Source organism: Actinomycetota bacterium (assembly GCA_035697485.1).
Lineage (GTDB): Bacteria > Actinomycetota > UBA4738 > UBA4738 > HRBIN12 > JAOUEA01.
In genome coordinates this window covers 1-57,504 of the sequence record DASSCU010000023.1, presented here as the reverse complement: position 1 = coordinate 57,504, position 57,504 = coordinate 1, and the positions used below count along the sequence as shown (strand labels likewise).

Here is a 57,504-nt window from a genome sequence, read left to right as displayed (position 1 = left end):
GCGAGGGATCATGGACTGCGGAGCATGTTCGGAAGCTCGCGAACGCTGCGGGCCAGCACCGGCAAGTTCAGTGGGCGAGATGTCCCGAATGCGGGCACGGACACTACGACGGGTTCGGAGGAGTGCCTTGTGGCGAGCCCGATTGCGACTGCGAGCGCAGCTACTTGCCCCGGGCGACATGAAGGGGGCTTGTGCCCGCCCTTCGACGACCCGGATCGTGGGAGGAGTCCTTAGCTCCTCTCGACGCGATCCAGCAGTCCCTCGATGGTGCGTCTGCTTCGGGCCGTCCAGACGCCCTCGACCTGGCGGGACACATCTAGGCTGATCGCTCCCCACCCACCGCGACGCTGACTCCGATCCAGGTGACCCGCGACGGTCACGGCGTCGTTCTTGTAAACGGCCACCATGCCGCTCTCTAGCCGGCGCAGCTTGGCCCGTTCGGTGTCTTCCACCGCCCCTCCTCGGTCTCCGGACACGGCGAACGCGAGCCCTCCGGTCCAGCGAGTTCGCGGCCTGCGATCTCGAGGGTCCCATCCGTTCAGGGCCTCCAGACCTCGCAAGACCCTGGATCGGTCCACCACCGCCCAGTCCCGGCCGCTCACATCCCGGAGCAACGACAGCACGTCCGTAGGTCGTTCCCCCTTGACGGCCACGTTGCCGGTCGAGCCGTACCACGCGATCACATCCAAGCGTTCCGGGTCCTTGTCTCCGATCATCTTCACCAAGTCGGCCATCCGCCACTCGCGCCCCGTGCTGAAGTTGCCGAACCCGACCCCGAAGCAGAAGTACAACTTCCCAGGACTCATATCCTGATGGTCTGGGCGACGAGGCATCGCGTCAAGCGCGGCGTCGGGCATCCATGACCCGCTGACGGACGGCGCCGTAACCGGATCAGTGAACGGTGAGTATCCGCCAGGGGCCGGGCGCAGGTCCCGCTGGGCGGTGCACGACCCTGGCGCTCGGTGTCGTCCACAGCGGTGAGTTTCATGGGCGTCTACGATGCGAACTCAACCCGGTGGAAACGTGAACCCTGGATCCGAAGGAGCAGCAACCATGTCGATCGTCCGCGTCCACAACTTCTCCATCTCCCTCGACGGTTTCGGGACCGGCGAACCTCAGAGCCACGACGCACCGTTCGGCCACGCCGGCGAACGACTGCACGAATGGATGTTCACGACCCGGTATTGGCACGAGATGGTCGGCGAGCCCGGCGGCACCCGCGGCCTCGACGACGCCTTCGCGCGGCTGCACAACCCCGGGATCGGCGCCGAGATCATGGGTGCCGGGAAGTTCGGCTACCCAGGATGGCACGAGGACCGGGAGTGGAAGGGCTGGTGGGGTCCCAACCCACCGTTCCACACACCGGTCTTCGTCCTCACCCATCACACTCGTCCGCCGATCGAGATGGAGGGCGGCACGACGTTCCACTTCCTCGACGCGTCACCCGCCGAAGCGCTCGAGACCGCTCGGGAGGCTGCGGGCGGACAGGACCTGCGCATCGGTGGAGGCGCCACCGTGATCCGCGACTTCCTCGATGCGGGGCTCGTGGATCACATGCACACCGTCGTCGTCCCCATCCTTCTCGGCCGCGGCGTTCGGCTCTGGGACGGACTGGAGGGCGTCGAGAAGGACTACCAGGTCGAGGCCACCTCCTCGCCCAGCGGGGTCACACACATGACGTTCACCCGCGCGGGCGTCTAAGCCACCACCTCCCACGCACATCCAGTGGTCACACGACGGGCAAGAACCGTCGAGCCGGTTGGGGCCCACGCTTCCGGGGAAAGGTGCGGTCGCGAGCCGAGCAATCGAGCTGACCAGAAGGGACTCGGCGCTATGGAGGAGCGCGACACCCAAGTGGACGGAACGAAGACGCCGGAACTACTCGTGGACTTCATCACCTCACTCGATGGCTACGGAGCCGCTGAGGGTTGGCCGGGCTGGTGGGGTTTGCAGGGTCCGGAGTACCTGGCGTGGTTGGGCAAGCAGCCGGAAGCCGGCTACACGGTCTTGATGGGCGCGAACACCTACCGCCTCATGTCCGGGTTCGCAGCCGAGGGCGAGCCGGGTACGGATGCGCTCGCCGCGATGTCGAAGATCGTCTTCTCGCGCACGTTGGAGGAGCCCCTGACGTGGACGAACACGCAACTCATCCCTCGAGACGCTGTTCAGGTCGTGCGGGAACTGAAGGACAAGGAGGACGCCAGCTCGATGCGCACGATGGGCAGCCTCACCCGGTGCCGCTCCTTGCTCGAAGCCGGCCTCGTGGACCGCTTCCGCGTGGTCGTGTTCCCGGTCATCACGGGAAGCACCGGGAGCGACTGGATCTACGACGGGTACCCGGATGTCGCACTCGACATGATCACCAGCCGGACGTTCGATGGTCGCATCCAGTTGCTCGAGTACGTTCCTCGCGTCCTGGCCGGTCCGCCTGGCACAGACGCGCCCGACGACTGAACGCGCCAAGATCGGAGGACCCCGTGGCTGAGCTCTTGGGTATCGCGCGATTCAAGTTCCACGAAGGCAAGCTCGACGAGTACAAGCGCTTGTCCGCTCGGGCGATGGAGATCGTGCGGACCAAGGACACCGGAACGCTGCAGTTCGACACCTACCTCAACGAGGATCAATCCGAGTGCGTCATCATCGAGCGGTACAGGGACTCCGAGGCGGCCCTCGAGCACGCCGAGAACCTGGCCGACCCCTCGGCGGAGGTCCTTACGACGGTCTCCGTGGTTCACGGCGAACTCCTCGGTGAGCCGAGCGCAGAGCTGAGAGCAAGGCTGGCCGACAGTGACGTCCCGGTTCTCTTCATGCCCTACCAGTCGATGTAGCCACCGCTCGGGCGCCAAGCCTCGGGGTACTGAGGCCCCGCTGAGCGATGATGCGTGCGCCTCGAGCCCCGCGACCGCTCCCCGACGCTGACTTGCTCCGCTGATGGCAATCTCGTTAGGGTGCCCCCGTGGTCGGGCCGGGCGCGCGCACTCGAGATCGATTCACAACTGCCTTCCTTACGCTGCTGTTGCTGGCGGCCGCATGTACCGGCTCCGATGAACCGGTCGCGAAGGACTCCTCACCACGGGCCACGAGCAGCGGGTCCACTCTGGGGCAGCCGGTGCAGCTCGACGTCCTCGTTTACAACATCGAGTACGGCGGTGACGAGACGACGGACGAGGTGATCCGCGAGGTGGACGCCGACATCATCGGCGTCCTCGAGTCCTACAACCGGCTCCCTGCGATCGCTCGCGAGACCGGATATCCCTACTACAACGTGGGTCTGCAGATCCTCTCGAAGTATCCGATCCACGAACCATCAGGAGCCGACGGCCTCTACGCCTACATCGAGGTTCAGCCGGGCTTCGTGGTCGCCTTCTTCAACACCCACCTGGACTACGTGAAGTACGGGCCGCATCAGCTCCTCGACGGGATGCCGCTCGCGGACGTGATGGCCTCGGAGAGGGAGGTCCGCACGGCCTCGATGCAGATCCTGATCCCCGATATGGAGCGGCTGGCCTCGGAGGGCTATCCGGTGTTCCTGACCGGTGACTTCAACACGCCATCGCACGAGGACTACACCGAGGCGACGGTGGGCACCCGCGAAGGCATCGACCGACCGATCCCCTGGCCGACGACGGAGGCCCTGGTCGAGGCGGGCCTCTACGATACCTATCGAGCGGTCTACCCGGACCCCGTGGCCGTGCCCGGCATCACCAAGGACAACCCCGACTTCCGCAAGGGTGGCTTCGGCGACCGCATCGACTACGTCTTCGCTGGCGGCCCGGTCACCACCCTGGACTCCCAACTCCTGGGTGAACAGGGCGGAGCCGACGTGGATCGTGCGTTCAAGCCCTGGACCTCCGACCACCGGGCCGTGCTGTCGACATTCGAGCTCACACCGGTCGCCCTGCCGACCACGCTCTCGCTCACTCGGCGTCTGCTCACAGAGGGCCAACAGCTCACGGCCTACGCGAACGCGCCCGGTCACGATCAGGTCGACCTCGCGATCATCCCGGAGGGTGCTTCACTGTCCGGGCCGATCCAGACCACCACCGCGGAACCGCCGAGGGAGGTGGCGTTGGCGACGACAACCCTCGAGCCGGGTGGATACGAGGTCGTGATGCTCGATACCGGGGGGAGCGAGATCGCCCGGAACGCCTTCTGGGTGCGATCGCTCCGGGACGACATCGCGCTCTCCACGGACAAGGACACCTACACGACCGGAGAACCGATCACGGTGACGTGGGACGACGGTCCGGCCAACCGTTGGGATTGGATCGGCTTCTACGAGGCCTCAGCCGCAGACCCCAAGGTCGATGACTACCTCATCTGGGCGTACACCGGCGGACACGAGTCGGGGGCACTGCCGCCGCAGGTCTTCGGCGAGATGACCTTCGACGAGGATTCCCAGGGAGGACCGTGGCCGCTGCCGCCCGGTGATTACCGCATCCACTACCTACTCACCGATCAGTACAAGTCAGCCGGCTTTACGGACATCACCGTCACCGAGTAGCGATGGCGACGCTCGGCCCTAGGGCGAGCGTCCGATCGTCATCGGCGGCGACGTGGCGGTTTGGTTCGGCGAACTCGATGAGCCGCACACCGAATGCCAGCTGCGGGTGCGCGCGCTCGACCCCGAGCTGGTCTGGCACGAGCACGAGCACGAGCCGTGGCGACCTCGCACCGTCTAACTCAAACCAGAGGATCCTCCCACGGGTTCGTGCGCCTCTCATGAAGGCGCCGAGCACGTCGTCTCGTCAGCTGCGACATCGGGAGAGGGTATCGTTTCCCGTGGTCAGGGGACTTCGACATCACCACACCCGTTCCCCTCCACCACCCACCTACGACCGAGCGGCGCGGAACAGCGAGAGGGGATGCAGCGCCGGTACTACTTGCGGACGTGGAACCGGAGGATGGTGACGTCTCGCGACCGCGAGCTACTGACCGGTTCCAGGTCGATCCTGGGGAGGCTCGGGGGGGAGAAGCGAATGCCGTCGCCGAGCAGCACCGGCATCACATACACCAAGATCTCGTCGACGAGCCCCCGCCCCAGGCACTGGCCGGCCACGTCGGCGCCGAGGATCTCCAGGTTCTTCCCGCCCGCAGCGTCCAGTGCCGTGGCGACCGCTTCCCCGATATCGCCGCTGAGGAACGTGACCCCAGGGTCCGGCGGGTCCGGCGGCTCGTGCGTCAGGACGAAGAAGGGTCCGGAAGAGGGGTAGTCGACGCTCCCTGGCTCGTCGGCCTCCATCCTCTTGCCCACCTCGTGGGTCCGCCGGCCGATGAGCATGGCGCCGGTAGCGGCCGCGATCTCCTGGAGATCGTCCGGTGCCACGAAGTCGGCGAGAGGGCGACCGGCGCCCCAGTCCATCGTGTGGCCGGGACCGGCGATGAAGCCATCAAGCGACATCGACCTGTTCACGACCACCTTTCCAGTGCTCGTATCGCTCACCCTGTTCCTCCAGAAGCTCGGATGTTCCCGTGATCCGTTCCGGCGCCTCTTCGGCCGCCACGCGAGTCATCCTCTAGCGGTCGGCTTCATGGGCAGTACGTCTGACGTGCAGAGTAGGTCCCGAACTCTCGTTGAGCATCAGAACGTCGGTGCGAGATCCATGAGAAGGCATCCCTTCTTGTACACCCTGAACGGATCATCCCGCAGCCCTCGACCTCATTCGCTGATTCACTGCTCGGCGCATGGGTGCGGTTGGCTGAACTCGACGATGATCACGCTATCGCGTGGACGTGTTGAACATCACGTTCTTCGATCAACCTGCGTCGTCAGTCAGGTGGTCGGGTGATGATCGTGGCCGGACGAACGGCCTCTGGTCTACTGTGGGCACCCCACCGACCGAGGGACCGACCGACCGACGAAGGACGACGGTGTGTTCTCGTCACTGAGGCTTGATGCCTCGAACTCCCAGCTTCTACTCGTGGAGATCCTCGTAGTAGCGGAGAGCGATCGCAGCGCGCTGCCGTGGCGGGAGCGAGAGCAGCGCCGTGCGCATCGATTCGTACGCGGCGACGTCTCGGTCGATGTGGCCTTCGCGGACCTCGGCGGTCCGCCGCTGGAGGTAGGACCGCCCGATCGCACGGCGGCGGAAGACGTCCTTCGACAAGTTGACGATCGTCCGGCGGAGGTAGGCGTCGAACGCCTCGGGGTCTCGCAGGTGGTGCAGGCGACCGACGAACCGAAGGAACGTCTCCTGGACGAGATCCTCGGCGAGCGCCCGGTCGCCCGTCAGCAGGTAGGCGAGCCGGTACCCGGCCGGGGCCGACCGCACGTAGACCTCCGCCAGCCGGCTTGCACGCCACTGCTCGGCTCCCATGTCGGCGACCATCGTCGTCCTTTTCGCACCCACATCACCAGGACGTACGAGGACCCGAAAGTGTTGCGAAGCTGGTCGGTCGGCGTGTTGCGTATCTCACCCTAAGCGACTCGTCTTGGGCGAGAGATAACGACCAGGGGAGGCATCTTGAGGTTTCTGCTCACGTCCGCTGGCATCAAGAACACGAGCATCCACGACGCGCTGGTCGATCTCCTGGGCAAACCGATCGCCGAGTCCAACGCTCTCTGCATCCCGACCGCGACGTACGCCAACCCGGGTGGTGCTGGCCGGGCATGGAACTTCATCGCCGGGCGAGAGCCCAGGACCCCCATGTGCGAACTCGGCTGGAGATCGTTGGGCGTGCTGGAGCTCACGGCGCTGCCCAGCCTCGATGGAGAGCATTGGGTCACCGTGGTCGAGGAGACCGACGCCCTGCTGGTGAATGGCGGCGATCCCCTGTATCTGTGCTACTGGATGCGTCAGTCCGGGCTGGCGGACCTCTTGCCGTCGTTGCGCGAGACGGTCTACGTGGGCCTGAGCGCCGGGAGTATGGTGATGGCCCCCAGCATCGGGGAGGACTTCGTCGGCTGGAAGCCGCCCACGGGTGGCGATGAAACGCTGGGACTGGTTGGTTTCTCGATGTTTCCGCACCTGGATCACGAGGACCTGCCGGAGAACACCATGGCCGATGCCGAACGATGGGCCGCCGGCATGCCGGTGCCGTGCTATGCGATCGACGATCAGACCGCCATCAAAGTGACCGACGACGCCGTCGAAGTCGTCTCCGAGGGGCACTGGAAGCAGTTCGCCCCCTGACACGACGACGCTTACCTGTGAGGGGTCGACCCGGAGAGATGTCCTATGTCGATGTGCCAGCCGATCGGTACTCGAGATGCACGATGAGCCCCGCCCCGTCCGCCTCAGATCCGCTCCTCGCCGACCGTCACGACGACCTTGCCCTTCGGGTGTCCGTTTTCGACGTATCGGAGCGCGTCGGGTGCCTCCCCGAGCGGGTAGACACGATCGATCACCGGGGTAACGTCGCCCGCCTCGATCATCGCCGCGAGGGTCGCGAGGGTGGCCTCGTCGTTCTCACCTTCGACGGCCACGAGCCGCTGCGACACGAACGGCGCGACGATCTTGCCGCGCATCGCGACCGCGCCGGGGCCGAACAGGCCGCCGTGTTGTGAGCCACCCACGGCCGCAAGGGTGCCCCTGGGGGTGAGAGTGCGGCGGAGAGAATGCAGCGAGTGGGTGCCCCCGTTGTTCACGACGACGTCGTAGGTCCGGCCGGCGTCAACGTACTTCTCGGCGGTGTAGTCGATCACCTCGACGGCGCCGAGGGAGCGGACGAGCTCGAGGGCCGCCGGACCGCACACCGCGGTGACCGCTCCGCCGAGGGCTCGGGCGATCTGCAGGGCGAAGGTGCCGACGCCGCCCGATGCTCCGATCAGGAGCACGGTCGTTCCGGGCCCGACCTGGCCGGCATCGCGGATCGCCTGGAGCGCCGTGCCGCCCGACACGGGCACCGCGGCGGCCTGCTCGAACGTGCAGTTGGTCGGCATCATCGCGATGTGGTCGGCTCGGACCGTGACGAGCTCGGCGAGGCCCCCGGTGAACCCCACCTCCGCGAAGACGTGGTCGCCCGAAGAGAACCGCGTGACGCGCTCGCCGACCGACTCGACCACGCCCGAGATGTCGCAGCCGGCGATCATCGGGTGGCGAGGCCGCCGGAGCCCGAACCTGAGCCGAACCAGGAACGGGTCGGCCCGCATCACGTGCCAGTCGGCCGCGTTGAGCCCACAGGCTTGAACGCGCACCGCCACCTCATCACCGGCCGGCGTCGGTGTCTCGACCTCCTCGAACCTGAGCACGTCGGGCGACCCGTACCTTTCGTACACCCACGCCTTCATCGTCATCGACCCCCTTCGCGTTCACACACCGATCTCGCTCGCGGACTTCAGGTCGTGCGCTGGCAGACAGGCATTCGCGGCGGCCCGTGCCACGCGGGTCGCGAGCGCGACGATCGTGAGGATCGGCGGCAGGCCCAACGATCGCGGAAAGAGCGTCGCGTCGGCCACGTAGAGGTTCTCCGGCAGGCGCTCGTCGTGCAGTGTCAGTGCGGTGGCGTGGGTGAGGGGCAGCGTTCCGCCGGGGTGCCCACCGTTCAGGATGCCCTCGAACGTCGACTCCGGATCGACCCCGGTGCCCGCCAGAAGCTCGCGGGCGAGCGCCGCACCTTCTTCCAGTCGCAACCGATCGACCGACGTCAGATGGGTACGCACGCGGCGCTCCTCGACTCGGCCGCCTCCCTCGTCGGCGATCTTCACCATCACGCCGACGATGTCCTGCGGCGGGTATCGCCAGCGTGGGTCGAGGGCGAAGCTCAACCAGTCGAAGTAAGGCGACAGGATGTAGCGGTCACGACGCACGACGAACGGCATCTCGATCTCGTTGCACTGCCAAGCCGACGGCACTCGCGCCGCGACTGTGAGCACGGGGTCGACCGAGAGCGTCGGTTCGCATCGGACCCCCGAGCGCTCGAGGATCGCCGGCGTGCCGAGGCCGCCGGCCGCGAGGACGACGAGATCGGCCCTGAGCGACCGACGGCTCATAGGCCCGGTCGTCAAGACGCCGACGGCGCGTCCTCCCTCGGTCACGACCCGGTCTACCCGGGTGCCCGTCCGCACCCGCGCTCCGTGAGCGACGGCGACGTCGAGAGAGCGCCGTGCATCCCACTTGATCCCGTACGGACACCCCAAGACGCAGCGTCCGCAGTGGTGACAACCTTCGGCGCGTCCCATCTTCGGTGTCGGCTGCGGGGCGAGGCCGAGGTCCTCGGCGGCGGCGAACAGCCGCCTGGTCGTCGGGTGCCATCGGCGCCGGTGTTCGACCGACACGGGGATCTCGGCTGCGATCTGGGCGAATTCCTCGTCCAGGTCGATGCCGAGCGCGCGGAGGTCGTCGTCGGCTCGGATCCCGTTGCCGGTCGCCACGGTGGTCGTCCCCCCGGTCCCGCTGCCGTGAACGACGAGCATGTCGGCGGTGCGGCCGACCCGCATCGCTGGGTACGCAACCCTGAGAAGCCGGGGATCCACCAGGAGCCGGCTCCGAGCGAGTCGAGCGATCGAGCGTCTGTCGAGCTCGCATCGACGGTACGGTCGACCAGCTTCGAGCACCGTGACGTCGAACGCGCCCTGCAACTCCTTCGCAACCGTGGCCCCCCCGGCCCCGCTCCCGACGACGATCGCTGTCTTCACCGCGAACCTTCCCCACCGATACTGAGCGTCGCGAGGCATACCGGTGAACCCGTCGTGATGCGCTCGGAGAAGGTGAGCCGGCCACCGTCCGTCAACCCGGCCAACAGTCCCGCGTCAGAAGCCGACATCACGCGACACACGTCCGGCGAGTAGCGCGTCGCGAACGAGCATCGGGTGACGACGACCTGCCCTCGGTCGTCGCCGGTCAGGTCTATCCCGATCAGCCCGTAGAGCCGGTGCGCGACATCGAGCGCATCTGCAGTTGTCCGGACGCCGAGCGCGACTCGGACACGGCGGCCGAGCCGCTCCATGTTCGATCGGAGGCATCGCTCGACGAGCGGCCGGCGCTCGGGATCGAGGAGCAGGCTCCCAGCGAGCACGTCGGTGCACGTCGCGTAGGCGCTGAGGATCGCGTCGGCCGAGCATCCACGAAGATCCGGCATCGGCGCGCCGAACGCATCCACCGTCGCTCGGAAGAGCGCGCGCAGCGCCCAGCGCCTCACAGGTTCTGGGATCCGATCGGGGAGCGCCCGGGTCCGGAGGCTCATACGCGGACCTCCTCCCGCTCGTAGAGCCCGTCGATCACGTCCGCATGACGCGCGACGATCCGCTCGCGCTTGAGCTTGAGGTTCGGCGTCAGGTCGCCGGCGCCGATCGAGAGGTCGTCGGCGAGCACCGCCCAACGCTTCACCTGTTCCGGGTGGGACAGGGAACGGTTGATCTCGGTGATCGCTTCCGCGACGACGTCACGCCGTGCGTCCGTTGGCGTCCCTTCGACCCACAGCAGCGCCGTACAGAAGCGTCGAGCCTCGCCCATGACCATGGCGTTCGTCACTCCGGGGATGCTTCGGAGCCGCGCCTCGATCTTCGCCGGGTTCAGGTACTTCCCGTAGGAGGTCTTCAGCAACTCCTTCTTGCGGCCGTCGATCACGAGGTAGCCGTCTTCCATGTGCCCGAGGTCGCCGGTCGTGAGCCAACCATCGCGGAACGGCTGCGTCGCGCCTTGGTCTGCGTAGCCGATCGTCACCTGGGGACCCCTCGCCAGGATCTCGCCGTCCTCCGCGATGCGCACGGTGGTCCCTGGAAGCGGCTCGCCGACCGTGCCGATCCGGTTGCGCCCCGACCGATTCAGCGTGAGCAGGGGTGCCTCGGTGAGACCGTATGCGTCGTGCACCTCGACGCCGATCTCGTGGAATCTCGTGAGGAGACCGTCCGGTATCGGGGCCGACCCGACGATCAGCTGCGCGCAGCGCCCGAGGCCAGCGCGCCTCAGCACGGTCCGGCGGACCGCCGAGCCCAGGGCGCGCTTCGCCGGCCCGTCGCGCGATGCCAGGAAGCGCCGGCCCACCGCGCTCGCCTCGACGCGTGCCCACACCTTCTCGTAGAGCCGCGGGACAGAGAAGAACACCGTCGGATGAACCGAGCGGAGGGCGTCCGGCACGTCCTGGATGTCTTCGACGAACGCGACCTCGACGGGAGCCGGCATCGAATAAGGCCCGTACGTCCCCAGGATCCCCTCGACAACGTGGTTCATCGGGAGGAACGACACGTAGGAAACCGGCCTCGTGCGCGCACGCCACGGCACGAGCGACGCGATCGACTCGGCCATCCATCGCAGTTGCCCATGGGTGAACGTGACACCTTTCGGGAAACCGGTGGTCCCCGACGTGTAGCGGAGCGTTGCGACGTCCGCGAGCCCGACGGGCGCCCGCTCGATCTCAGGCGCCTCGGCGCGGTTGGCGACCAGGTCGCCCCAGTCGAGAACTCCTTCTGGAGGTACCCCGCGGCAGAACGACACGGTCGGCAGGGATGACGCGACCGGCCCAAGGTTCTCGAGGATCCGAGGCGATCCGACGATCAGCGCCTCCGCGCCGCTCGATCGCAGGATCGCGTCGATCTCGTCGGACGGCGTCGTGGCGTAGAGCGGAACGGTGATCGCGCCGAGGAGGCCGAGCGCCAGCTCGAGTGTCAGGTACCGCGTCCCGTTCGGTCCGACGATCGCGACCCGCGTGCCGGCGCCGATGCCGATCCCGCGAAGCGCGTTCGCCGACGCCAGCACGTCGGTGCGCACGCCCTCCGCCGACCGCGGATGCGCCTGCCCGTCGACGATGTCGACGTATCGCACCGGCAGCCGCCGACTCCGCAGCCGGTACATCGCTTGCTCGTGGACCGTCCGTCCGGAACGGTGGAGGAAGCCACGGCCGACCGCGTAGCGGATCAGGTTCGGGAGGTATGTCTGCCAGCGCAGCTCATACGGTCCGATCAGCCGATCGGCGTGGTCGCGTCGGAACGTGCGACGCTCGCGCAGGTACGGCAACAGGATGTCGAGCCGATCACCGCCACGTCGGGGCCAGGGCACTCCGGGCAGGGGCACGAGGATCGGCCGAGGGAGCCGGAGGCCGAGCTCGACTCGCGCCCACCCCCGGACTTCACGGAGCACTTCGGCTGCCGTCGGGAGCGACGACCACGGGGCAGTGAGATGGACGGTGCGTCCCTCGGCGCGAGGATCCATCAGCAGTTGCACGATCGCATCGGCGACGTAGTCAACCGGCACGACGTTCACCCGCAGGCGGGGGCTGACGGGCATGGCATAGGTACGCCGCGTGAGGTACCGGCGGAGCAGCACGTAGAACGTGTTGAACGTCGCGATCTCACCGGTCCGTGAATCGCCGACGATCATGGCGGGACGTGCGACGGTGATCGGAAGACCCGCCATCGCATCGCGGGCGAGCCGTTCCGCCTCGAACTTCGTCCGCTCGTAGTCGTTCTCGAAGCCGGACCCGTCGCTGAGGTCGTCCTCCCCGATCTCGCCCGTCCGGCGGCCCGCGACGTAAGCGGTCGAGATGTGCAGGAGACGCTCGAGCCCGTGATCGGCGTGAGCCGCGCGGGCGAGCGCCAGGACGTTCGCGGTCCCGACCACGTTCGTGGAGCGCAGGTCGTCGAGCGATGCGTCGAAGCGAACGTTCGCGGCCGCGTGCACGACGTGGGTGAGCCGGCGAACGAGTGTCGCGTACGCGTCCGGGTCGAGGCCGAGCAGCGGTTGCGTCAGGTCGCCGGCGATCACTTCGACGCGACCCCCGATGGCTCCCGTGAGCGCGGTCCGGTCGTACCAGCTGCGGAGCGCCACACGGCGCGCTTCGTCGTCGGTCGCAGCCTTGACGAACGCGATGAGAGAGACGTCGTCCCGATCGAGGAGCCGGCTGCCGACTTCGGTCCCGACGAACCCCGTCGCGCCCGTGAGCAGGACTACGCTGCCCACGGCTCGGCTCCCCATCCGTGCGCGTCGGCGAAGGCCTGGAGCAGCTCGCGGTTCCGTCGGGCGTCGTGGAGATGTCGCTCGTAGCCATCGAGCAGCGCGCTCGTGACGCCGGTCGGAGCAGCGAGGACGTCGTCCAGACGTGCCGACGCCGCGTCCACCATGGCCTCAAGATCGACCGGGTGCTTCGCGAGGTCGCCGTCGCCTCCCGGACCGACGAAGCAGCGATCGAGCTTCAACTCCTCGAACAGGGTGCGGAGCCGGAGGTCGTGTCCGATTGCCACCTGTGGTACGCCGGCTGACATCGAGAGGATCGAGGCGTGGTAGCGCGACGTCAGAAGCCCACCGAGGCTCCGCAGGAGCACGGTCATCTTCGACGCGTCCAGGTCGCGGGACGAGAAGATCCGGGCTCGGTCTGGTCGGCGCATCCGCTCGTAGATCGCCCGCGCGAACGTCTCGTCGAGCTCCTCCATGCAGATGAGTGCGACGGATCGCTCGTGCTCCGTCACGACCCGGTCGGCGATCCTCGCGTATCCCTCAGCGAGCCGCGTGGAAGCTTGGCGGCGGGCGGTTGATCGGCTGAAGGAGTAAGGCCATCGGTAGCGGTCGGCTCGTCGTCCGAACGGGCGGATCACGACCGGCCACAGGAAGAGGTCGACCGCGGCGATCCCGATCGGCGAAGGGCCGGCATCGGGCCACGCATCATGGAGCCACCCTCGATCCCGTCCTTCGGGGCGGAACGTGAAGGCGTTGTCGGCAGTGGTCTCGATCGGCGCGGCGACGCCCCACGACCGGAGACGCCCGGCGGCGGCCGCCGAGCGCGTGACGATGAGGTCGGTCCGGCTCGCCTGCCGCCGGACCAAGCGCGCATTCCTCGGACGGAGTTGACCGGCATCGACCGCGTACGCGATGCACGGCGTCCCGTGGACGGCCGCGCAGCGTGTCGCCCACAGGAAGTACCACAGGAGCGCCGACGTCCACGTGTCCATATACGCACTGCCCTCGACGAGCATCACGAAGTCGTGTTCCCGCACGAGCCGCCGGACGGTGAGGGGGAAGATCGTGGGGAGGGGCTCGACCCGGACGCCTGGTGCGTCGCCAACGTATCGACGGAGGTTCGCCGGCTCGAGGGCCGGGATCGTGATCGGCGCACGAGGTCCGAACACGGCGCGGACGTCTGCGAGGTCGGAGAGGAGCAGCGCCTCAGCTCCGGTGTTGTTCGCGCCGTTGTATCCGATCAGCAGGATCCTCGGATCGGCCATCGTTCCCTCCCTCGCCACGGTGGCAGATGTCCGTATCGTGTGGCGTGCTGGGGGACCCGGCCCACCCGGGACTCTCGGGCTCGGTGTGGCTGCCGCTCTGATCGGCGCGAAGGGACACAGGTGTATCGCGAACAGGGTCATGATCACCGGTCCCATCACCACTCCGATCACCGAGACCTAGACTCCCCGGTCATGAGGGCCGGAGACACTCAGCGTGGGGAAGGTCCATCTCGCACGACACCTCCGGCGTCAGCAACCCGTGGTGAGCAGCAACGGAGCACCGACGGCGCGGTCCTGATGGAGCCCGGATCCGAGCCTGTCGCACGATGGAGTTCCGATGGAGTCGCGGGGATAGTGGCCAGCGGTGCCGCAGCCACGGTGATCGTTGCCCTGTACGCCTGGTCGTTTGGGAGCCGAGTGCACATCATCGGAGCGGACCAGTTCAGCTACGCCTGGCAGTTCCGCGCCGTGCGAGCCGGGCTTCTCGAGTCCATCGATCCCCGCCCCGGGACCTTGGCGATGGGCGCGCTCCTTCAGGGATCCGGCGTGGTGCCCGGGGATCTCGCACCAACGTTGATCGCGATCGCGCTCTGCGCGGTACTTGGTCTCGCGGTCGCCACGCTGCTGCGCCAGGCGCTCTCGCTGCCGGTGTGGGCGATGCTGCCGGTCGCGATCGGGGCGGCCACGTTCGGTGGGACGAGCCGCCTCACCGGCTACATCGCCAATCTGACCGCGCTCGTCTGTTTCTCCGCGGGGATGGCCGCCGTTGTCCGGAGCAGGACCTCATCGTGGGCTGCATATGCCCTCGCGGCCACGGCGTTCCTCGCTGCGGGACTGGCACATCCCGGGATCCTTCCGGCTTGGTTCGCCATCGTGGCGTTGTGGCTCGGTCTGTCCGTCGTCGCTTCGCTGACCGGGAGGGCTCGTCACGGTGGAGCGGGAGCCCGACCGCTCGATCTCCGACCGGTCTTCGCGCTCGCGGCGCTCACGCTGGGCACCGTCGGCACTCTTCTCGTCGTGTTCGCCATCATGCGCCGATCGCTCGGAGAGCTCGGCGACCTCGAGCTGGTGCAAGGGTATTTCGTTCGGCGACTCGGGAACACATGGGAGTGGGTAGTCCCGGTCGCGCCGCTGGTCATCGCTGGACTGTTCCTCGTGGCGCTGCGCGGGTGGAGACGCGGCGACCCGAGTGCACAACGCCTGCTCTTCGCTTGGGTCGTTGCATGCTTGGCAGGGGTGGCCGTCATGCTCGTCGCACCCGGCTTCCCGGGGCATCGGACGCTGATGTTGGCAGTGCCACTCGGGGCGGTGACCGGATTGGTGGCCGTAAGGATCGCGGAGTTGGCCGGTCGCGGGTTGGGGCGCGTGCGGGCTGTCGCGGTCGGGGGAGCGGCGCTTCTCGGTCTGGGGGCGGCCCTCGTGGCCGGGCTACTTGGGCTCGCCGGGTTTCGGGCGGCCGCCTCCGATCCTTGGAGCGATCGCGCACCGCCGGCGCGGCAAGTCGCGGCCTTCGCACGAGGGCATCCTGCGGACGTTCCCGTAGTGATGGTGTTCGAGCCGTGGCAGGCCCAGGGGGCCTTGCTCTGGAAGGTGCGTCTCAACATCGCCCGATCCTTCCTGGACGGTCCCCGGGCCAGCCACCTGTTCATGTACGTGGGCGACCCGGAGCGCCTCCTCGCTGGCGAACCCAAGAGGCTTCCTCCCCGCGCCGACGAACTGGGTCAAGTCCTCAATGGCATTTCGGAAAGAACCTGGCCAGACGTGTCCGCGGCGATCCGCGACGGGGCGGTGATCGTGTTCCCGCGGATGTACATGCATGAGCGATCGTGGGAGCTGGTTCTGTCGGAGGGTGCAGAGCTTGTCGATGATGACCTGGCCGTCTCCGGGCGATCGTCACCTCCTCCGGAGGAGTTGCCGGAGTATGCCTCGGCGTCGCCGATCAGCGCTTGGGCAGCCGCGAGCGTCACGATCCTCCTTCTCGGCGTGGTGGGCGGCGGGTATTCGCACCTCGCGTCTCGAGGCGGAGAGAGGGCGATGGGTGACGAGGCTGCCCTCGCACCGGCCTTCGGCATCGTGGTCGTCGTCCTGATCGGGACCGCGGCCGCCCTCGCGGGGGCCGATCCGGGGGGAGGGGTTGGCCTCTCGGCCCTCCTTATCGTGGCAGTGGTCGGCTGGGTGGCGGCCACGCGCATCCGCCCGCGGGCCTAGCGCCACGTCGGGCTGGACCCTCGGTCAGGGTCCGCCCGGAGGAACGAGACTGTGGCGGCGGATGCGAGGGGCCGCCTGACGGTCGGTTGATGATTTGCGACACTGCGGAGCTATGCACGAGCGCTCCGGCCCACAGGTTCCGGGTCGGACGAAGAAGGTCCCGCACGTCCTTGTCGTCGTCGCGTCTTCCATCGCGCTTGCAACCTCGCTGGCTGCTGCCGCCGGGCTCGTCGGCTGGGTGTTCCTCGATCGATATCGGGATCCGGCCCAGGTGGCACCGGCCGGCAGCGACACGGCGCAGCATGAGTGGCGCATCGAGATCGTCGCCGACGGTGGTCTCGACGCGCTGCCTCCGTTCGATGGGCGCACGCAGGCCCTCAACACGAACGCGGATCGGCCGGGGCTTCCGGTGATCGGGGCGATCGCCAAAGCCACAGGCATCGCCGAGCCACGAAGGCTCGTGTATGTGCTTCCCGCCGTGATGGCCGCCGTGACGGGGCTCGCCGCGGCAGGATTCGCGCGGGCAGCGATGCGGGCGCGGATCTGGGCGCTGCCCGCGTACGTGGCCGGGGTGGGTGCGTCCGTGCAGGTCGCCTTGGCCGCCAACGGCTACCTCGAGCAGCTGCTCGTCATGCCGCTGCTCCTCGCCGCGGCCGCCTGCGTTGTTGCGGCCGCCGGGGATCGTCGTGTGCACTTCGCTTCGACGTTCTTGCTCGGCGCCGCGTTCGCCGTTCACTGGCAGTTCGCTGCGGTGTTCTCGGGCCTGCTGCTCCTCGTATCGCTCGGGGCGATCCCAAGCTCGGTCGCGGAACGGAGGGCGGGCGCCTCATGGCGGCGTCTGTCCGTGGTCACAACCCTCGGGACGACGGCGGTTGGCTTCGTCGTGGGAGCGGCGGCGCTCCTCGGCACGCCTGGAACCCCCCGAGCCTCTCTCGGGATCACGAGGGATAGCCTCGTCGACAATTTCGAACGACAGCGGCCGCTCTATCGGTTTCCGGCGCCGGCCGTGGCGGCTGTCGGCGGTGTTATCGCGCTCCTCGCCAGGCGAGCCTCGCGACTATCGCTCTGGTTGCTGGCGCCGTGGGCCCTGCTGCCGGCTGGCGCCGTCATCCTCTTCGAGGCCGGCAGAACCGTGCCAGTACAGCGTGCGCTGACGTTCGCGCTCGCGATCCCGATCCTCGGGGTGGCTCTGATGGAGGGGGTCATCCGGGTCGGGCGCTCGTCGGTAGGGCGCGCCGGGCCGGTGCTCCTGGCTCGAGCCGCGGCCGCCGTCCTCGGGCTGCTCGCCCTCGCCCTGGTCGTCTTGTCGGTCGCGCAGACCCACGAGGTCTGGACGTCGAGGCCTGCCCCGACCTCGAACGAGCGGCTCGCCCAGTTACAGGCCGTGGCTCGTTACATCGGCGCGGCCGACCGGCCTGCGCTCGTGGTGGTGGACGGGCCGGCTGGGGACCAAGCCACCTCAGGTGCGGACTTCGGCTCTGTCCCGATGCTGCGGCGCTTGCGGGCGGAGCTCGAACCCGACCTCATCCTGGATGTGACGCCATACCTCGGCGATCCCACCGCCCTCCTGCAGGGAAGGCCGACGCTCCGTCCCGACGTACCCGGGTTCGACGAGACGTCGCTCGAGCTGTGGGAACGGGTCCGCCCCCTGCTCTCGAGCGATCCGCTCGTGATCGTGCTCCGACCGTTCCATGTGTCGTTCGACCGGCTCGTCCAGGACCATCCGAGTTGGAGGGTGACGGATTGGCTCGCGATCGTTCGCGGGCCACCCCCGAGATCCGAACTGGTCCAGCCGTCCGACCCGATTGCCCCGACGCTCATGTCACTCATCGGGACTGCGCTCTTCCTGCTCGTCGGAGTCGGCGTGGTGGGGATCGGCTGGGCGTGGGGCACGGGTCCGAGCGATCCGATCGCGCGAGCCTGTCTGGCCCCCGCGACGGGGGTGTCAGTGCTCGTCCTTTCGGGCCTCGCGGCGGAGCATCTGGGTTTCCAGACGGGTGAATGGGGGACCACGCTCGCCATCGTGGTCGCCGTTGTCGGAATCATCGCGGCGGCGGCCCGCCACTTCATCGACCGCCGAGGTCGGGATGAGGAGCCCGTGACGAGGGCTGAGGACGCACGTTGATGGACGGCGCCCGAGGCTTCGTGCCAACGTTGGCTCACGGATGAAGAAGCAGGAAGTGAAGACCGGCAGATCGTGGGCTGCAACGGCGGGGCTTGCGCTGGGGCTCGCCTCGGTGGCGTGCACCGAGGTGCCCGTCACCGCCTCCACAACCACCATCCAGCCCAGCGAGGCCGAACCGCAGAGCCCCGACATCGTCCTGATCGTTACCGACGACCAACGATGGGACACGCTCGGGGAGATGCCCGGACTCCGGCGCACGGTGCGCGCACACGGCATGACGTTCCGTGAGGCGTTCGTCGTCAACCCCTTGTGCTGCCCTTCGCGCGCTTCGATCCTCACGGGCGCGTACTCGCACACGACCGGCGTGTACACGAACTTCCCCCCCGACGGGGGAGCCGCGGCCTTCGATGACCGGTCCACGCTCGCCACGTGGCTCGATGATGCCGGCTACCGGACGGCTTTCGTAGGCAAGTACCTGAACGGCTACGCGAAGCCATGGTACGTGCCGCCCGGGTGGGACCGCTGGGTAGCGTTCCTCCGCGGCCCATCCCCTTATTACGACTACGACATGAGCGTGAACGGCCGGCGTCGAGAATTCGGATCAGCGGCGGCCGACTACTCGACGGATGTGCTGGCCCGCCTCGCCGAGCGATTCATCCGCGAGATGCCCTCCGACGATCCACTCTTCCTGTTCCTGGCGCCCGCGGCCCCTCATCACCCGAACACGCCCGGGCCCCGGTACGCCGAGGCCGAGCCCTTGATCCCGTTCAGTCCCGGACCGAACGTTGCCGAGCGTGACGTGTCCGACAAGCCCGCCTACATCCAGGCGCTCGGATCTCAGGATCGTCGATCCGAGCAGAGGTGGAACGCGCAGGCCGTGGCGCTGAAGGCCGTCGACGACCTCGTGGTTCGCACGGTGCGCGCACTGCGTGATCGTGGCAACCTACGCAACACCCTGCTCGTGTTCATGAGTGACAACGGCCTGGCCGTCGGCGAGCATCGGTGGAGTTACAAGCTCACGCCGTACGAGGAATCGATCCGGATCCCCTTGGTTGTCCGCTACGACCCCCTCACGCGGGGCACGTCCACCAACGCTTTGGCGGTCAACATCGATCTCGTGCCGACGATCGGCGAGATAGTGGGGATGGAGACGCCCGGCGCCGAGGGCCGCTCCTTGGTGCCGCTCCTGCGCGGCGATGTTTCCGCCATCCGGACCGAATTCTTGATCGAGCACCTCCAGTTCCGCACCGGTCCTCACCATGCCGACCCTCCGACATACTGCGCGCTTCGGACCGTGGATCGGCTGTTCGTCCACTACGACACCGGGGAGGAGGAGCTGTACGACCTTCGGCGTGATCCCTACCAGTTGCGGAACATCGCGACGGATCCGGCTCGCCGGGCAGAGCTCGACGAGCTCCGAGCGCGGACGAAGATGCGGTGCCGTCCACCTCCACCGCGGTTCTCCTGGACGAGCCCATAGACACGAAGCGAACCGTGAGCGCGGCGCCACTCACTGGAGCTGGGGTGTCCGAGTGGGCGAGGTCCCGAGCTGATGGGACTCGATCACCCGATACCGCCGAACCCCCAACCCCCCGTGTCGTCCTGTTTGAGCGCGACGTCCAGCCCAGCGGCGGACGCCACCATGAGCAAACGAAGGTCGTCGGACACCTCGCTCTCGATCTCCAGGACGTACGTGTCGGCGGTCGTGTAGCCCTCCTTCAAGACCCCGTTCCACTTCTTCGTGACCCGGCCGGCCTCGGCGCCGGCCGCGTCGTGGATCGCGAAGTCCCACGAACGCCAGTTCTCGGCGTCGATGGACCCGATCTTCTGGCCGCTCGCGTCGATGAGCGTGAAGTGCTTCTTGCCCATCACGTTGTCCTGCAGGATCGCCCCGCGCTCGGACCCCGCCGCGTCGGCGATCGTGATCGTGGACTTCATGAGTTTCGCGGGCCGAAACAGCGTGCAGACCGCCTGCCCGTCGGCATCGAACACACCGAGCTTGTGCGTCAGGAACTGATCGATGTCGCTGAAGAGCCTGACCGCGCGCATCGTCATGGATTGCTCGAGCTCGCGGATCGTGCCGATCGGGGCGCCGGCGCCGTCGAACACCTCGTACTCGTTCATCGTCTCGATCAGCTTCGCTTTCTGCGAGATCACGAGCACATCCTCGGTCAACATCCTCGACATGGGTTCCTCCTCAGGTTTCGGCTCCTGCTCGAGAGGCAGGCACAGCCAGCGATCGCGCAAGGTCGTCGAGAGCGCTGCGCACGCCCTGGACGAACACCTCCACATCTGGGCAGCGGTCATAGTCGGCCGCCGCGGTGAAGTTCAGCTGGTCCTCGTAGGACAGCACGCCCACGACGAGCGTCAGGTTGCCCATCGTCGGCATCATGGGGAACACCTCCAGCAGCCGTGCGCCGGCGAGGTAGAGCGGCACCGACGGGCCGGGGGCGTTGGTCACGACCAGATTCACCGACCGCTGTCGCGGGAACAGCCGGTACCAAACGCGCTGCCCGGCGACGAACCTGAAGATCCCGCTGCCCGCCTCAGGGCGGGCTTCGTTCTTGCGCGTGGCCGTCTCGGCGGTGATCAGTTCCAGCCGCCGGAGAGGTTCGGGCTCGCCGAGCGGGAGCGGAACCATCATCCACCCCGGCCTGTTGCCTTGAGCCTCCCAAGGATGCTCGTCGCGCAGGGAGATGGTCACCATCGCGCGCTGCACCAGACCCTCCACATCCTCGCCGCGGCTCGCCAGCAGCTCGCGGAGGCCGCCGGCAACCGCGGCCAGTACCACGTCGTTGACCTTGGCGTTGTGTGCATGAGCGATCTGCTTGGCCAGGTCGAGACGACTGCGGATCAGCGCCAGCCGTCGCGCGGTTCCGACCGGTCGGTTGAGACTCGTCCGTGGGGCGGGCTCCTCCGCGAGGACCTCCCGCCACGCCGGCCAGGCCTCCCGCGCGCTGCGTATCGTCCTGCTTGGATGGATGAGTCCTGTCCATCCGCGGCCGAGTTCCTGCCCGCGGCGTCGCAGGTTGTCGCGCAGCAGCTCGGAGTCCGTGGGGATCGGCGTCGGCGTCCGCTTGGGTGCGACAGGTGTCGGAGCGTCAGGGGTCATGTCCAGGAGCGCCCCGAAGGCTGCCAGCGCCGCAGCGCCGTCGGCGAAGGCGTGATGCAGCCTGAAGTACACAGCCACCCGCCGCTCCTGCAAGCCGGGGAGCACCCACAGTTCCCATAAGGGCCTGGCCGGATCAAGCTTCCGCCGTGCCAGTTCCTGACACGCTTGCAGCAGCTGAGCTTCGTCACCGGGCGCGTTCACGGCGCGCACCCGGATGTGGTCGGCGATGTCGAAGGAGGGAGCATCGGTCCACAGCGGCCAGCCCAGCCCCAACCCGGGCCGGCGAAGCAGCTGCCGGAACCGAGGGATCTGCTGCAATCTCGGCTCGACCAACCGGCGGACGTCCTCGATCCGAACGCAGCCATCGCGGTCGAGCAGGCCGCTGCCGTCGAGGATGGCCAGACCGCCGATGTCGGTGGACCAGCCGTAGTCGTCCCACATCAGCAGGAACAGGTCCGACGCGGTCAACCGGTCCAGGAGGCGCGCTTCGGTCACGACGGCACGCTCGATTCCCTTCGTGCGGTGTCGCTGATCAGCTGCACGAAGTTGTCCGTTGCATCGAAGGGGGCTGCGTGGGCGGCCCCTTCGATCCGATGCATCCTCGCCCCGGGGATGGCAGCGGCGAACGACCGCGTACAGCGGGCCATGAAGTCGGGACTCCGTGCGCCGTAGCTGCATGCGACGGGGACCCTGATCGTCCCGAGATCCTTCGCGGTCGGATGGTTGCCGATCGTGGAGAGGAAGTCCCACAGCGTTGCCTTCGCGTTCTCCCTGCCGGCCCGCCGCCACTCCTCGGGGAAGGCGTCCCAGGCGCTGCCGCCCTCGCGGTAGCTGTATGCGGACCGCAACAACGCCTCGGCGGCGTCGCTCGGCTGGCCGCGCAGGGCGAACGATCCCATCGTGGCGAACGTCCTGACCTGCGAACCCGTCGGGAGGTGACGGGTGAACCGCCATGGGCCTTCGTGTTCGATGACCGCCTGGACCAGGTCCGGACGGCGAACCGCGAGGTCGATCGCGATCACCGCCCCGGAGCTCGTGCCGACCACGACGGCGGGCGCCGTCCCCAGGTGCTCCAGGAGCGCGGCGGCATCGGCCGTGTGCGTTGAGACCGTGCGGACCGGCTCGCCGCCGGTCCGGGCATACCCCCGGCGGTCGTAGGTGATCACTCGCCCGATCCGGCCGAGCTCGTCGACCGCCGAGCCCCAAGTCGAGGCCGTCGCGCCGGAAGGGTGGATCAGGAGGATCGGGACGCCCTCGCCTACCTCGACGTGGTAGAGGTCGCGTCCGACCGAGCTCACTGAACCTACCCTGCCCACCGTCTCCTCCTCACGCATCGTGTCCTCGGCCATCGTGTCCTCGGCCATCGTGTCCTCGGCGACCTCGGGCCGTGTGCCGATGACCACCGCTTGGACTCCGTGATGGTCTGCTTGGCTCCTCCCTCTGACCTCGGTCAGTGGACGCCTGCAGGCTCAAGTGCCTGCAGGAGGGTGAAGTGCGTGACGTTCACCCCGATCTTGTCCACCAACTCGACCAGCCGAGGTGACGGCTCGCCGTAGAAGGCCATCGTGTGGTCGAAGGCGAATCGCTCGAACATGACGTCCCGCGCCTCGCGGACGTGGAACGCGTGATCGACCAGGGCGTCCGCATCCACATAGGCTTCGCGGACCTCGCACTCCGTCCCGTCGTTGCTGAGGAACCAGTCGTAGGCCAGCGTTCCGGAGTCCTTCTCCCTCGTCTGCCGCATCATCTCGGCCGCTTGCCGTTTGAACCCCTCCAGCTGCCCGTCGCGGACCTTCAGCCGGGCTCGTACTTCGAACCGACTCATCGTCGTTCCTCCTCTCTCCTCGGATCACGGCTGGTCACGGTGTCTCTCGTCCTCGTCATCACCTCCCCCGAGCCGGGACCGTTGGGTGCGCGGCTCCGACGGATCGCACCTCCGATGAGGAGCGCCCCGCCGATCAGGAAGATCCCCCCTGCCACCAGCGAGCCGATGGCGATGCCCAGCAGTGCCGGATACGTGGCTCCCAGGTCCGCGCCCACGCCGATCTCCCGTCGCCCGTCGGCGTTCATCACGACGACGGTCCACGATCCGTTGGCCGGATCCCAGGTCAAGGTCTGGGCCCCAGGGCCCGTGGCGGAGGCGACCCAGAACTCCTGCGTTCCGGGAGCGGATGCGGTCGCGCCACCCTCGATGGTCTGCACCTCGTTCCCCCAGAACTCGGAGATCAGCGTGTGGTCCACCCCCGCGAGGTAGCGGTCGACGTCGTTCGAGGGACCGATCCCCACGAACACCGGCGAGTCGGAGCCCACCGGCGTGACCCGGATCCGAACCTCCCCGAGCACGGCCGAGGAGTACAGCCACCCGACGCCCGGCGAGTCGAGCTCGACCCGATCGGTCACCAACGCCGATCCGGAGGTCGAGAACGCGTGGACGTCGGTCGTGACGTACCCCGCCGGATCTCGCTGCGTCAGGTCGGCCCACAGGCCGGTTCCCCCGACGCCCAGCAGCCCGATCGAGACCAGGACCAGCAGCGCCCCGATCACGAGCGCCGTGATGCGGCCCAGGCTCCATCCCGAGGGACGGGCAGAGGTCGCGGGCGGGGACGGCACCGCCGGAGGACCTCCTGGCCCCCTCTCGCGCTCCGCGACGTCACCCGCGGGTGACGCTGGTGAAACACGACTGTCGGTCATCGGTACCACCCCTCCCAGGCTCGTGTCGCGGCGTTCTTGCTCGAGCTGGACCGGCTGCGCCGGAGTCGGTAGGCGTTCATGGGATCTGAACCTCGCTGACGCGCGTGATGGTGGTGCGCTCGGCCACGTAGAACGGCAGCATCTTGAGCGCGACCTCTTCGCTCTCGGCGTCCACCGTCCACCAGATCTCGTGCCCGCCGGAGCGGCACGAGGCAAGGGTCGCTCGATGGCGAAGCGGGCTCTCGTTGCCTTTGAACGAGGCGAACACCACGCCGCACTCGTCGGATGTGTGACGGTGGTGAAGGACGTACCTGGACATGCCTGAAGCGTGCCCGCCCGGCCGGAGGCCGACATCGGGGTATCACCCTGAGCTGGGCCCTGATTCTCTTCCTGGCCCGACGAGTCTGATCCATCCCCCGCCCGGAGGAGCCTGCACGCTCTGACCGAGCGTCTCGAGGGCACCACCCGGCTCGACGGCCCCTTCGGTCGCATGGGTCCCGGGATGAGGGGGGCCATCGGCCCTATCCAGGCTTCCGCCTCTGGCTTCGCATGGAGCGACCCGGAGGGTGGTGGGTTGTGTCATCTGAACCAGGTCGGCCACGTTCGCCGGTCGCGGGCTACCGCGGGGACCGGGGCGACGCACCCTTCGGCATCGCTGCTCGCGTATCCCCCGCGGATCTGCTCGTGGGGCGAGCCGAAGAGCTCGACTCGCTCGAGTGGCTCCTGGACGAGCTCGACCAAGGCCATCCGGGGGCCCTCGAATTGGCGGGTGAACCGGGGATCGGCAAGACCCGGCTCCTCAAGGAGCTCGCCGCTCGCGCCGAGGCCCGCGGGCACCTCGTTCTCTCGGGAGCGGCATCGGAGCTCGAGCGCGGGCTGCCGTTCTCCGTCTTCCTCGATGCGTTGGACGACTACGTCGCGGGCCTGGAGCCGGAACGGCTCGCGGCGGTGGATGACGATGTCCAAGCGGAGCTCGCGCACGTCTTCCCGTCCCTGTCGGCGTTCGCCGACGGCCGCGGGGTGGCGCTCCAGCACGAGCGCTATCGCAGCCATCGTGCGCTCCGCGAGCTCCTCGAGCGACTCGCCGCGCCGACGCCCCTCGTGCTCGTGCTGGATGACGTCCACTGGGCCGACTCCGCGTCCGTCGAGCTGCTCGGCGCGCTGCTGCGCCGACCGCCGGCTGCAGCGGTGCTGATGGTGTTCGCCGTTCGTCCGCGCCAGTTGCCCGACCGCCTGTCGGTCGCCCTCGAGCGGTTTTGTCGCGAGGGGTTGCTGACCCGGATCGAGCTGGGGGCACTGAGTCAGGTCGAGGCGCGTGCCTTCCTCGGCGAGGCTGTCGACACGGTGCACGCGGCCGCCCTCTACGAAGAGAGCGGCGGTAACCCGTTCTATCTTCAGCAGCTCGCGCGGGCGCTCGACCTCACGGGTGGGGCCTCTTCCGCCGCTGCCGAGCTGTCCCTGGCCATCGAGGTGCCGTCTGCCGTCGCCGCTTCGCTGACCGAGGAGCTCACGCTGCTGTCCGAGCCGGCGCGCTTGGTGTTGGAAGGCGCCGCGGTGGCGGGCGACCCGTTCGAGCCCGAGCTGGCCGGGGCGGCCGCGAGGACGTCGGAGGAGTCGACGATGGAGACCGTCGACGAGCTCCTGCAGCTCGACCTCATCCGCCAGACGGACGTGCCGCGGCGGTTCCGATTCCGGCACCCGCTCGTGCGACGGGCGGTCTACGAGACCACCCCGGGAGGCTGGCGACTCGGCGCGCACGAGCGGTGCGCTGAGGCGCTCGCTGCGCGAGGCGCGGCCGTGACCGCGCGGGCGCACCACGTCGAGCGCTCTGCGCGCCAGGGCGACGTCGCCGCCGTCGCGGTCTTGCGCGAGGCGGGCGAGGCAACGGCACGCCTCGCGCCCGAGAGCGCCGCACGGTGGTTCGGTGGGGCGCTGCGGCTGCTTCCACAGACCGCGCCGGTGCAGGACCGCGTCGAGCTTCTGCTCGCCCGTGCCGGGGCCTTGGCTGCGGCGGGTCATTTCGCCGACAGTCATGAGGCGCTGCTGGACGCGATCGCGTTCGTCCCGGAGCGATCGAGCACGCTCGGCACGACCCTGACGACGGCGTGCGCAAGGGTGGAACGCTTCCTCGGGCGATACGAGCAGGCCCACGCGCGTCTCGTGACGGCTCTTCGCGGCCTCCCCGAGCCGTCCTCGGTCGAGTCCGTCGGGCTGCTGATCGAGGTGACCCTGAACGAGTTCTACCGCTCGAGATACGAGGCGATGCACGACTGGGCCGGGCGCGCGGTCAGCGCCGCGAAGGTGCTGGGAGATGCGGCCCTGATGGCAGCGGCGCTCGCCGTGTCCGCTCTCGCAGACGCCATGACGGGACCGACCCAGACAGCTCAGTCCCAACGTGCAGAAGCCGCAGCGCTGGTCGACGGGCTCTCCGATGACGAGCTCTCGCTCCGTCTTGACGCGGCGGCCTGGCTCGCTGCGGCCGAGCTCTACCTCGACCTCTACGCCGAGGCCGAGGCACACGCGAGTCGTGCCCTCAACCTCGCTCGAACGATAGGGCGCGGGGGGGATCCCTTCGGCCTGTATCAGATCCTGCCCAGGGTCTGGTACGTGCGCGCGAAGCTGACCGAGGCCACAGAACTCCTTGACGGCGGCATCGAGGCCGCTCGTCTGCTCGGGACACCGCCGGCTCTCGCCGGGAACCTTTTCAACCGCTCCGTCGTCGCGGTCGCCGTCGGCGATCTCGACATCGCGCTCGCGACCGCTGAGGAGGGCGTCGAGCTCGCGCGCGACCTGGACGAAGGCTTCGTCGCGGCTTGGGCTGCGGTGAGGCTCGCCGGCGTTCTGCTCGAAGACGGCCAGCCGGAACAGGGGGTCGAGCTGCTCCTCGGTCGTGCTGGTGGCCAGGCGCTGACGCTCATCCCCGGCGGGTGGAGGGCGTACTGCCTTGAGCTGCTCACGCGCTGCTGGCTCGCGCTCGATCGCCGCGCCGAGGCCGAACGCGCAGCCGACCTTGCCGGGGTCACGGCAGACGCGATGGGGCTTCCCCTCGCGGCCGCTTGGGCCGATCGTGCCGGCGCTGCCGTCGCTCTCCACGTGGGGGACTTCGCCCGCGCTTCCGAACGCGCACTCGCCTCGGCCGATGCCGCTGAGGAAGTTGGGGCCCCGATCGAGGCAGCCCTTTCGCGCACGCTCGCTGGCCGAGCCTTCGCCCAAGCCGGCCAGAGCGACCGCGCCGTTGCGGAGCTTCAGCGTGCAGCGGCAGCGTTCGATGCGTGCGGCGCGCGGCGCTTCCGGGAAGGCGCGGAGCGAGAGCTCGGAAGGCTCGGTCGTCGCCCCCACCGGCGCTCGCGGCCGGGACAGTCAGACGGATCTGGCATCGCAACGTTGACCGAACGCGAACGCCAGGTGGCGCAGCTCGTCGTCGACCGCAAGACCAATCCTGAGATCGCCGCGGAACTGTTCCTGAGCCAGAAGACGGTCGAAACCCACCTGCGCAACATCTTCCACAAGGTGGACGTCACGACGCGCGCCGACCTCGCGCGCGCAGTCGAACGCGCCGACCGAACGGCGAGTGCGCGTCCGAGTTAGGTTCGCTGGACCCGGTCTTCTCCTGGTCCCGATGACGCGTCGCGGACGCTGGGAATCAGGGTCGGAGTCAGGGTGACACCCCGATGTCGGCCGAGCCGCGCACACGACAAGCTCGATAGGCATCCGTCGCTGGCGGGCGGCAAGTCGAAGGAAACATGGGAGGAGGAGACCATGGAAGTCCCTGTGGAAGATCGGCACGGATCTGGAACCTGGGCGAGGGCGATCGCGCGATGGCGCCGCGTCGCCTGGATCGTCGTCGTGATCGCCGATGTGGGGCTCCTCGCGTGGTGCGCGATGGCGGCGCTGGCGCCCGGGCGGCTGTCGGGACCAGGTTCGACCCCGATCCTGGCCGCAGGCTATGAGGGCTTCACCGGGGGATCGTGGCAGCAGATCGCTGCCACGTCTCCGAAGACTGCCGAGTACATGACGCTGCTCTTCCGCATGTTCGGCATCTACGGCGTGGCCTTCTCGTTGCTGGCGATCGCCATCGCGGCCAATGGCTTCCGCCGCGGCGAGCGATGGGCATGGTGGGCGCTGCTGGTCGGGAACACGATCGGGTATGGCGCGCCGATGGTGTACGACCAGATCGTGCGAGCGGTCGGACCGTTCGAGCTGTCGGAATACCTCGGCCTCGCCGTGATCTATGGGTCCCTCGCCATCACGGCTCCTTTCCCGGGCCCGCGTCGTGTGCGGAAGGAAGTGGCCCGCAGGCGGCGAGTGGACGGCGCTCTCGACGTGGAGGACACTCCGAGCGATGGGGGCACCGGAAACCCGCTACGCCTGGAACGGTGACGTCTCTCTCGCCTATCAGGTGGTGGGTGACGGTTCAGTTGATCTCCTCTATCTCCCCGGCGGCCTCTCGAACGTCGACGTGATGTGGGAGAGCGCGCGCTACTCGATCTTCCTGGAACGGTTGGCGGCGTTCTCGAGGCTGATCGTGATGGACCGGCGGGGGATCGGCTGCTCGGAGCGCTTCTCACCCAGCGAGGTGGCGACCCTCGAGGTTGCCGTCGATGACGTCCTCTCGGTCTTGGACGACGCCGGTTCCGAACGCTCGGCGTTGTTCGGATTCGAGGAGACGAACTTCATCGTCGCGATGTGCGCTGCCTCCCACCCCGATCGGTTCTCGCATCTCGCGATGCTGGATCCCAGCCCGACATGGGTACGCGACGACGAGATCACCTGGGAATGGACCAGGAGGGAGTGGGACAAGCAGATCGAGTTGTTCCACGAGTCTTGGGGCCGGAAGTCGATGGCCGCCGAGCACCCCGAGGTGATCCCGTCGCTCGTCGGGGACGAGCGTGAGCTACGATGGCTCGAGAAGTTCCAGCGACTGACTCAGAGTCCGGGTGTGTGCGCCGCAGAGGCTCGCAAGAACTGCGACACCGATATCCGCGGCATCCTTCCTTCCATGCACATCCCTACGTTGGTCTTGCATCGAACTGGCGATGATCTCGTCGACGTCCGCAGTCCACGGTACGTGGCCGAGCACATCGCTGATGCGCGGTTCGTCGAGGTGCCTGGCAGCGACCACATCCCGTTCTGGGACCACACCGAGGAGCTCGCGTCGGAGATCGAGGCCTTCATCACGGGCGTTCGTCGCGGTCCGACCATCGATCGCGTGTTGGCTACCGTGCTGTTCACCGACATCGTGGGCTCGACCGAACGGCAAGCAGCGCTGGGTGACCTCGGCTGGAAGTCGCTCGTCTACGAGCATCATCGGATCGTGCGTTCCGCGTTGGACCGCTGGCGCGGCACGGAGAACGACACCGCGGGTGACGGGTTCTATGCGACGTTCGACGGACCTGCGAGAGCGATCAACTGCGCGAGCGAGATCGTGGACCGCGTTCGTGACATCGGTATCGAGGTCCGAGCAGGTATCCATACGGGTGAGTGCGAAAGGATCGAGGACAAGTTCGGCGGCTTGGCGGTGACCATCGGCTCGCGCGTGGCGTCCCAAGCGGCAGCTTCTCAGGTCCTCGTCTCGCACACCGTCAAGGACCTCGTCGCAGGCTCGGGCATCGAGTTCGAAGATGCCGGCATCCGCGAACTGAAGGGTGTGCCGGACAGTTGGCACCTTTACGCCGTGTCGGCATGAATGCGCCCCAGCGGTGTCGAACCGCCGGGACTAGGTCGTAACACTCCACACCAGACTCGATCGGTGGTCTCAACCGCTGAGGGACCGAGGGAAGGATGCGGACGCCGGACGCAGCTCGGGCTGGTGGGAGCGATCGACTTCGAGGTCGGGTCGGGAGGGCCCTGCTGGAGCAGGGTCGGGCGGCCCTCGACCGGAGGTTCTGGGGTGGGAGCGTACAGGTGGCCGCCTAGGAAGGGCGAGTCCCGCGGTGTCGGGCGGGAGACGAAGGAGGCATGGCGATGTCACCCGGGACGAAGGACAGCGGAACCATCGCCGGGTCTCGGGATCACGGGTCCCCCAGGATCGACGAGTTCGAGCTCAGGGCCAGGATCGAAGAGGTCCTCAACCGATGGCCCGCCGTCGGTCTGGCGGTGGGCGTGGTCCGTGATGGCTCCCTCGAGTTCTTCCACGGACATGGGGTCGTGGACGTCGCCTCGGGCACACCGATCACCGAGGAGACGGTCTTTCGGATCGGCTCGATCACCAAGACCTTCACGGCGATCGCGGCGATGCAGCTATGGGAGCAAGGATCGATCGACCTCGACGCCCCTGCCAACGACTACCTGCGCGGCTACCAGCTGATCCCCGCGAAGGCCGGCTTCCGGCCTGCGACGGTGCGACACCTGCTGACCCATACCGCGGGGATCCCTGAAGTGCTGCACCCGCTGGACGTGGCCAGGCCGCTCTTCGGCGAGACCGTGAAGCAGGGTCGGCCGGTGCCGTCCCTCGCGGACTACTACCGAGGCGGCCTGCCGATCCGGACCGAGCCGGGCACTCGATTCACGTACACCGACCACGGTTTCGCGACGCTGGGCCGGATCGTCGAGGAGGTGAGCGGGACGTCGTTCGACGGTTACATGCGCGAGCACATCTTCGACCCCCTCGGTATGGCCGACACCGACCTCGTCCGATCCGAGCGGGTCCGGTCGCGCCTCGCGACGGGATACACGCTGGGCTCCGGAGGCGCCAAGGCGGTCACCGACTACGAGGTGGTGACGGTGGGCGGGGGCGGCGCTTACTCCACCACGAGGGACATGGCTCGCTACGTCGCGGCCCTCCTCGGCGGTGGCGCCAACGAACATAGGTCCATCCTCAAGCCGGCGACGCTTGCCACCATGTTCGAGCCCCACTACCAGCCGGATCCCCGCGTACCGGGCATCGGACTGGCGTTCGACCGCGGCGACGCCGGAGGCCATCGCGTCATGGAGCACGGTGGGATCCTGCCCGGCTTCGATTGTCAGCTCGTCGTGGCTCCCGACGACGGAGTGGGCGTGCTGGCCTTCACGAATGGCGCCAGGCGCGCGATGTTCTGGCTGCCGAACGAGGTGGCCGGGCTCGTCAACCATCTGCTCGGCGTCTCGGACCGGACGATCCGTACCGACATACCGCAGCACCCGGAGCTGTGGGCGGAACTCTGCGGTTGGTACCAGCTCTCGGCGCGGCTCACCGATGCCCGGGCCAGGATGGCGGCCGGCGCCGGGGCGGAGGTACTCGTCAGGGGTGGCCGCCTCGTGCTTCGAGTCTTGACCCCGATGCCTGGGGCCTATCGGGTGTTAGCGCTCCATCCTGATGACCCGAGCGATCCGTACGTCTTCCGGATCGATCTCTCCCGGTTCGGGCTCGGCACGCTGCGTCTCGTGTTCACGCGCGAACCGGGAGGGCGGGTGACGGCCGTGCACCTGGCCGAGGGCAAGCCTCTGTCTGCCCGGAAGCGTTCGGCCACGACGAACCCCAGGTTGTGGGCCACCGGAGCGCTTGGTGCGCTCGCCGTTGCCACGACCGCGCGGGCGGTTCGGCGAGCAAGCCACTCGTCTCATCCGAGAGGAGGTAGTGACGCATGACGACGCTCAGGGCTGAACGGCTGGCGCGAGCCACAACCATGCCGATCCGAGACGCCAAGGGAGTACTTCCCGAACTTCATGCGGATCGCGGGCGCAGACCAGCACGGCTCCACCCTCTCCTCTTGGCGCGCGAGCTGATGTCGGGAGCGTGGCGCACGAGGTGCCGCCCGGAAGCGATGATCTTCGCTGGTCGCCACCTGCTCAAGGGCTGGACGGTCTTCAGATCGTCGAGCGCGCGGGCCGCAACCCCGACGCGGAGCAGACCGTCGAGGTCATGGAGGCGATCAGGAGATTCCTCTCTGAGGCGGCGATCCAACGAGCGAGGCGATGAACGGTGCACACCGGAGATGTGACTGAACTGAAGCACGACGCGCTCGACAACATCATCTTCCACATGACGCCGAGGCAGTGGCTGATCGAATCAGGCCCCTGGGTGTTGGATCGCGGCGAGGGAGCGCTGCTCTACGACGTCGACGGGCGCGAGTACCTCGACGCCATGGCCGGCGGGCTCTTCGCCGTCCTTGCCGGATACGGGCGAGAGGAGATCGCCCGAGCCATGTACGAGCAGGCCTTGCGACTGAACTACACGAGCCCAGCCTCTGTGACGAGCGCGGTCACGATCGAGCTGGCGCGGAGACTGGCCGACCTCACGCCGGGCGATCTCTCGCCGTCGTTCTTCTGCAACAGCGGCTCCGAAGCCGTCGAGGCGTCGATCAAGCTCGCCCGCCAGTATCACCAGGCCAACGGCGATGGCCGACGGTACAAGGTCGTGTCGCTTCGCCGGGCGTATCACGGATCGACGATGGGAGCCCTTTCGGCGACCGGCTGGAGCCCTCAGTTCCAAGAGTTCCGTCGCTCGGCCGATCCGGCCGTGCCTGTGGCGGGGTTCGCCAACGCCATGCCGGCCTACTGTTACCGATGCGAGCTCGGATTGACCCATCCCTCGTGCGGACTCGCCTGCGGCAGCACGATCGAGCAGGCGATCCTCGGCAGCGATCCTGACCTGGTGTCCTGCGTGATCCTGGAGCCGATCATGGGGACGGCAGGGTGCATCGTCCCTCCGGCCGGCTACCTGGCCAAGGTCCGCCAGATCTGCGACCGCTACGGCGTCCTGCTGATCGCCGACGAGGTCGTGTGTGGGTTCGGACGGACCGGGCGGTGGTTCGGCGTCGAGCACTCTGACGTCGTTCCCGACCTCATGGTCGTTGCCAAAGGTCTGACGAGCGGCTACGCGCCGATGGCGGCGGCCGTCGCGAGGCGGGAGATCGCGGTCAGGATCCCGGTCTTCTTCGACGTCCACACCTACGGGGGACATCCCGTCTCGGCGGCGGCGGCGCTCGCCAACATCGGGATCATCGAGCGAGAGGGCTTGGTCAACAACTCGGCAACGGTCGGGGCCTACATGCTCGAGCTCCTCGAAGGCCTCCGCGCCCATCCGGCGGTGGGAGACGTCCGCGGGCTGGGCCTCTTCATGGCCGTCGAGCTGCGAGACCCCCTTCGGAACGAGGACTTCGCATCCGACCTGCACGTCGCCGACCAGGTCACTCAGGCGACGATGCAGATGGGACTGTTCGGACCGCGGCCTCTGGGTGGCGGCACCCTCGTGTTCGCCCCTCCGTTGGTCTTCACGAAAGCCCAGGCCGAGCGGGCCGTCGAGGTGCTGGACACCGCCTTGTCGAAGGTGGAGGCGAGGATCCTGCCGACGGCGGTGGCGCGATGAACGCCGAGAACGCCGTGACGGGGAGGCCCAGCCTCCGCAGGAGCAGCCGGTTCGCGTGTCTGACTTCCGATTCCCGGATGTATCTCTCCCGTGGCATGGGTGGTGGAAGTGGGGATCGGGTCCCCGTCGGCGGTCCTGACGCGGGCGCCCTCACGATGCCGACGCTTCCGATCCGCCGCGCGTGAGCTGCTCGCTCATCTCCCAGAGGCGCCGCCGGAGTCCCTCGTCCCCGGACCGCGCCGGCGCCTCGATCCCCCCGCCGTCGTGGTAGAGGCGACCGGTCTTGCCGGCGTACTCGGGGGCCGTCGCGAGTTGGGCGATCGCCGCGCCGGCCCGAACGGGCGAGCCGGAAACGAGCTTGGTCAAGGCCCGGAAGGGCGCAGGCGCCTCGTGCATGAGGTTCGATCGGACCCGGCCGGGATGCACGGCGTTCACCGTGATCTGCGTGCCCTCCAGCCGCCGGGCGAGCTCGAAGGTGAACATCAGGTTCTCCACTTTCGACGCGCCGAAAGCCGTGAAGGGTCGGTACCGACGCTCGCCCTGCAGGTCGTCGACGTCGACCTTGGTCGTCGCCGGTGCCGTCACGTTCAGGATCCGGGCAGATGGGCTGCTCCTCAGCCGATCGAGGAGCAGGGTCGTGACCAGGAAGTAGGCGAGGTGGTTCAGCGCGAACGTCATCTCGATGCCGTCGACCGTCGTGCGACGCGTGCGGAAGAAGGCGCCCGCGCAGTTGACGAGGACGTCGAGCCGGTCGTGGCTCTGCCCGAATGCACCGGCGAGGGTGCGGATCGAGGCCTGCGAAGAGAGGTCGGCGATCCGCACCTCGACGCGATCGTTGCTCGTAGCGCGACGGATCTCGTTCGCGGTCGTCTCGCCTTTCGCCGGATCGCGCGCGACGAGTACCGTCGTCGATCCCATCGCTGCGAGCGCCTGTGCCGTCGCCCTGCCGATACCAGACGTGGCGCCGGTGACGAGGCAGATCCGATCCCGCGCCGTCTGGCTCACTGCACGACCGCGACGTTGAACGTGCCGGTCCCGAGCGCTCCCCAGATCCGGAGCCACAGCGGCAAGTACATCTCGGTGCCACGGGCCGTGGTGATGTCCCCGAGATCCAGGATGTGCTTCCAGCCGAACGAGCGCAGGATCTCCGTGACCTGGCCCTTGGCCTGCTCGTCGTTGCCGCTCACGAACACGGTGTGCTCGCCGTCCGCGACGAGCGAGGGATCGGCCATCACGTGGGCGTTCATCGTGTTCAACGCCTTCACGACCTTCACGGCCGGGAACGCGCGCTGGATCTGCTCGCCGAGCGAATCGGTGTTCGACACGATCAACGACGGCGGCATCCCACCGGAGAAGTCGAGCGGGTTGGCGATGTCGATCAGGACCTTGCCGCCCACGTTCTCCTCGCCGGCCGCGCGTATGGCCTCGAGGGAGCCCGCGCCGTTCGTCGCGTTCACGAGGACCTCAGCCGACGCGGCCGCCCCGGCGAACGTGTCGACCATCACGTCCGGGTGCTGTTGTCTCCATGACGCGAACGGCTCGTTCCCCATCTGGTCGGGCTCCGTCCTGGCCAGGAGCGCGCCCACGTCTCGCGTCCCGATCGTGACGTCGTGACCGAGCTCGGCGAACCTCGCCCCGATGACGCGCCCGACCGTGCCCGTGCCCATCACTCCCACCTTCATCGTCGATCCTCCTTCGGTACAGACCTGTCTACTTCCAAGGGTGGCGATGGTAGAGACAGGTCTGTATCATGTCAAGCCGACCGAGCGGACCGGGAGGGAGTGCGGGTGCAGCAGCGAGATGAGGGGTCTGACCGCCGGCCCTCGGCTCGGGAGCGGATCCTGCAGACGGCCGACCGCCTGTTCTACCGGGATGGGTACCGAGCGGTCGGGGTGGACACGATCGTCGCCGAGTCCGGCGTCGCCAAGATGACGCTGTACCGCCACTTCCCCTCCAAGGACGACCTGATCGCCGTCTACCTCGGGCGCACGGATCAACAACTACTCGCGTGGATGGATGGGTTGATCGAGCCGCACACGGATCCGCGGCAGGCGCTCGAGGCCGTGTTCGAGGGTGTGGCGAAGCTCGCCTCGAGTCCGGAGTGCACGGGGTGCGCGTTCGTGGGGGCCGCCGGTGAGTTCCCCGAGCCCGACCACCCGGGGCACCGCGCGGCGATCGAACACAAGCGAGCCGTCGTGGATCGTTTCCGAGAGCTTGCGAAGCGGGCGGGTGCTCGGGACGCGAACGCGCTCGCAGAGGAGCTGCTTCTGATCATGGACGGCGCTTGGAGCGCCGCTCGGGTATTCGGCCCGGGCAGTCACGGTCGCAGAGCTGCGGCCGCCGCCAAGGCCCTCATCTCCTCCCAGGTGTCGGAAGGGGATGACGGGACTGGCCCCAGGCTCGATTGACGAGCCGCGCGACACCGGACCAGAAGGCCCCCCGGTCACCCAACCCATGCCCCTCATCGACCTGCGGGCTCGGTCGGATGCTGACCGGAGGAGGGAGAGAGATGAGTCGCGCGAGGTTGGTCGTGGTCAGCGCGCTTGCGGCGCTCGCGTTCGTCTACTTCACGGTCGTCCGCCCGTGGACCATGCGATGGGGAGCGACCGACGAGGAGGTCGGGCGGTCGCTGCCGGGTGACTCGATCGTGCAGATGGCCGACTTTCACGCCACGCGGGCGATCACGATCGACGCCCCACCGGAACACGTGTGGCCCTGGCTCGTGCAGATCGGCAGCGGCCGGGCAGGTTGGTACACGTACGACTGGATCGACAACGCGAGGGTCCCGAGTGCGGATGTGATCGTCCCGGAGCTGCAGCACCTCGATGTGGGCGACCTCGTTCCGATGGTCTCCGGCAAGGACATCGGGGTGTGGGTGAAGGAGCTCGAGCCCGAGCGTCGGATGCTCTGGTGGGACCAGAAGGGCGAGTACTCCTGGGAGTGGATGCTCGATCGGGTCGACGAGAACTCGACGAGGCTGATCACACGTCTCCGCGCGACCTTCCCGCCGGTGCTGACTCCCAGGATGCTCTACGCGGTCGTCGCCTCAACGGGCGACATCGTCATGATCCGCAAGGCGCTTCGTGGGATCAAGGCGCGCGCTGAGCGCGTGCGATCGATGTCCGACGTGGGGGTGACACCATGAACGTTTCGCGACCGATCCGGATCGGTGCCGGGCTGGTCGGCGCGGGGATCGCCACGTACGGGACCTATTCGGTGATCACGTGGGCGCGATACGGGCGCGTGCATCCCGAACGCCGGCCTCCGGACCCGTTCCTTGATCGTTTCATCCCCGAGCCGGAAGTTGACGAGTATCACAGCTTCCCCGTCCACGCCCCGGCGGCGATCACGTTCGCCGCGGCGAAGGAGCTGGACCTGCAAGCCTCGCCGTTCGTGAGGGGCATCTTCTGGCTCCGCTCGGTCCCGAGCCTCCTGCACGGCGAGCCGTTCCGCCCCCAGGGCTCGCGGCCGATCCTCGACGAGACGCTCGCAGGAGGCTGGGGGGTCCTCGCCGAGGAACCCGATCGCGAGATCGTCGTCGGTGCCTACACGCAGCCCTGGCACGAGGAGGTGGTCTTCCACGCGCTGCCGGCGGAGGACTTCGCCGCCTTCGACGAGCCGGGGTACGTGAAGATCGTGTGGACCCTCGGGGCGGAGCCGCTCGGCGAGAACGAGTCGCTGTTCGTCACGCGGACGCGAGTGCAGAGCACCGACGAGACGGCGCGCCGGCGCTTCCGGCTGTACTGGGCGCCGATGTCGGCGGGGATCATCCTGATCCGCTACCTGAGCCTCCCGATGGTTCGCAAGGACGCTGAGCGGCGCGCGGCCCGGGTGGCGGTTCCCGGTCATCCACGGACTTGAACACGTCCTGCTCGGGCCCGATCCCGACCGCGCGAGCGAGGGCGACTCGGGGGCGCCGGTAGTGGTTGCGGAAGAGGTCATGGCGGTCCGGTGCAGAACCCAGCTGGGTCCTCCATCGCCGCCACCGTCTCCCAACGCTCGAACACCTTGGTGAACGCCTCCTGGGCCAGGTCCTCCGCCTCGGCCCTGCTCCGGTGATGACCGACAGGGTCCGGAGCGGCGTTCCTTCTCTTCCTCGAAGAACGACTCGAACGCGGGAGGCTCCGTGTCCATTCGCCCATCGGGGGTGCTGGATCCGCTGATCAGGGGATCGTGTTGTCCACCACTGAAGCGGTCGCGACGACCTGGCCGTCCGTCCGGGTCAGCGACCGGATGGGCATGCCGGGCAGGTCCTTGGCGAACCAGAAGACCTCGTCGGTCGCGCCGTCGCGCACCGTATAGCGCAGGCAGGCCAGCGCGCCGATCGCGGTCTCGATCCGCTCGGGCTCGATCATGGTGTCGTCGGCAGGGAACGAAGCGTGGGCCTGCAGGTCTCGCCAGGTCACCCGATCCAGCTCGGGCTCGGCGAGTGGGGCGCCATCGAGCGACAGCCGGGATCGCTCGATGGTGGCGCCGGCTTCGTCGCACTCGACGAACCGGCTGACCCGAAGGAACGGAGTCTCGCCGACCACGTCGACCCGGAGCCGGATGGTCCGCCCGGCCGGACAGCCACCTCGGATCTCGTCGGCGGTGAACGGCGTGGGCGCCCGTCCGGGCGCGAGGACGTGGGGGTCTCTGGTCTCGTCTGCCATCGGGTCGCTTCGTCGGTGCCGTTCGATGGACCGATGCACGATCACCTTAGCCATGTCGCAGGGGCCTCATCGCAGTGTCGTAGGGGGCCGGCGGCATGTGCTCACGTCGCGAGTGGGTATCGTCGGTGCGTGAGGCCGATGTGCCCGCCCACGAGGTGCGGGAGCAATCGTGAGCCGCATCGATCCCGCGTCTGTCTCGTTCGACGAGGAGCATGGATCGGAAGGAGGGAGGATCGATGACCAGGTGGACGGACGAAGAGCTGGCCGAGTTGGGGGGTGCTGACGAGCTCGAGATCGCGCCGATGCGGCGTGATGGCACGCTTCAGCGCCCTCGGATCATCTGGGTCGTCCGCCACGGCGACGACGTGTACGTCCGATCGGTGAACGGTGCGGACGGGGCGTGGTTCCGCGGCGTGCAGACGCGGCATGCGGGCCACATCTCGGCCGGCGAAGTCGACGCAGATGTCGTCTTGGAGGAAGCGGATCACGACTTGGACGACGAGATCGATGAGGCGTACCGGCGCAAGTACGGCCGATCGTCCGCGGCCGTCGACCACATCACGAGCCCGAAGGCACGAGCTACGACGATCCGACTCGCGCCCGCGTGAGGACCGGCTCGGCCTACAGGCGATGAGGATCTGACCGGACTTCAAGCGGAGACGCTTCACCTTCCGGAACGACGGCTCTCGCCCTATCGGTGCGGGCCGTAGGGTTGGGTGCGATGCCGATCGAGCTCGTCTTCGAAACGCACTCGACCACCGAGGACAACGAGAGGGGCGTTGCCACCGGGTGGCGGCCTGGGCGGCTGTCCGCCGCTGGTCGCGAGCAAGCCCAGCAGATGGGCCGCAGGCGCGCGAACGACGGGATCGAGGCCATCTTCACGTCCGACCTGGCCAGGGCAGTCGAGACGGTACGGGTCGCGTTCGCGGACCCCACGGTGCCGATCTTCATGGACTGGCGGCTCCGCGAGTGCGACTACGGTGAGTTCGCGGGCGTAGCCCCCGACATGCTCGAACGAGCCGAGCACATCGACGTCCCCTACCCCTCCGGCGAGAGCTGGCGACAGGCCGTTGAACGGGTCGGCTGGTTCCTGCGCGACCTTCAGGTTCGCTGGGACGGATCGCGCGTCCTCGTGGTCGGACACACGGCCACACGCTGGGGTCTCGATCATCTGGTCGAAGACGTCGCCTTGGAGCCGCTCGTCGAGTCGTTCGAGTGGCAGGAGGGGTGGGAGTATCGGGTCGAGTAGCGATCGGCCGCACCGGCTGCTGGGGGCGCCTCGTGTGCTAATCCGACCCCGTCCAGAGCGACTCGACTCCTCCGCGCTCGTCGACCTCGAACGAGCCGTATCTGATGTCGCCCGCGCGACGATACCGGCTGATGACGACGCCTGTGGAGGAGGTCGTGCTGTCGATGAGCTCGACGCCGGCGGGGACCGTGCCCGTCTCGAAGAGCCGCTTGCCGCTGCCGAGGAGGACCGGGAAGGTCCACAGGCGATACTCATCGATCAGGTCGTGCTCGATCAGGATCTGCAAGAGCCCGCAACTGCCGTGGACCTGGATCTCGCCGATGCGCGCGTCCTTGAGCCCGGCCACGGCTCTCGGCACGTCGCCTTCGAGCAGGGTCGAATCGTTCCACTCAACCGTCTCCAGTGTGGTGGAGGCCACGTACTTGGGGACGCGATTCAACACCGCGCCGACCGGGTCGTCGTCGGGGACGTGCGGCCAGTGCGCCGCGAAGATCTCGTAGGTCGTCCGCCCGAGGAGAAGCGCATCGGCCTTCGCGGTCCACCGCGTGATCATCTGTCCCATGGCGTCGTCCCAGTAGCCGACGGACCAGCCGCCGTGAGTGAACCCTCCGCTGCGATCCTCATCAGGACCCCCGGGTCCCTGCATGACTCCGTCGAGCGTCAGGAATGTTCCGACAACGAGCGTCGCCATCCTCTCCTCCCTTTTCGCCTCGACGGGAACGTCACGACAGCGTACGGCGCGTAGGGCCGCCTCACGATCAACGGGGGTGGGTCCGCGGTGGGCCCGCCGACGAGTGTTGCTAGCCACGATGTCCGGCTCTGCTCGCGTATGCCACGATGCAGGCGTGCACCCGACCGTGTTCATCGTCGACGATCACGAAGCGTTCAGGAGGTCGGCGCGAGCGATGCTCGAAGCTGACGGTTTCCACGTCGTCGGGGAGAGCGAGGACGGTGAGGGCGCGCTCGAGGCCATCGCGATGCTCCGGCCGCAGGTGGTCCTCCTGGACATCCAGCTGCCGGGCATCGACGGGTTCGACGTGGCCGCTCGACTCGCCGGCACGGCCGACCCACCCGCGGTCGTGTTGATCTCGAGCCGTGAGGCGGCCGCCTATGGTTCGCGGCTCGGCGACACACCGTCGCGAGGGTTCATCCCGAAGCGCGAGCTCTCGGGGAAGGCCCTCGCTGAGATGGTCGACTGACCGGGGCGATGCGTCGATCCACCACTCCGCTCGCGGTCGCGGGTGTGGTGCTCGGCCTCCTCGCGGAGAGCGCCGCGTTCGATCTGAACGATCCTGCCCGGTGGATCCCCGACCTCGTGACCGGGTGGAGTCTGATCGCCTGCGGTCTGTTCGTCCGGATCCGCGAGCCGCGGAATCCCACGGGTGCCTTGCTGGCAGCGACCGGCTTCACGTGGTTCCTCGGCAATTGGGCGAGCGCCGGAGGGGTCGCGGGATGGATCGGGGGCCAGTGCATCTACCTCCATCGAGGTCCGCTCTTCCATTCGATCATCGGCTACCCGACAGGGCGGACCCCTTCCGCGCTCGCCAAGGCAGCGATCGGAGTCTCCTACGCCGTCGCGATCCTGCCCGCGGTCTGGGACAACGAGCCGATGACGATCGCCCTCGCGGCCGCGCTCGTCGCCGTGACTGCGGCGGGCTACGCTCGCTCGATCGGACTCGACCGACGTGCCCGGCTCATCGCGGTCGAGGCCGCGGTGGGCATGAGCGCGGTGATCGTGGCGGGCGCCGTCGCTCGTCTCGTCGCGCCTGGCCCCGATGTCGGGACCGTCGTCTTGCTGGCCTACGAGGCGATGGTGGTCGCGGTCGCCGCGGGGCTCACCGCGCGGCTCGTATCGGCCCGCTGGGGGCGAGCCGCCGTGACCGATCTCGTGGTCGAGCTCGGCGAGGCCCGATCGGGGAACCTGCGCGCGGAGCTGGCGCGGGCGCTCGGGGATCCGTCACTCGAGGTGGGCTACTGGCAACCCGATTCGCGAGTCTTCGTCGATGCGGAGGGCGAGGCGCTGACGTTGCCGACCCACGGATCCGATCGCGCATCGACGGTCGTCGAGGGTGAGCACGAGCCCGTCGCCGTCCTCGTGCACGACCCTGCGGTGCTCGGCGATCCGGCGCTGCTGGAGGCGGTGACCGCCGCCACCCGTCTGACGGTCTCGAACGCCCGGCTCCGCGCCGAGGTGCAGGCGCGAGTCTCCCAGCTCGAGGCGTCGCGTCGTCGGCTGCTCGATGCGGGCGATGAGCAGCGTCGAGCATTGGAGCATCGGCTCCAAGAAGGCGCCGAGCGTCGCCTCCGCGATATCGGCGATGTTCTTCGCAGCAGCAGGGCAGCGTCGGACGGGGGGGCCACCGAGGAACGGATCGCCGCCGCGGAGGCCCAGCTCGATGAGACGCTCGAGGATCTGCGTCGCCTGGCTCGTGGGCTCCACCCGAGGATCCTGTCCGACCTCGGACTGGACGGAGCGCTCGCAGCGCTGTTGGAATCGTTCCCCATCCCGGTCGAGGTCCAGGTTCCGAGCCGCCGTCTCGGTGGCCACGCAGAGCTCGTCGCCTATTTCGTCTGCTCCGAGGCGCTCACGAACGTCGCGAAGCACGCATCGGCATCGCGCGCGGCCGTGTCCGTGACGACGAGCGATCGGGCCATCATGGTCGTCGTCGAGGACGACGGTGTGGGCGGCGCGGATCCGGCCGCGGGGTCTGGCCTGCGCGGACTCGCCGACCGGATCGAGACGCTCGGCGGGATACTTCGAGTTGAAAGCGCTCCCGGAAGCGGGACGCGCCTCGCCGCCGAGGTTCCCCTCGGCGGCGAGCCGTCGTCATCCGGGACGACGATCAGTCGATCTTCGTCCAGGTCTTCGTCGTCATGAGGATCCGGTCGCCGGGGTCCATCGGCTCAACGGCCTCCAGCGTGAGGTTGCCCTCCTCGTCGCGGGTGAACGTGAAGGTGTTGATGACGTCGTACGAAGGCGTCTCGAAGGAGATCTCGTCCCCGTTCACTACGTAGGTGCCGCCGTTGCTACCCTCGGGCCCCTCCATCGTCCAGTCCCCGTCCTCCAACCAGACGGTTTGGGTGGTCGGGTAGTCGGGGTCGTCGCCCGCCCCGGCGGCGGTCGCCTCTTCCTTGCTGATCGAGAAGCGGTACACGCCGTTGAGGCTGCTGGCCGCCTTCGCATCCGCACTCCCGGCGGCCGTGCCCGCCTGGCCCGGCGCCTCGCCCATGCACTCCGCTCCGAACGCCGGAGCTGGCTCGAACGGCGTCGACAGCTTGAGCTGCTGGATCTGCTCGATGAAGCCCTGCGTCGCTGGGTCCTCCTGGAGCGACGCGTACACCGGAGCGAAGGCCTCCTGGAGCCCCGCGAGGTCGGCGTCGGACGCCAGCGCGAACCGAGCGCCAAGATCACAGGACTCCTCGAGGCTCCTCTCATCCGTGTCGACGAGCGTGGTCGAGCGCTGGGCGGCGTCGTCCATCGCCTGGTGGAGCCACGCTCGCTGCTGCTCGCTGAGTTCCGTGACCGCGTCGGGGTTACCGACGACGGCGAGCGTCAGCGGCCACAGGTTGACGTTGGCTGCCACGTAGGGTGCCGACCGCTCTTGCCCGTTGAGTCGGTAGGAGAGGAGGCTGGACTCAAACCCGTCGATCGAGCCTTCCTCGAGCGCCCGGTCGCGTTCATCCCCGACGACCTTCATCGGGGTGGCGTCGAGCGCTCGGATCGCCTCCGCCTGGCCCTCCGAGTCGAACGTCCCGAACGTGATCCCCTGCCAGTCGGAGGGACCGAGGACGGGGCGCTTCACGGTGACCGGCTTGCGCAGGGCACCGGCCAGGACACCGAGGCCGGTCACGCCGACATCCTCGAGTCCCTGCAACATCTGATCGGTGACCCCGCTCTTGATCACGGCGTCCTCGAGCGCGTAGCTGTCGATGAGCATCGGCGCGGTGAGCGCCACGAAGTTCTCCGCGCCGAGGGCCTCGAAGCCCTGCGTGCCGACGTAGCCGAGGTCAAACTCCCCGGCGGCGACCCCGCGCACGACCTGCTGCTCCGCGTCGGGCGCGAAATCTCCGACCTCGTACACCGGGTCGATCCGGACGTTCCCGTCCGAGAGCTGCGCCACCCGCTCCACGAGGTACTTGATCTGCGGCGTGAAGTCCAAGTCGCCGTTCGTGGTGGCCATCTTCAGCACCACGGGCTCACCGGTGCCGCCGGCCTTGTCGCCGGTTCGTCCCTCGCTCGTGCCCTCGCTCGTGCAGGCGCCGACCACCATGGCGACGGCGACGGCGACGATCGTGAACCTCGCCCTTCCACGCATCCGCTGCATCCTGCCACCTCCTGTCTCGACGGTCGATGGCGACGGTAGGCGGCGGAGCGGGCTGGAACATCGTGGCTCCCCCCAGACCGGGACTGTGGCCAGCACGGACGCCGCTCGGTGGTGAGGTGTCACAATCGCCGCGGTGACCCTCTCGATCCGATGGACCAATCGGAAGCGGCTCGCGGTGGGCGCGATCGGGCTGGCCTACGCGCTGGCGGCCCTCGCCGTCGCGCGGGTGCCGGGAGCCACGAGCTATGCGGGGCGCTCGGGAGCGACCGCCGCCCTGGTCGTCGTCGCCGGCTTGTCCCTGTTCGTCGGCGGGCTGGTCGTGACGTCGGTCGAGCCGATCCGGAAGCTCGGCGAGCTCGCGGTCATCGCCGGGTTCACGTGGTTCGCGCCGATCTGGGAGGGGTGGTACTTCGGTCCGCCGGTGGTGCGGAGCCTCGGGATGCTGATGTCCGGGTTCACCTTCGCGCTGCTGGCCCACATCATCCTCGCGTACCCGACCGGAGGTGTGAGGTCGCGGAACGATCGATGGCTCGTGCGTGCGGTGTACCTCGAAGCCGTCCTCGTCGGGATCGGCCTGGCGCTGTTCCGAGATCCGTTCTTCGATCTGGACTGCTGGATCAACTGCACCGACAACGTCTTCCTCGTCCGCTCCGTTCCTGGCTTCGCGCGGGCGATCGTCTTGGCGGACCGGTGGTTCACGGTCGCGGCGGCGACCGCGCTCATCGCGTCGGTCGCCTGGCGGCTCGCCACCGGATCGGCTTCGGCACGACGTGCAGCGATCCCGATCGTCGCTCCCACGGTGATGCTTACCGGCGCGATCTGGGGACGAGTCGTCGCGTTGTTGGGGACACCGATCGAGAACCCAGCCGACCCCGTGTTCTTCATGAGCTTCGTGGTTGGGGCTCTGAGCGTCGTCCTGCTGGCCCTCGCCGTCGTGTGGGCCGCCGTGCGCTCACGGCTCCAACACCGCGCCGTCACGCAGATCGTCACCAACCTGCGTGAGGTGCCCGCCCCCGGTTCCGTCGAGACGGCGCTCGGCCTGGCGCTCGGCGACCCGGAGCTTCGGATCGCGTACTGGCTCCCGGCGTCGGCTCGCTTCGTCGACGCGACCGGTGCGCGGGTGCCCGAACCGACCGGTGAGCCCGGGCGGTCGGTGACGACGCTCCTGCACGAGGACCGTCGTGTCGCGGTCGTCTCCCACCTCGCGACCTTGCCGGACCTTCAGCGTGAGCTCGGGACCGCCGTCCGGCTCGGCCTCGAGAACGAACGTCTCCAGGCCGAAGTGCTCGCGCAGCTCCATGAGCTCCGAGCCTCGCGTGCCAGGATCGTCGAGACCGGGGATGCCGCGCGGCGCCGGCTCGAGCGGGACCTCCACGACGGCGCGCAGCAGCGGCTGCTCGCACTTTCCTACGACATCCGGCTCGCGCTGACGGCGGCGCAGGCCGACGGAGACGCGACGACCGCGACCCTGTTGCAGGACGCCCTCGATAGGTCGCAGCCGGCGCTCGACGAGCTCCGCGAGCTCGCCCACGGGATCTACCCGGCGATCCTGGCCGAGGCCGGCCTCGGCCCAGCGCTCGAGAGCCTGGCCGATGCGGCCCCGATCCCCGTGGAGATCCGTGACGCCGTGACGGACGGATGCGCCGCTGCCGCGGACGCCGCGGCGTACCTCGTCGCCGAGGAAGGGATCAGCGACGCGGCCGGACGAGGCGCGACGCACGCGATGATCTCCGCGACGCGCGCCGAGGGAAGGCTCGTCATCACGGTGGAGGACGATGGTGCCGGGCGGACGTCACGGCTGGTGGGGCTCCAGGATCGGCTGGGCGCCGCGGGTGGGGAGCTCGTCCTGGAACCACGACGCATCCGAGGGGAGGTTCCGTGCGGGTAGTGGTGGCCGACGACACGATGCTGACACGCGAGGGCATCGTTCGCTTGCTCCGCGACGCTGGCGTCGATGTCGTGGCCGAGGCCGAGGACGCCGATGCGCTGCTGCGCCACGTCCGGTCCGTTCTTCCCGATGTCGCGATCGTCGACATCCGGATGCCACCCACCCACACGGACGAGGGCCTGGTCGCTGTGCAGACGATCCGAGCGGACCACCCGGAGGTCGGCGCGCTCCTCCTGTCACAGTACGTCGAGCCGAGCTATGCGATGCGGCTGATCCAGGACCAGCCGGAACGCGTCGGGTACCTGCTCAAGGACCGCGTGCAGGACATCGCCGTCGTGGTCGACGCGCTTCGCCGCATCACGGACGGCGAGACGGTGATCGACCCCACGATCGTCTCTCGTCTGCTCGGGCGCCGACGCCGCGAGGACCCCCTGGAACGGCTGACGGAGCGGGAGCGGGAGGTCCTCGGTCTGGTCGCGGAAGGGATGTCGAACAAGGCCATCGCATCTCGGCTCTTCGTGACGGAACGGACCGTCGAGGCGCACGTGACCCAGATCTTCCAGAAGCTCGAGCTCTCCGGGTCGGCCGACCAGCATCGCCGCGTTCTCGCGGTGCTCGCGTTCCTCCGCACACCCTAGGGGCCAGGCAGCCTTCGCCCCGGCCGCTCGGAGCTTCACGGGGACTTCGTTCTCGCACCTCGGGTGCGGGATCTCGGCGAGACGCAGGTATCGGCGGATCCGATAGGTCACACGATCAGGGCGATCCCCATGGCGAGGAGCCAGAGGGACCACGCGATGTAGAGGATCGGGATGGCGGTCCCCGCAAGCGCCCACCCGCGCTCCTCGTTCGGTCCGAGGAACTCCGCTGAGCCAACCATCAGCCCGGCGCCGATGACGATCCCCGGCCAGCCGAGCCACGTCGGCAGCGCAGTTGCTTCGAGAACACCGATGCCGATCAATACGGACCACAAGCCGGTGAAGAGATAGCCGAGATGCTCGCCCACACCGACCCCCAGGTACTGGTGCATGACGCGGAAGATCGCAGCATGGATCTCTCGCTGCTCGGGGACGAGGGTCGGGTCCGTATAGGCGCGGGCGAGCGCTGGGACCGCGTACACCCACCGCAGGAGGCCCAGCATCTGGACCAGACCGGCAAGGACCCCGACCGTCACCGCGACCGGGACGATGCCCGCGAAGCCGAGGACCTGGCCGAGCAGCACGACTCCGGCGATCAGCAGCAGTCCCGACAGCATGAACGTCCACCACAGGAGGATCAGGCTTGAACCGCCGGCACGGAAGCGTTCGAGAACCTCCGCCGTAGGTCGGCGCAGGATGTCCGGGTACTCGAAGCGCTTGCCGAGCAGGGCGAAGGTAGCGTTGAACCAGAGCGGCGCGACGACGAGCACCACACCTGCGGCGACCTCGACGCTCACGCAGCGGCTCTCGCAGCGGCTCCCCGAGCGTTGGGAGCTGCACGGAACAGACCTGCGAGGAGGAGCCAGGTCAGCACTCCGAAGACGAGGGCCCCGCTCGCGCCGAAGATCGGGAACCGCTCCCCGATGTTCCTCGAGATCACGTACGAGCTCACGAACCACCCCAGCGCCCAGGCAGGCGGGTTCGCTGCGGCCCACCACACGGCGCCGGGTATCCGATGTCGTGCGAGCACCAGCGCCTGCATCGCGCCAACCGCGGCACCGTTGACGGCACCCATGAGGACGAGATCTCCTCGGCCGATCCCGTAGTCCACGATGGCCGCTCCCGCGACCAGGCCGACGGCCATCCCTGCGATCGTCGCCGGGATCCAGAGCCACGAGACCCGCTTCCGCAGGGCGAACCACTCTGCCGCTCCGATGACCGCGCCCACGATGATGCCCCCGGCGAGCGCCGCTCCGACGGAGTCGACGCCGTCGACGACCAGGTCTGCGATGTACCCCCCGATCGGGAGGCTGACGAGGATCGCCACTGCCCAGAGCCACATCCGACGCGGGGGACTCGTCGAGTCGCTCGGCATGTCCATGCTGTGCCTCCTACTGGTGACGCCGATCTCCCTGGGGTGTGACCCCTTTCCGGCGTTCAAGCCATCTTCGCGATCAAGCGTCACCGCCCCGTGACGCCGGTGTGACAGATGTGCCCACATCCTGGAGGGCCGTCCGTCACGGTCGCGCGACGGTCCAAAGGTCGGTGACGAGCGCCCGGAGGCGTTCGGTCGGTTCGACTCCCAGCTCGAGCATCAGCAACTCCCCGTATCGGTCGAATTCCCGAAGCGCCTCGGTCGGATTTCCCTCTGCGATGTGCACCCGGATCATGGCGGCCCGGGGGCTTTCCCTCAGCGGTTCGGCCCTCACCGCTGCGAGGGCGGCTTCGGCTGCACCGGCGAACTCCTCGATCTTCGTCAGGGACTCGGCGAGCGCTTCCAGCGCGTGGAGGCGAAGCTGTCGCCAGTCCTCGGATTCGACCAGCACCCACTCGTCGTACCAGTCAGGGAGGAGTTCATTCGAGAGCGCCGAGATGGCCCCAGAACCGAGGTTGTCCGTGCCGGATCCCTGAGTCTGCTCGAGCAGATGGTGGGCGATCGACCGTGTGTCCCAGAGGTCGACGGTGACATCGTCAGCCAGCCGCAGGTCCTTGGCGGTGGCTTCGACCGCCGCCCGGGCCCCGGCGTCGAGACGAGCCAATGCGGATCGAAGGCTCGAGTTCGCGCGGTCCTCAGAGGCGATCGGCCAGAGGGTTCCCGCGACGGTTCGGCGCCGGACCGACCGACCCTTCAACGCGAGGAACGCGAGGAGGCGCTGTGATCCCTCCGGCAGGATCAGCTTGGCGTCTACATCCTCGAGCTGGAAGCCGCCGAGAAGGGACATCCGTAGCGCCCCAGGCCTGATACGCCTGCCGCGCATACCTTCTTCTCGTTCGCTCATGGGGGATCCTTCAGCCCAACCTCCTGGACGACCGTACCGCTTCGAGTCTCGGAACGGCCTCCGACCCTGTCCACCCTCGCGAGCCTGTGGGTACTTCACCGATCCTGGGTCCCCACCGATCGACGAGAGCTATGGTGAGGCCGTCTGCGACAGAGGGAGTGCACATGGCGGGTGGCAAGGCACGTCTTCCGCCGCGGTGGTTCGTCGTGACCGCCTGGCACGTGCACCGGCTGATCCTCCGGGTCAGCAAGGGGCGCAAGGGGCTGTGGCCCCCGCGCCCGGGCAAGTGGGGCGCCTTGCGGCTCACCACCACGGGCCGACGCAGCGGCGAGCCGCGGAGCGTGATCGTCGGCTATTACGAGGACGGGTCCAACCTGGTCTCGATGGCCATGAACGGCTGGGGTGCGCCCGAGCCGGCCTGGTGGCTGAACCTGCAGGCCCATCCGGAGGCGGTCGTCGAGCTGGCCGGTGGGATCCGGCACGAGGTGCTCGGCAGGGCCGCGGTGGGCGAGGAGCGTGAACGGCTGTGGCAGCGCTGGGCAGAGATCGACCGGAACCTCGAGGGCTACGCTGCGCGCCGCCCGCGAGAGACGGCGGTCGTCGTCCTGGAGCCGCGCGCGGCGGCCGAACACGCAGCCCCCAACGCTGCGACGTGATTCGGGGCGACACGACGCCGATCTTGGGCTCTTGAGCCGTTCGGGGGGGCATCCCGGCGGTGGCTAGGAGCCGACGTTCGCCAGCGGCTTCTCGTCGACGCCGGCGGGCGGTTCCGACGCGGGCGGCGCTGCGGCGCGGCGCTCCGCTCGGAGCAGCAACACCATCGGTGGAAGCATCAGGATCACCCAGACGGTCTCGAACCAGCCGAACATCCACAGCGCGACGTAGAAGGCGATCACGCCCGCGTAGCCGAGCTGCGTTCTGCGTCCGCCGCTCAGGATCAACACGCCGACGGTCGCCTCGAACACGGCCAGCAGGCCGATGAGCAGATCCTGGTTCGGGGGAACGAAGGCACGCCATGCGTCGGTCACCGAGCCGAAGTGCGCGGGGTCCGCGAAGTTCGCGTAGTCGCCGTCGGTCGCGATGTTGATCGCATGGAGGAGCGCGCCGCCGATCAGGAAGAGCACGCCCACTGCGCCCCGTCCGACGTACATCCATCGCCTGCTCCGGGTCGCCAGCAGGCCCGCGACGATCGTCGCGATCCCGCACACCACCCACACGCTCACGAAGAAGATGTTGTTCTGCATGTGCACCTCCCTCGGGGTCCTTCCTCCGCCATCAAGCCAAGGAACGCACCCCCCGACCAGAGGAGGACGTCCCGGACCGACAGGGCTGGCCGGGCCGCGGCTATTGGGAGGCGTACCGGGTCAGGCGAGGAGTGCACGGAGCAGGTGCACCGGTCCAGCGACACCCTTGAGCTCAACCGAGCCGATGTCGCCGAACGCGAGGCCTTCGTCCTGTGAGGCGTCGGCGACCGCCTTGCTGATCAATACCTCGCCGGGTCGCGCGTAGTCGGCGATGCGCGCGGAGAGATTGACGGTCTGGCCGAAGTAGTCGCCCTCTTGGAAGAGGACCGGACCCGCGTGCAGACCGACGTGCGCGGGCGGAAGCCCGGCCGCAGCCAACTCGTCGACCATCTCGAGTGCACTGCGGACGCCCAAGCGGGGCTCGCCGAAGTAGAACATCACCCCGTCGCCGAGCCACTTGATCGGCTTGCCGCGGTGCTGCACGGAGCTGCGCTGCACCAGTCGGGCGACGGTCGAGGCCAGGTCCGCGGCCGCATCGTCGCCGTGTTCCTGCGTCAGTCTCGTGTACCCCGTGATGTCGAGGAAACAGATCGCCGGCAAGCGCTCGAGGCGGCTGTGGATGCCCGCCGCCTCCATCATCGCCTCGAAGCCCTCGATGATGTTGGCCGTCCAGGCGCGCGCCTGGTGCATGCGATACATGGCGACGACGGCCTTCTCCGCGAGCGGCGCGCTGCGGTCGGCGAACTCGGCGTTGGCGATCTCGTCCGGGCCCTTTCCCGCGGCGATAGCCGGCGCAATCACCTCGGCGTTCCACCACGCCGCCTCCTGCTCGGCGATCCGGCGGGTGCTGTCGCCGTCGACCCGGAGCAGTCGCTCGATCGCTGAATGTCGGAACCCTTCGGACACCTGGAGCTCGATGAACGGCACGATCGCCATCTCGTCCTCGCGGAGACGATCGTCGGGCGACGGCTGCTCCATGCCCATCGCCTCTCGGATGCACATGAGCAGCTCGAGCGGGATCCCGGTTCGGTCGCTGACCTGTCGGAACGACTCCCCGGAGAGGGTCGCGAACCGCTCGTACGCGGTCGCGTCCATGAAGTCGAGCGTCAGGGCGCCTTGCTCGATCGCGGCGGCCACGCCCTCGAGCGGGATCCCGGCGTCCTCGAGGGACCGAGCCATCAGCACGCGGCGCACGTCGCCGGGCGAGAAGCGATCCGGCTCCGCGGGGGCGAGGATGCCGAGTTCGACCAGGCGATCGACGTAGTCGGCGTCGACCCCCGCTCGCTCGGCGGCGTCGTCGCGCCGATACCAGGTCACCCGAAGGAGCCTACTGCTGCTTCACGCTCGGAGGGTCGAAACAAGGCTTTCCGCGGGCTCGATCGAGCGTGAGCCCGGCAGCACCAGGTCGATCTCGAGCCAGCGGGCGAGGTCGTTCACCTCGCGGCGCACCGCCGCCGCCGCGGCCTTGCTGAACGGCTCGTCCTCGTGGATCGCATCGACCCTGAGCACCCCCACTTTGCGGTCCGCGGTGGCGTCGACCTTCCCGATCAGTCGATCTCGGTGCAGCACAGGCAGCGCGTAGTACCCCCACCGGCGCTTCGGCGCCGGCTTGTACATCTCGAGCTGGAAGTCGAAGTCGAACAGCTCGGCTAAGCGCTTGCGGTCGTGCACCAGCCGGTCGAACGGCGACAGCAGCGCGGTGCGCCCGGAGAACCGACGACCCAGCAGCGAGGGGTCGACGCGCCACTCTCCCTTGACTCCTTCGACGACGGCGGGCTCACCCGCCTCACCCACGTCGTACGGCTCCACCGGGCTTTTCGGCGCGCGAGCCCGGGCGATGCCGAGGGCGCGAAGCCGCCGCTCGTCACGGATGCCCTGCGCTACTTCTGCGGGGACGACGGGGTCGTCGGGGTAGACCCGCGACGCCAGATCCCACAGCCGTTCCCGTCCCTCGCGGCCGGCGACCGCGACCTCACCGCGCTGCACCAGGAAGTCGAGCAGTCTCTCGACGTTGCGGTCGTTGGTCCACCCGGTCGACGCCCAGGGCTTCGCGATGGTGTCGGGCAGCTCACGCATCGTCAGCGGGCCCGAACGCCCCAGCGTCGCAAGGATGTCCCGCCGGCAGGCGTCGTTGGCCTCGACCCAGTCCCGTCGACCCGCCTGCCAGTCGCGGAGCTCGCCACGCCCGGGCCAGTCCGCCATGTCGGCACGGTAGAGCGCGAGGTCCTCCGCTGGCCGGACGATCGCATTCAGCTCGAGGAGCGATCGGTCCTCGAGGCGCCCGCGCAGCTCCGAAGGGAAGTACGCCGACCCCAGGCGGCTCCACGCGACGAGGTCGGCGCTCGGGGCGACCGCTGCGATCGGATCGAGCTGGAGCATGCTCAGGTGGCGCACCAGCTCGAGCAGCCCGGTCGGTCGCTCGGCGTCGAGCAGCTGGGCGCGCACGGCGATCCGGCGCGCGTCGGCCCGGGAGAGCCGGTGGACGGTGGTCACGACGCGAGACTATGCGTTGACTTCGACGGCGTCATGGGGCTCGACCACCACACCGGAGTTCCCGGCTCGCGATCAGTCGCGGTCGGGCCACGGGGCGACGTCGACCTCGTTGCCCTCGGGGTCGGCCAGGGTCCACCACTCCGGCGCGTTCTCGTCGCTGACCAGGTGGCCACCGGCGGCGATCGCCGCTTCGACGCGCGCCTCCGCCTGGTCGTGCGGCACATAGACGTCGATGTGGATCCGGTTGCGCTGTGGGCGCGGCGCGTCCATCTGCTGGAACCAGAACGGCGGACCCTGGAAGTGAGGGTCGATCAGGCCCGCGTCGCCCACCTGCCGGTAGCCGAGCACGGCGCGCCAGAACGGCAACACGTCGGGGATGACGAGCGCGTCGATCGCGACCTGGACGATCTGCAGTTCGGTCAGATCGACGGGGGCGCCCTGCTCTCGCGCCACCCCTGAGATCTGGCGGGCGAGTTCGACGTCGCGCTCGCTCAGCCCACCGGTGCTGTGCGTCCTCAGACGCACCGTCACACCGTCCGGCCGCAGGTCGACGTCGGGGTGATGGTTCGCGGTGTCGGCCAGCTCGCCGATCGCGTCCACGAGCGCCACGCCCGCCGCGAACGACCCGGTGCGGAAGTGCGCGCACGCGTCGTCCCTCACGACCCTCCAGCCGATCTCGTGGAACCGCCGCGGTGTCACCGTCTCGCCCACGCGCCCTCCTCGCGGATGACCCCGCTTGACGGGGCCGTCTTCAGGTTCGAACCTGCACTCTCCCATGTCTCGACGCGGCTTCGTGGTGTTCCCGGACGGAGGTGATGAGGTGACGGATCGGCAGGGTCGACTCGAGGCGCTCCTCGAGTTCCCACTGATGAGCGCCGTGTTCGGGCGCCGCGCGAGGCGTTTCGGGATGGGGATGGAGATCCCCTCGGGGCCCTTGGCATTCCGCTCCGATCGAGAGGCGAAGCCGCTCTCCGAGCTCGAACGGTCGATCCTCGTCGCAGCGGCCACCGGTGTTTCCGGGTGGAGCTTCGGCGTTCCCTTCGGCCCGCGGACGCCTGCTGAACCGGGAAGCCGACGGCCTGGAGCAGGTCCTGGCGGTGTGCCGTGATCACACGACTCGCATCCGGGATGGGCGCCTCGACCTGCCGTCCGCTGCGCCCCACGTCCTCCCACCGAACCTTTGGTGGGTGAACAGACCGGGCTCGACCCTCTTCATGCCCGTGGGCGATGCCAGCGAGGAATGCCTCGGGTTCCTCGCCCTCATGATCCGGCATGGCGTGGTGGTCGTGGATCACGAAACCGGTCGGCCGGCGGGCGACCTCGAGCCCTTCATCCGGTCCGGTCTGCTCGACAGGGAGAAGCAGCTCCCGCTCGCAGAGCTCTTGGCCGACATCAACGAGAGCGTGTGTCTGGAGCTCGCGTTCATGGGTCACAACATCGTCCTCGTCCTGCAAGCACTCGGTCTCGGTGGGCTCTACTTCAACGGCGTGGACGGTCTGAGCGTGCTGGGTGCCGACGCGGGCGACGGGGTCGATGGATTGGGGTTCCGCTCCGTCGAAGACGAACGTTGGCTCACCCCCAACCCGGTCGGGCTGGACGGCGTCGACGAAGCCCTCTGTCCGCCCTACTTCCCCGACATGCGCGCCGCCGTGGAGGCGTTCGTCGAGCGGAAGTTCGGCCCGAACGGTGCCTACGATCCCGATGGCCCGGGCCCATGGCGAGAGAGCCGTCGTGTGAAAGGGACCGTCACTCCCTACAGCGAGGAGTTCGTGGACTGCATGGCCGAGGTGGCCCGGTACATGTACGAGAAGTTCGGGAAGTTCCCCGGCGTCCGGAGCACCATCATGCTGCCCGGAGCCGTGCAGGCGCACCACATCGACACCGACTTCTATGACGCGCATGACAGCGAGGGGGCGTACCTGCCGGCGCACGCGAACCACGTCGAGCTCTGGCACGGCAGCGGAGAACACGAGGGAACGGTCCCCGGGTGACCCATGATGTGCGCGATGAGATCGCCGCTCTCCCTGACGCGGAGGCAGATCCTCGCGTTCCGGCGGGGCGTCGGCGCGCTCGACGAGCGGCTCCCACGCGGAGGGCGTTCGCTCCGGCGCGCGGCGTGGGCGGGCCTTCAGGACAGCATGCCCCGAGCTGCGCTCCTCTCGATCCACGCCCGCGTCGCCGGGACTCGCTCGACCACGTGGGAAGATCCGACGCTCGTCCAGCTCTGGGGGCCCCGGTACAGCGCCTACGTGGTGGCCGCGCGCGACCTCGCGATCTTCTCGCTCGGCAGGCTGCCGGACGGCGCCGGCCCCCGGCGGAGGGCGGAGGACCTGGCCGCCCGCCTACACGCCCTCCTCGACGGGTCGAGCATGACGTACGGCGAGGCCGGGCGGGCGCTCGGCGTCCAGCCGAACGCGCTGAGGTACGCCGCCCCGACCGGCACGGTCGTGATCCGGTGGGACGGCGCGCGACAGCCGATCGTCCGGACCGTGCCGGCGCCCGAGGTCGATCCTCGCAACGCGCGCCTCGAGCTCGCGCGCCGGCACCTGCACGTCTTCGGTCCCACGACGCCGGCCGCGTTCGCCGAGTGGGCGGGGATCGCCGCGAGGGAAGGCGTCGCGGCGTTCGACGCGCTGCGCCGGTCGCTGACCCCCGTGCGAACATCGATCGGCGACGCCTGGATCCTCACCCGCGACGAGCCGATGTTCCGCGACGCTCCGAATCCCGCGGCGCCCGCACGACTCCTGCCGAGTGGGGACGCCTACTTCCTCCTGCAGGGAGCCGAGCGCGAACTCCTGGTCCCGAACCCCGATCGACGCCGTGAGCTCTGGACCCCGCGCGTGTGGCCCGGCGCCCTCCTCGTCGAGGGCGAGGTCGTCGGGGCATGGCGGCGTGCCCACGAGCGGGTGACGATCCAGACCTGGCGTCGTCTGTCTCGCTCTGCGAGGGCTGCGGTCGAGGCGGAAGCGGTGTCCCTGCCTCTGCCCGGGCTCGAGCCGATCGTGGTCACCTGGGACGAGTAGGTCGCGCCGTCTCCGTCGCCGTGGTCCACTGTCCGGATGGCGACCTCGCCGCGACCGTTCACGCCCGGCGACCTTCGGCACGAGCGGAAGGTCACCGGCTTCTCCCTGTCCCCCGACGGCGAGACGGTGGTGTTCGCCGTGCAGTCGATCGTGGGCAACGCCTATCGCTCGACCCTCTGGCGTCTTCCCGCGGCCGGTGGACGCGCGGAGCGCTTGACGATGGGTACGGCGGCGGACGGCTCGCCACGGATCTCGCCCGACGGGGAGAGCGTGCTCTTCATCTCCGATCGTCATGAGAAGGAGGCGCAGGCGTTCGTGATGCGCCTGTCCGGCGGCGAGGCGCGCATGCTGCCGGTGATCGCGGGCGGGGTTGGTGCTGCCGAGTGGTCGCCCGACGGCCGCAGGGTGCTGCTGCTCGGACCCTCCGGTGAGCGGCGGTTCTCCGTCGGGAAACCCGACGACCCGACCGCGCTCGCGATCGACTCGCTCGTGTGGCGGGTCGACGGCGTGGGGATCCGCGACCAGCGCAACGCCGTATGGGTGGTCAACGCGAGCGGCCGCGGGAAGCCCGGTCGCGTGACGCCCGTCGACGTCGACGTCACCCAGCCCCGCTGGCTGCGCGACGACCGGATCGGGTTCCTGGCAGACCTTCGTCCGGATTTCTCCGAGGAGGCCTACCGCGCGTACACGATCAGGACCGTGGGCGGGCGGCCACGCGAGGCGGGAGCATTGGGCGGCAGCGTCTGGGCGGCCGCATGGTCCCCCCGTGGTGCGCTGGCCATGATCGGCGTGGAGCCCGACAACGCCTTCTGGCGGGAGCCGCACCTGTACGTGCAGCGCCCGCGCCGGAAGGCTCCCGACCGCCTCGCCGCCGACCTCGACCGCCCGGTGTTGCCGACGAGTTACGGCGATCTGATCCCCGACGTGCAGCCGTTGCTGCGCTGGTCCGACGACAGCCACCTGTTGGCATCCGTCGCCGACCACGGACGCGCCCATCCGACCCGGTTCGGGCTCGACGGCACCACCGAGCGGCTGGTCGACGGCGACGTCGTGGCCGTCGATGTCCAGTCGGGCGGCGACCGCGTCGTCGCGCTCGCGAACATCGGTCCCGAGCCCGCCGATCTCTACGAGCTCCGTCCCGGGAGCGAGCCACGGCGACTGACCCGCGAGGGGGCTCGTTGGTTCGGTCCCTTCCGCAGGCAGGTCGAAACCGTGAGCCGGTTCGACCGGCGCACGGGTCGCATCGAAGCCTGGATGGTGCGCGGTGGCCGAGGCCGCCGACCGACCGTGCTGCAGATCCACGGTGGTCCCTACGCCTCGCATGCACCCGTGCCGTGGCTGGAGATGATGGCGCTGGCGAGCGCCGGGTTGCACGTGGTATGGGCGAACCCGTCGGGATCCACCTCGTACGGGCAGGCGTTCACGAAGGACCTGGACGGTCGCTGGGGAGTGCCCGACTCGCGTCAATGGTTGCGTCTGGTCGACGATCTGGCGAAGCAGGGCGTCGTGGATCGCGATCGGATCGGGGTGCTCGGCTTGTCCTACGGCGGTTTCGAGGCGCTCTGGATGGCGGGTCACCACCCGGGTCGCGTCCGCGCCGTGGTCGCGGAGAACCCCGTCGCCGACCTGATCGCCGAGTACGGTGCCGGCGACTACGGGTCCGCGATCTCCGATGGCCTGACGGGCTTGGGACCGCTGCCCGAGGCCGCTGCCGACTACCTCGCCGCCTCGCCCTCCGCGCGGATCACACGCTTCCGGGGTTCGCTCCTGCTGCTCCAGGCCGAACAGGACCACCGCTGTCCCCCCGTGAACAGCGAGTTGGTGTTCGCGCTCCGCAGGGCGAGGGGTCTGCCCGTGCGCATGGTCCGCTACCCCGAGGAGAGCCACTGGATGGCGGGGGTCGGCCGTCCGGATCGCCGCCGCGATCGACTCGAGCGGATCGTAGGCTTGTTCCGCCGCGAGTTGTAACGGCCGCCGTCCATCGCGAGGCTGGAACCCCCCCGCTGGACGGTCGTCAGCGAGGCTGGTAACGTACAACCAGATGGTTGTAGATGAGCTGACCGACGAGGCGGTGGACGACCTGTTCCACGCACTGGCCGACGCGACCCGCCGCGACATCCTTCGCCGCTCCGTCGGGGGCGAGCCCTCGGTGTCGCGGCTGGCCGAGGCCTACCCGATGAGCTTCGCCGCGGTTCAGAA

At 68.6% G+C, this 57,504-nt stretch carries 55 protein-coding genes (1 of these 55 only partly in view); 29 read left to right on the top strand and 26 right to left on the bottom strand.

The window, feature by feature from the left end; translation table 11 throughout:
* Positions 1 to 182, top strand: part of the annotated coding region (locus VFI59_06725) for a hypothetical protein (GenBank protein HET6713385.1) (this coding region is incomplete at its 5' end). The annotated region extends 161 nt beyond the left edge of the window; 182 of its 343 annotated nt are in view.
* A 48-nt stretch (positions 183 to 230) separates the two neighbouring features.
* Here the strand turns inward: VFI59_06725 and VFI59_06720 are convergent.
* A complete protein-coding gene (locus VFI59_06720) occupies positions 231 to 806 on the bottom strand; it encodes a hypothetical protein (protein ID HET6713384.1) in 576 nt (191 codons plus the stop codon).
* Between the two features lie 247 nt (positions 807 to 1,053).
* On the opposite strand from VFI59_06720, the gene VFI59_06715 reads away from it, so the two are divergent.
* The 5 genes from VFI59_06715 to VFI59_06695 all read left to right on the top strand — a co-directional run bounded on the left by VFI59_06715 (position 1,054) and on the right by VFI59_06695 (position 4,682).
* Positions 1,054 to 1,701: a dihydrofolate reductase family protein gene (locus VFI59_06715; protein HET6713383.1), complete on the top strand. Its 648-nt coding sequence runs from the start codon at positions 1,054 to 1,056 to the stop codon at positions 1,699 to 1,701.
* Positions 1,702 to 1,854: 153 nt separating this feature from the next.
* Positions 1,855 to 2,454, top strand: coding sequence for a dihydrofolate reductase family protein (locus VFI59_06710; protein HET6713382.1), 600 nt, complete (start codon positions 1,855 to 1,857; stop codon positions 2,452 to 2,454).
* 23 nt (positions 2,455 to 2,477) lie between these two features.
* Positions 2,478 to 2,828: an antibiotic biosynthesis monooxygenase gene (locus tag VFI59_06705; GenBank protein ID HET6713381.1), complete on the top strand. Its 351-nt coding sequence runs from the start codon at positions 2,478 to 2,480 to the stop codon at positions 2,826 to 2,828.
* Between the two features lie 281 nt (positions 2,829 to 3,109).
* Positions 3,110 to 4,504, top strand: coding sequence for an endonuclease/exonuclease/phosphatase family protein (locus VFI59_06700; GenBank protein HET6713380.1), 1,395 nt, complete (start codon positions 3,110 to 3,112; stop codon positions 4,502 to 4,504).
* A gap of 52 nt (positions 4,505 to 4,556) precedes the next feature.
* Positions 4,557 to 4,682: a hypothetical protein gene (locus VFI59_06695; GenBank protein ID HET6713379.1), complete on the top strand. Its 126-nt coding sequence runs from the start codon at positions 4,557 to 4,559 to the stop codon at positions 4,680 to 4,682.
* 197 nt (positions 4,683 to 4,879) lie between these two features.
* Here the strand turns inward: VFI59_06695 and VFI59_06690 are convergent, their stop codons facing one another.
* Together VFI59_06690 and VFI59_06685 are read right to left on the bottom strand one after the other, a co-directional pair.
* Complete coding sequence (locus VFI59_06690) at positions 4,880 to 5,443, bottom strand: dihydrofolate reductase family protein (protein ID HET6713378.1); 564 nt, start codon at positions 5,441 to 5,443, stop codon at positions 4,880 to 4,882.
* A gap of 472 nt (positions 5,444 to 5,915) precedes the next feature.
* On the bottom strand, positions 5,916 to 6,329 hold the full coding sequence (locus VFI59_06685) for a sigma-70 family RNA polymerase sigma factor (protein HET6713377.1): 414 nt from the start codon (positions 6,327 to 6,329) through the stop codon (positions 5,916 to 5,918).
* 135 nt (positions 6,330 to 6,464) lie between these two features.
* Here VFI59_06685 and VFI59_06680 point away from each other — a divergent pair, with 135 nt between their 5' ends.
* Entirely contained in the window at positions 6,465 to 7,133 is a 669-nt protein-coding gene (locus VFI59_06680; GenBank protein ID HET6713376.1) for a Type 1 glutamine amidotransferase-like domain-containing protein, read from the top strand.
* A gap of 104 nt (positions 7,134 to 7,237) precedes the next feature.
* Here VFI59_06680 and VFI59_06675 read toward each other — a convergent pair whose 3' ends face one another.
* Genes VFI59_06675 through VFI59_06655 form a run of 5 tightly spaced genes read right to left on the bottom strand, consistent with a single transcriptional unit; the run spans position 7,238 to position 14,095 of the window.
* Positions 7,238 to 8,230: an NAD(P)-dependent alcohol dehydrogenase gene (locus VFI59_06675; protein HET6713375.1), complete on the bottom strand. Its 993-nt coding sequence runs from the start codon at positions 8,228 to 8,230 to the stop codon at positions 7,238 to 7,240.
* Between the two features lie 21 nt (positions 8,231 to 8,251).
* Positions 8,252 to 9,577, bottom strand: coding sequence for an FAD-dependent oxidoreductase (locus VFI59_06670; protein HET6713374.1), 1,326 nt, complete (start codon positions 9,575 to 9,577; stop codon positions 8,252 to 8,254).
* The gene (locus tag VFI59_06665; GenBank protein ID HET6713373.1) at positions 9,574 to 10,125 is read right to left on the bottom strand and encodes a hypothetical protein; all 552 of its coding nucleotides are present in this window, start codon (positions 10,123 to 10,125) and stop codon (positions 9,574 to 9,576) included. The genes VFI59_06670 and VFI59_06665 overlap by 4 nt, the downstream gene beginning before the upstream one ends.
* Positions 10,122 to 12,836, bottom strand: coding sequence for an AMP-binding protein (locus VFI59_06660; GenBank protein ID HET6713372.1), 2,715 nt, complete (start codon positions 12,834 to 12,836; stop codon positions 10,122 to 10,124). Before VFI59_06660 ends, VFI59_06665 begins: the two co-directional genes overlap by 4 nt.
* Positions 12,824 to 14,095 carry a polysaccharide pyruvyl transferase family protein gene (locus VFI59_06655; GenBank protein ID HET6713371.1) on the bottom strand — a complete coding sequence of 424 codons (1,272 nt, stop codon included), beginning with the start codon at positions 14,093 to 14,095 and terminating at the stop codon, positions 12,824 to 12,826. Before VFI59_06655 ends, VFI59_06660 begins: the two co-directional genes overlap by 13 nt.
* A gap of 417 nt (positions 14,096 to 14,512) precedes the next feature.
* Between VFI59_06655 and VFI59_06650 the strand changes: the two genes are divergently transcribed.
* The 3 genes from VFI59_06650 (at position 14,513) to VFI59_06640 (ending at position 19,908) form a co-directional block, all read left to right on the top strand.
* Positions 14,513 to 16,303: a hypothetical protein gene (locus tag VFI59_06650; protein ID HET6713370.1), complete on the top strand. Its 1,791-nt coding sequence runs from the start codon at positions 14,513 to 14,515 to the stop codon at positions 16,301 to 16,303.
* A 112-nt stretch (positions 16,304 to 16,415) separates the two neighbouring features.
* Complete coding sequence (locus VFI59_06645) at positions 16,416 to 18,428, top strand: hypothetical protein (protein HET6713369.1); 2,013 nt, start codon at positions 16,416 to 16,418, stop codon at positions 18,426 to 18,428.
* Positions 18,429 to 18,468: 40 nt separating this feature from the next.
* Entirely contained in the window at positions 18,469 to 19,908 is a 1,440-nt protein-coding gene (locus VFI59_06640) for a sulfatase (protein ID HET6713368.1), read from the top strand.
* 83 nt (positions 19,909 to 19,991) lie between these two features.
* Here VFI59_06640 and VFI59_06635 read toward each other — a convergent pair whose 3' ends face one another.
* The 6 genes from VFI59_06635 to VFI59_06610 all read right to left on the bottom strand — a co-directional run bounded on the left by VFI59_06635 (position 19,992) and on the right by VFI59_06610 (position 24,550).
* On the bottom strand, positions 19,992 to 20,615 hold the full coding sequence (locus tag VFI59_06635) for a phospholipid scramblase-related protein (protein HET6713367.1): 624 nt from the start codon (positions 20,613 to 20,615) through the stop codon (positions 19,992 to 19,994).
* 10 nt (positions 20,616 to 20,625) lie between these two features.
* Complete coding sequence (locus VFI59_06630; protein ID HET6713366.1) at positions 20,626 to 22,035, bottom strand: wax ester/triacylglycerol synthase family O-acyltransferase; 1,410 nt, start codon at positions 22,033 to 22,035, stop codon at positions 20,626 to 20,628.
* Positions 22,032 to 22,943 (bottom strand): alpha/beta hydrolase, encoded by a 912-nt coding sequence (locus VFI59_06625; GenBank protein ID HET6713365.1) that lies wholly within the window; start codon positions 22,941 to 22,943, stop codon positions 22,032 to 22,034. Before VFI59_06625 ends, VFI59_06630 begins: the two co-directional genes overlap by 4 nt.
* A gap of 47 nt (positions 22,944 to 22,990) precedes the next feature.
* Positions 22,991 to 23,365 carry an antibiotic biosynthesis monooxygenase gene (locus VFI59_06620; protein HET6713364.1) on the bottom strand — a complete coding sequence of 125 codons (375 nt, stop codon included), beginning with the start codon at positions 23,363 to 23,365 and terminating at the stop codon, positions 22,991 to 22,993.
* Positions 23,362 to 24,150, bottom strand: a complete 789-nt coding sequence (locus tag VFI59_06615) for a hypothetical protein (GenBank protein HET6713363.1) — start codon at positions 24,148 to 24,150, stop codon at positions 23,362 to 23,364. The genes VFI59_06620 and VFI59_06615 overlap by 4 nt, the downstream gene beginning before the upstream one ends.
* A 157-nt stretch (positions 24,151 to 24,307) precedes the next feature.
* Positions 24,308 to 24,550, bottom strand: coding sequence for a hypothetical protein (locus tag VFI59_06610; protein ID HET6713362.1), 243 nt, complete (start codon positions 24,548 to 24,550; stop codon positions 24,308 to 24,310).
* Positions 24,551 to 24,915: 365 nt separating this feature from the next.
* On the opposite strand from VFI59_06610, the gene VFI59_06605 reads away from it, so the two are divergent.
* The 5 genes from VFI59_06605 (at position 24,916) to VFI59_06585 (ending at position 33,517) form a co-directional block, all read left to right on the top strand.
* Entirely contained in the window at positions 24,916 to 27,819 is a 2,904-nt protein-coding gene (locus tag VFI59_06605; GenBank protein ID HET6713361.1) for an AAA family ATPase, read from the top strand.
* A 171-nt stretch (positions 27,820 to 27,990) separates the two neighbouring features.
* Positions 27,991 to 28,611: a hypothetical protein gene (locus tag VFI59_06600; protein ID HET6713360.1), complete on the top strand. Its 621-nt coding sequence runs from the start codon at positions 27,991 to 27,993 to the stop codon at positions 28,609 to 28,611.
* Positions 28,574 to 29,917 carry an adenylate/guanylate cyclase domain-containing protein gene (locus VFI59_06595; protein ID HET6713359.1) on the top strand — a complete coding sequence of 448 codons (1,344 nt, stop codon included), beginning with the start codon at positions 28,574 to 28,576 and terminating at the stop codon, positions 29,915 to 29,917. The genes VFI59_06600 and VFI59_06595 overlap by 38 nt, the downstream gene beginning before the upstream one ends.
* 272 nt (positions 29,918 to 30,189) lie before the next feature.
* Entirely contained in the window at positions 30,190 to 31,797 is a 1,608-nt protein-coding gene (locus VFI59_06590) for a serine hydrolase domain-containing protein (GenBank protein ID HET6713358.1), read from the top strand.
* A 349-nt stretch (positions 31,798 to 32,146) separates the two neighbouring features.
* Positions 32,147 to 33,517, top strand: coding sequence for an aspartate aminotransferase family protein (locus VFI59_06585; protein ID HET6713357.1), 1,371 nt, complete (start codon positions 32,147 to 32,149; stop codon positions 33,515 to 33,517).
* Positions 33,518 to 33,667: 150 nt separating this feature from the next.
* Here the strand turns inward: VFI59_06585 and VFI59_06580 are convergent, their stop codons facing one another.
* Together VFI59_06580 and VFI59_06575 are read right to left on the bottom strand one after the other, a co-directional pair.
* Positions 33,668 to 34,522: an SDR family oxidoreductase gene (locus VFI59_06580; GenBank protein ID HET6713356.1), complete on the bottom strand. Its 855-nt coding sequence runs from the start codon at positions 34,520 to 34,522 to the stop codon at positions 33,668 to 33,670.
* The gene (locus tag VFI59_06575) at positions 34,519 to 35,199 is read right to left on the bottom strand and encodes an NAD(P)-binding domain-containing protein (GenBank protein ID HET6713355.1); all 681 of its coding nucleotides are present in this window, start codon (positions 35,197 to 35,199) and stop codon (positions 34,519 to 34,521) included. Before VFI59_06575 ends, VFI59_06580 begins: the two co-directional genes overlap by 4 nt.
* A 105-nt stretch (positions 35,200 to 35,304) precedes the next feature.
* Between VFI59_06575 and VFI59_06570 the strand changes: the two genes are divergently transcribed.
* The 3 genes from VFI59_06570 to VFI59_06560 all read left to right on the top strand — a co-directional run bounded on the left by VFI59_06570 (position 35,305) and on the right by VFI59_06560 (position 37,378).
* Positions 35,305 to 35,925: a TetR/AcrR family transcriptional regulator gene (locus VFI59_06570; protein ID HET6713354.1), complete on the top strand. Its 621-nt coding sequence runs from the start codon at positions 35,305 to 35,307 to the stop codon at positions 35,923 to 35,925.
* A 101-nt stretch (positions 35,926 to 36,026) separates the two neighbouring features.
* Entirely contained in the window at positions 36,027 to 36,662 is a 636-nt protein-coding gene (locus VFI59_06565) for a hypothetical protein (protein HET6713353.1), read from the top strand.
* Complete coding sequence (locus tag VFI59_06560) at positions 36,659 to 37,378, top strand: hypothetical protein (protein HET6713352.1); 720 nt, start codon at positions 36,659 to 36,661, stop codon at positions 37,376 to 37,378. Before VFI59_06565 ends, VFI59_06560 begins: the two co-directional genes overlap by 4 nt.
* 302 nt (positions 37,379 to 37,680) lie before the next feature.
* Here the strand turns inward: VFI59_06560 and VFI59_06555 are convergent, their stop codons facing one another.
* Entirely contained in the window at positions 37,681 to 38,169 is a 489-nt protein-coding gene (locus tag VFI59_06555) for a hypothetical protein (GenBank protein HET6713351.1), read from the bottom strand.
* A 236-nt stretch (positions 38,170 to 38,405) separates the two neighbouring features.
* Between VFI59_06555 and VFI59_06550 the strand changes: the two genes are divergently transcribed.
* Positions 38,406 to 38,777 (top strand): DUF2255 family protein, encoded by a 372-nt coding sequence (locus VFI59_06550; protein ID HET6713350.1) that lies wholly within the window; start codon positions 38,406 to 38,408, stop codon positions 38,775 to 38,777.
* 113 nt (positions 38,778 to 38,890) lie between these two features.
* Positions 38,891 to 39,418: a histidine phosphatase family protein gene (locus tag VFI59_06545; protein ID HET6713349.1), complete on the top strand. Its 528-nt coding sequence runs from the start codon at positions 38,891 to 38,893 to the stop codon at positions 39,416 to 39,418.
* A 37-nt stretch (positions 39,419 to 39,455) separates the two neighbouring features.
* Here VFI59_06545 and VFI59_06540 read toward each other — a convergent pair whose 3' ends face one another.
* Positions 39,456 to 40,109, bottom strand: a complete 654-nt coding sequence (locus tag VFI59_06540; protein HET6713348.1) for a dihydrofolate reductase family protein — start codon at positions 40,107 to 40,109, stop codon at positions 39,456 to 39,458.
* Positions 40,110 to 40,263: 154 nt separating this feature from the next.
* Between VFI59_06540 and VFI59_06535 the strand changes: the two genes are divergently transcribed.
* Together VFI59_06535 and VFI59_06530 are read left to right on the top strand one after the other, a co-directional pair.
* The gene (locus VFI59_06535) at positions 40,264 to 40,617 is read left to right on the top strand and encodes a response regulator transcription factor (GenBank protein HET6713347.1); all 354 of its coding nucleotides are present in this window, start codon (positions 40,264 to 40,266) and stop codon (positions 40,615 to 40,617) included.
* Positions 40,618 to 40,625: 8 nt separating this feature from the next.
* A complete protein-coding gene (locus tag VFI59_06530) occupies positions 40,626 to 42,296 on the top strand; it encodes an ATP-binding protein (protein HET6713346.1) in 1,671 nt (556 codons plus the stop codon).
* Here VFI59_06530 and dctP read toward each other — a convergent pair.
* A complete protein-coding gene (dctP, locus tag VFI59_06525; protein HET6713345.1) occupies positions 42,262 to 43,743 on the bottom strand; it encodes a TRAP transporter substrate-binding protein DctP in 1,482 nt (493 codons plus the stop codon). The genes VFI59_06530 and dctP overlap by 35 nt on opposite strands.
* A gap of 133 nt (positions 43,744 to 43,876) precedes the next feature.
* Between dctP and VFI59_06520 the strand changes: the two genes are divergently transcribed.
* Together VFI59_06520 and VFI59_06515 are read left to right on the top strand one after the other, a co-directional pair.
* Positions 43,877 to 45,631: a histidine kinase gene (locus tag VFI59_06520; GenBank protein HET6713344.1), complete on the top strand. Its 1,755-nt coding sequence runs from the start codon at positions 43,877 to 43,879 to the stop codon at positions 45,629 to 45,631.
* Positions 45,622 to 46,269, top strand: a complete 648-nt coding sequence (locus VFI59_06515) for a response regulator transcription factor (protein ID HET6713343.1) — start codon at positions 45,622 to 45,624, stop codon at positions 46,267 to 46,269. The genes VFI59_06520 and VFI59_06515 overlap by 10 nt, the downstream gene beginning before the upstream one ends.
* Before the next feature lie 107 nt (positions 46,270 to 46,376).
* On the opposite strand, the gene VFI59_06510 is transcribed toward VFI59_06515, so the two are convergent.
* The 3 genes from VFI59_06510 to VFI59_06500 all read right to left on the bottom strand — a co-directional run bounded on the left by VFI59_06510 (position 46,377) and on the right by VFI59_06500 (position 48,545).
* Positions 46,377 to 47,063 (bottom strand): DUF4386 domain-containing protein, encoded by a 687-nt coding sequence (locus tag VFI59_06510; protein HET6713342.1) that lies wholly within the window; start codon positions 47,061 to 47,063, stop codon positions 46,377 to 46,379.
* Positions 47,060 to 47,647 (bottom strand): hypothetical protein, encoded by a 588-nt coding sequence (locus VFI59_06505; protein HET6713341.1) that lies wholly within the window; start codon positions 47,645 to 47,647, stop codon positions 47,060 to 47,062. The genes VFI59_06510 and VFI59_06505 overlap by 4 nt, the downstream gene beginning before the upstream one ends.
* A gap of 136 nt (positions 47,648 to 47,783) precedes the next feature.
* Entirely contained in the window at positions 47,784 to 48,545 is a 762-nt protein-coding gene (locus VFI59_06500; protein HET6713340.1) for a BTAD domain-containing putative transcriptional regulator, read from the bottom strand.
* 164 nt (positions 48,546 to 48,709) lie between these two features.
* Between VFI59_06500 and VFI59_06495 the strand changes: the two genes are divergently transcribed.
* Positions 48,710 to 49,201, top strand: coding sequence for a nitroreductase/quinone reductase family protein (locus VFI59_06495; protein HET6713339.1), 492 nt, complete (start codon positions 48,710 to 48,712; stop codon positions 49,199 to 49,201).
* Between the two features lie 63 nt (positions 49,202 to 49,264).
* Here the strand turns inward: VFI59_06495 and VFI59_06490 are convergent, their stop codons facing one another.
* From VFI59_06490 to VFI59_06475, 4 genes are all read right to left on the bottom strand, one after another.
* A complete protein-coding gene (locus tag VFI59_06490) occupies positions 49,265 to 49,789 on the bottom strand; it encodes a hypothetical protein (GenBank protein HET6713338.1) in 525 nt (174 codons plus the stop codon).
* A 120-nt stretch (positions 49,790 to 49,909) separates the two neighbouring features.
* On the bottom strand, positions 49,910 to 51,106 hold the full coding sequence (locus tag VFI59_06485; GenBank protein HET6713337.1) for an adenylate/guanylate cyclase domain-containing protein: 1,197 nt from the start codon (positions 51,104 to 51,106) through the stop codon (positions 49,910 to 49,912).
* A gap of 21 nt (positions 51,107 to 51,127) precedes the next feature.
* Positions 51,128 to 52,282 carry a crosslink repair DNA glycosylase YcaQ family protein gene (locus VFI59_06480; protein ID HET6713336.1) on the bottom strand — a complete coding sequence of 385 codons (1,155 nt, stop codon included), beginning with the start codon at positions 52,280 to 52,282 and terminating at the stop codon, positions 51,128 to 51,130.
* A 72-nt stretch (positions 52,283 to 52,354) separates the two neighbouring features.
* Positions 52,355 to 52,993, bottom strand: coding sequence for a VOC family protein (locus VFI59_06475; GenBank protein HET6713335.1), 639 nt, complete (start codon positions 52,991 to 52,993; stop codon positions 52,355 to 52,357).
* Between the two features lie 476 nt (positions 52,994 to 53,469).
* On the opposite strand from VFI59_06475, the gene VFI59_06470 reads away from it, so the two are divergent.
* The 4 genes from VFI59_06470 to VFI59_06455 form a co-directional block, all read left to right on the top strand.
* Positions 53,470 to 54,273, top strand: a complete 804-nt coding sequence (locus tag VFI59_06470; GenBank protein HET6713334.1) for a hypothetical protein — start codon at positions 53,470 to 53,472, stop codon at positions 54,271 to 54,273.
* A gap of 15 nt (positions 54,274 to 54,288) precedes the next feature.
* On the top strand, positions 54,289 to 55,305 hold the full coding sequence (locus VFI59_06465; GenBank protein ID HET6713333.1) for a crosslink repair DNA glycosylase YcaQ family protein: 1,017 nt from the start codon (positions 54,289 to 54,291) through the stop codon (positions 55,303 to 55,305).
* A 36-nt stretch (positions 55,306 to 55,341) separates the two neighbouring features.
* Positions 55,342 to 57,273 carry an alpha/beta fold hydrolase gene (locus tag VFI59_06460; GenBank protein ID HET6713332.1) on the top strand — a complete coding sequence of 644 codons (1,932 nt, stop codon included), beginning with the start codon at positions 55,342 to 55,344 and terminating at the stop codon, positions 57,271 to 57,273.
* Positions 57,274 to 57,346: 73 nt separating this feature from the next.
* The coding region (locus VFI59_06455) for a transcriptional regulator (protein ID HET6713331.1) at positions 57,347 to 57,504 on the top strand (158 nt) is incomplete at its 3' end.

Bases quoted from the DNA above. Each gene is read 5' to 3' on its own strand.
- VFI59_06540 (HET6713348.1), bottom strand. From the start codon at position 40,109: ATGGCGACGCTCGTTGTCGGAACATTCCTGACGCTCGACGGAGTCATG.
- VFI59_06685 (HET6713377.1), bottom strand. From the start codon at position 6,329: ATGGTCGCCGACATGGGAGCCGAGCAGTGGCGTGCAAGCCGGCTGGCG.
- VFI59_06635 (HET6713367.1), bottom strand. From the start codon at position 20,615: ATGTCGAGGATGTTGACCGAGGATGTGCTCGTGATCTCGCAGAAAGCG.
- VFI59_06620 (HET6713364.1), bottom strand. From the start codon at position 23,365: ATGAGTCGGTTCGAAGTACGAGCCCGGCTGAAGGTCCGCGACGGGCAG.
- VFI59_06610 (HET6713362.1), bottom strand. From the start codon at position 24,550: ATGTCCAGGTACGTCCTTCACCACCGTCACACATCCGACGAGTGCGGC.
- VFI59_06575 (HET6713355.1), bottom strand. From the start codon at position 35,199: ATGAAGGTGGGAGTGATGGGCACGGGCACGGTCGGGCGCGTCATCGGG.
- VFI59_06595 (HET6713359.1), top strand. From the start codon at position 28,574: ATGGGGGCACCGGAAACCCGCTACGCCTGGAACGGTGACGTCTCTCTC.
- VFI59_06655 (HET6713371.1), bottom strand. From the start codon at position 14,095: ATGGCCGATCCGAGGATCCTGCTGATCGGATACAACGGCGCGAACAAC.
- VFI59_06600 (HET6713360.1), top strand. From the start codon at position 27,991: ATGGAAGTCCCTGTGGAAGATCGGCACGGATCTGGAACCTGGGCGAGG.
- VFI59_06715 (HET6713383.1), top strand. From the start codon at position 1,054: ATGTCGATCGTCCGCGTCCACAACTTCTCCATCTCCCTCGACGGTTTC.
- VFI59_06555 (HET6713351.1), bottom strand. From the start codon at position 38,169: ATGGCAGACGAGACCAGAGACCCCCACGTCCTCGCGCCCGGACGGGCG.
- dctP (HET6713345.1), bottom strand. From the start codon at position 43,743: ATGCAGCGGATGCGTGGAAGGGCGAGGTTCACGATCGTCGCCGTCGCC.
- VFI59_06500 (HET6713340.1), bottom strand. From the start codon at position 48,545: ATGAGCGAACGAGAAGAAGGTATGCGCGGCAGGCGTATCAGGCCTGGG.
- VFI59_06490 (HET6713338.1), bottom strand. From the start codon at position 49,789: ATGCAGAACAACATCTTCTTCGTGAGCGTGTGGGTGGTGTGCGGGATC.
- VFI59_06565 (HET6713353.1), top strand. From the start codon at position 36,027: ATGAGTCGCGCGAGGTTGGTCGTGGTCAGCGCGCTTGCGGCGCTCGCG.
- VFI59_06505 (HET6713341.1), bottom strand. From the start codon at position 47,647: ATGGACATGCCGAGCGACTCGACGAGTCCCCCGCGTCGGATGTGGCTC.
- VFI59_06460 (HET6713332.1), top strand. From the start codon at position 55,342: ATGGCGACCTCGCCGCGACCGTTCACGCCCGGCGACCTTCGGCACGAG.
- VFI59_06545 (HET6713349.1), top strand. From the start codon at position 38,891: ATGCCGATCGAGCTCGTCTTCGAAACGCACTCGACCACCGAGGACAAC.
- VFI59_06560 (HET6713352.1), top strand. From the start codon at position 36,659: ATGAACGTTTCGCGACCGATCCGGATCGGTGCCGGGCTGGTCGGCGCG.
- VFI59_06675 (HET6713375.1), bottom strand. From the start codon at position 8,230: ATGAAGGCGTGGGTGTACGAAAGGTACGGGTCGCCCGACGTGCTCAGG.
- VFI59_06465 (HET6713333.1), top strand. From the start codon at position 54,289: ATGAGATCGCCGCTCTCCCTGACGCGGAGGCAGATCCTCGCGTTCCGG.
- VFI59_06645 (HET6713369.1), top strand. From the start codon at position 16,416: ATGCACGAGCGCTCCGGCCCACAGGTTCCGGGTCGGACGAAGAAGGTC.
- VFI59_06550 (HET6713350.1), top strand. From the start codon at position 38,406: ATGACCAGGTGGACGGACGAAGAGCTGGCCGAGTTGGGGGGTGCTGAC.
- VFI59_06640 (HET6713368.1), top strand. From the start codon at position 18,469: ATGAAGAAGCAGGAAGTGAAGACCGGCAGATCGTGGGCTGCAACGGCG.
- VFI59_06530 (HET6713346.1), top strand. From the start codon at position 40,626: ATGCGTCGATCCACCACTCCGCTCGCGGTCGCGGGTGTGGTGCTCGGC.
- VFI59_06665 (HET6713373.1), bottom strand. From the start codon at position 10,125: ATGAGCCTCCGGACCCGGGCGCTCCCCGATCGGATCCCAGAACCTGTG.
- VFI59_06590 (HET6713358.1), top strand. From the start codon at position 30,190: ATGGCGATGTCACCCGGGACGAAGGACAGCGGAACCATCGCCGGGTCT.
- VFI59_06720 (HET6713384.1), bottom strand. From the start codon at position 806: ATGAGTCCTGGGAAGTTGTACTTCTGCTTCGGGGTCGGGTTCGGCAAC.
- VFI59_06495 (HET6713339.1), top strand. From the start codon at position 48,710: ATGGCGGGTGGCAAGGCACGTCTTCCGCCGCGGTGGTTCGTCGTGACC.